Below are 55,377 nucleotides of genomic sequence, written 5' to 3'. Positions count from 1 at the left end.
GTCTTTTCCACGATCCGTCCAACGACGATCAACGGAAAGGATCACACCATGACACTCGAACAATCCATCGACCTCGCCGAACTGCAAGCCGACATGGCCCTTGATGCCTACCTTGCCGCCTTTGATGACGACGCCCATCCCGAGACACTCGACAGCCTCGAGACCGAGGCGCTGATCGCCCGCAGCCGCTACGACGATCTGCGCTCTCAGGGACTGGGTCACTGACCCACATACCCCTGCGGCTCTTCGGATCCGCAGGGGTCTGACGCCGATCCTCACCAACATTGTGACGCCCCTAACGGGCGTGATCCGCGCCATCCCGCGCGGGGCGTATTCGTGTTCCTGGCGCCCGATCCGTGACCGGTTCAGGCGCTCGGTTTGCCTGTCGTCGCGTGCGTCTTGAACACAAGCTTCAGCAGATTTTTTCGACCTGGTTGTCTTGCATCGATGAGGGCGGAACCCGTTCCATGTCGCGCTGCAACGCGGGGCCTTGATGGCGTTCAATGCCCGAGGAAGACGTTGGCAGGATATGGCCAATGTTTGCACATTTTGTCCGAGGGGTCTGTCATGGGCGTTTCCCGCAAAGCTGAATGCTCCGCCGCACGCGAACGCGATTGCGGGCAATCGCTGCCTCGCGTGCGTCTGCGCATGCATCCTTTCCTTGGAAGCGGGAGAACGCCCTAATGCCGAGGCCAGCGAAAAACCTGAAGCTTGAAGAGCGCATCGAAGTGGCGCGACGCTTCGCGGCGGGCGAGAGCGCGAAAGAGTTGGCGGCGGTGTTTGGCATCTCTGCGCGCCACGTGAACCGGCTCGCGAAAGAGGAGGCGGGCGAGGGGATCACGGTGCGCGATCCAAGCGAGGCGGTGGCGTTCCGGGCGAGCCGATCCGAGCTGGACGCCTTCGATGCCGAGTGGCGCGAACGGGGCTATGCAAGCCGCTCGCAGGCACTGAATGCGGTGCTGCGCGGGCGGTGTGGGTTTCTCGATGTGCCGCGCGATCTGGTCGCAGAATTCTGCGCGGCGTGGCGTCAGGCGAAGGACGTGAGCGACGCTGGACTGGCCCTTGCCAAGGCGGTGCATCGTGGTCGGCTGGAGGTCTCGGAGGCGGATCGCGCGGTGCTGATCGAACTGCTCGATCTGGCCCAGTCCATGAGCCGCGAGATGGGCCGGATGAAGGATGCGGCGCAGGCGCTGCGTCTTCAGGAGTGGCCGCAAAAGGAAGAAGGGCAGGGGGCGGAGAGCGCAGTTTTGGAGGATGACCTGCGCACGCTCGAGCGCGGCGGATTGAGGCTCGTCCGGAATGGCTGATCCGCTCGCCCTCTACGCCTCGGTCATGGGCCGGCTCTGGGAGGATGAGCGCATCCGGGGCCAGGCCGCGGCACGGATCGATGCGCGGTTGGCGGGCCGTCGGCAGGGTCGCAGTTTCGCGCGCGTCGGATCCATGTCAGCGCGCAATGCGCTGAAGGCGGCCTCGGGCCAGAGCCGCGCGGCGGTCTTCAAACGGATCCGGGCCGGGGGCTGCAAGACGCGCGCCTCGCTCGGGGCGCAGATCTCTTACATCAACGACAAGGCGGTCTACACCTATTCGACGATGACCAACGCGCTGACCGATGCGGCGGTGCTTTCTGAGGAGCAGAAGGAAGACATCATCGAGGATTGGGCCGGGACCTGGCGCGGCTCGACCAAGCTCGGCTTCACCTCGCACATGTTGCTCTCCTTCCCGACCGACGTGACGGTCGACCAGGTCCGCGACATCGCGATGGACTGGACGGAGCATTTCTTCGAGAGCGGCGAATACGGCGACCAGTGGGACTATGTGCTCGCGGTCCATGACGACCGGGCGCACAAGCATGCCCATATCATCCTGAACAATCGCGGCGTCGAAAACGGCACCTGGTTTTCCTGCTGGGCCGAGGGCGTAATGTCGCCGCAGCTCATGCGCGAGAAGCAGGCCGAGATCGCGGAACGCTACGGCGTGATGCTTGATGCCACCACCCGGCTCGAGCGCGGCATCTTCGAAAAGCCCGCCGGGATCGAGGAGATCTACCGCGCCAAGGAAGAGGCGAGGCTGCCGCGCGAGATCGTCATGACGGCCCAAGAATCCGCCATCGCGCAGGCGCAGGTGGTCGGCTTCGCCAAGGACTACAAGAACCTCGCAGATCTGCTGGACCGGATGGACCAGCGCCACTTGGCGCGCGCCGTACGCGGCATGGCGGACGGGCTTGGCTCGGGCACGCCGTGGAACTTCACCGAAGGAGAGATAGACATGAAGGACATCAAGACCGTCGGTGACGCGATCGACTATTCCGAGCGCACGATCGAGGCGCTGAGGCTCAAGGCCGAGGAACTGGACCCGGCCGAACGCGCCGCATTCGAGGCCAAGGCCGCACCGATCATCGCGGATCTCTCTCAGATGGTGCCGGACCCGGAACTGCGCGCGCGCTTTGGCAAGCAGCTCGAAGAACCCTATCCGCCGGGGGCGGGCAGCGATGTGCTGATCGGCGCGCTGCAGTCTGGCAAGGACGAGGGGTTGCGTGAGGTGCTCGAGAGTGCCGAGGAAGCCGGAATGGACAGCGAGGAGCTGGTGGCCCGGATCGCGGCGGGCGGCACGCGCAACTATGGTATGGCGCAGGACTGGGTCGAGCGGGACATGAACGCGGTGCTGTCGAAGGACGGTCTCAGCGTAGAGACGGCCAATGACGATCAACTCGATGCCGCGCTCGAGAAGGTCGACGGCGTGATGGACGCGCTGATGGAACGCGCCAAGGAACTGGGCGTCGAGATCGGCCGAACCCTTGCCGATGAGGAAGAGGCGACATTGCCGCTCCTCGACGAGGATGACCGGACGCCCAATCCCTACCTGCAGGACCTCGCCGACATGCTGCGGGACGGCAAGCTCACCGAGGAACAGGAAGAGATTGTCGAGCGGACCCTGCACTCCGAGCTCTTCAAAGAGCTGGGGGAGGAGGGCTTGGCTGCACTTCGCCGTGGCAACTACGAGGTGCTGGATGCGGCCCTGCCGAGCAAGATCGACCAAATCACCGTCACGCAGGAATTCCTCGAGATGACCTTCGAGGAGACAGGCGATCAGGTCTTCACCGACCGCGCCGCCGGGTTGCAGCAGGACAAGGCGACGGAGGTGGCGCGGATGCGTGGCCAGCAGGAGGAGCTGGGGCGTGATCTTGGCCGGGCCAAAGAACTGGATCGTGGTCTCGATGACGAGATGGAATTCTGAAGGGGATGACCACCATGACCAAGACACTTCCCCTCTGGGCTGCGCTTCTCTTCGGTGTGATCTGCGGCGCCGTCATCGGCACCATCGTTGCCGCCTTCTACCTGACTCTGGCCCTGAAGACCGGGTTTCAGAGTTTCGATATGCTGGCGCTATGGAAGGCCAGCGCCGGCACTCGCGCTGCGCACCCCGAGGCGTTCAGGGTGGGGTTTGGCGCCGTCGGGCTCAGTTCAATTGGCCTCGGCGCCCTGGCGCTTGCCTGGACCTGGAAGAAAGAGCGCGACGACTACGGATCGGCCCATTGGCAGACCAAGGCGGAGCTGAAGAAGAACGACATGTTGCAGGCCCCGGGCAAGGGTTTCGTCTGTGGCAAGCTTGGCGCGCCGATCTCCAAAGCTGAGTTCATCTCCTCGACCATGATCCCGCATGTGATGATGGTGGCCCCGACCCGTGCTGGTAAGGGCGTTGGTTTCGTGATCCCAAACCTGCTGAGTTTCGCGGGCTCGGTGGTGGTGCTCGACGTGAAAGGCGAGAATTTTGAAAAGACTGCACGGCTGCGGGCACTGAACGGTGACGAGGTCTATCGGTTCAGCCCGTTTGATTGGGCCAACGCCACGCATCGTTACAACCCTCTGGCGCGGATCGCCAAGGCCCCGACATTCGCGCAGCGCTTCACCGAGGTGTCGATCCTCGCTGACCTCTTCCTCGACAAGGACAACAAGACACTCGACACCTTCTCCGAGGCCGGCAAGTCGATCTTCGTCGCGGCCTGTCTGCTGGCGATCCAGCGCGGCACGCCGAACCTAGGCGAGGTGAACAAGATCGTCGCCGGGGGCGAATACAAGAACGCCCAGTACAAGACCTATGCAGACGAGGCCGAAGAAGACATTCTACGCGAGCTTTGGACCAATGCGGCCTCGGCCTCGTCACGGCTGCTGACCTCAAACATCCAGGCGCTGATGACGGCCGGTCTCAAACAATGGGACAACCCGGCGGTGCGCTCGGCCACCGAGGCGAGCGACTTTGATTTCTCGACCTTCCGCAAAACCCCGCAATCGCTCTACATCGCGGTGTCTGAAGATCATATCGCGACGCTGGCGCCGCTCCTGCGCTTGATGTTCGCCGACCTCATTGCCTCGATCCGGCTGAACGAGCCGGGTCCGGATGAGCCCTGGCCCGTCATGATGATGATCGACGAATTTCAGCAGATGGGGGCGATGCCCTATCTCGAACGGGCGATCCATTCGCTGGCAAGTTACGGCGGCCGCGTCGCAATGATCGCGCAGTCGCTGGCTTCGCTCGACCGGATCTACGGGCCCGAAGGCCGCGAAAGCCTCGAGAACGGGGCAGGGCTGAAGCTCTACATCACGCCGCGGGACCAGCGAACCGTGAAGGAGGTCTCCGCCGCCGTCGGGAGCACCACCCGCGAGGCGGTGACCCGGATGTATGGCCGCAACAAGGGCTTCCTCGGGGCGACTTCGACATCAGCGCGGCTCGAAGAACGGCCACTGCTGTCCGAGACAGAGGCGCGGCTGATGGACCCTGACGAGGTGATTATCCTCGCCTCGCCCCAGCATCCGATCAAGGCGAGCCGGATCAAGTATTACGACGATCCGTTCTTCAAGGACATGTTGGCCCGTCAGGAGGGCAAGCCATTCCCGTACCCGCCTAGCGTCCAAGGCGTGGGGCCATGGGGTGGGGATGGTGGAGATGAGACTGGTGGAGACGAGCAGGCGAAACCAGCCGAACGCGCACCGGTCCGGGACCGTTCGCAGCGCCGCGAAGCGCGCGCGATGAGCGTGATGGCGATGGAGGCCGGGCGCGGGCAGCCCGAGCCCGAGGCGCTCGAGCGGGAAGCCGCCGTGCCGAAGGAATGGGAAGCGGTGCTCGACCGGCAGGAGGACTTCATCGAGGAGTTGTTGGGTGGGTGAGCGCCGTCGGCTAGTCCCCTATTCATCGTAGTAGAATTTCAAGTCGCGTCGCTCTTTCAACTGGGCAGGTCGGTAGGGTTTGACCTCGCCACACTGGGCGACGGCCTTGGCTCGCATGCGCTCTTCGACTGAAGGATGGAGCGGGAAGTCGTCGCCAACTGCGCGAATTCCCTTCTTCCAGCGGATGCGGAGGGGGCCAAATGCTACCATCGCGTCTTCGCGGTGCTGCAAACCCAGAGGGTCAGGGGCGCGGTTCAAGACGTTCTCGTTGATCTGGATCGACGGCACACACTCTTTCAATTCGTCGACCATCCAATCGAGGGCGATATCGCTCAGGCGGGACTCTGCCTCGGGATAGCTTCCGCCGATGTCGCTATGACAGCCCGGGAACCAGATCTGCTTCAGCCACTTCGGCTCTCGATCTTTGGTCTCAATCGCGGCCGCCTTCGATGCCCATCCAACCCTTGGAAAGTCAGCACGGTCCTCGTCGATCGCCATGGCGTGACGGGCGTGTTGGACATCGGGATCCAGCCACTTGTCGTAGTTGCGCTTGTTCCAAGCCGCGAAATGACCTGTCTTGAGGATCTGCGGCCAATCCGTTGGGCGCCAGAGCTTCAGTTTGCGCTCGGGATCGTCCGAGAAATATTTGAAGTTGTCGAGCAACAGGGAACCAAGCTGCCAAAGAAGTGCAACTAGTAGGACGCCGAGTGGAAGAACCAAAAGCCAAGACCACCCGAATGCAACGCTTGCGGCAACAGCCGACCCGACCCCGAACGTGACGCCCCAGACCAAGGTGCGGACAACAGCCGTTCGCAGTGATGCCACCGTGTCGAAGACCCCGATGAATGTTGGCTGAACGTTGCCTTGGTTACCGTCACCTTCAATGGGAAAGCTTGAATACTTCTTTCGGAATCGTTTGCCGAGCTCTTCGCGGTTCACAAAATATGGGTTCTGTGTCCGTGGTTTCCCGGCCCCGTGGTTATAGACGAACTTCACAGCGTCCTTGGCGATCTTGCGCAGGCCGGGCCCGTGACGCGGCACCGGAGAGCCATCGGGCATCTGCGTTGGGACACCGCAAAGGTTCATGACATTGGCGAGTGCTCTTACCGTGTAGGCCCCGCGCGAGAACCCGAACAGCAACACACGGTCGCCGGGTTCGTAATGGGCGATGATCTGCTCGTAGCAATCGATGATGTTGTGGTCGATGCCGGTGCCGACGGCGCTTTCAAGGATCGGCTTGATCCGACCGAAAAACCCGCCACTTTCTCCCGTTCCCAAGCCGGGGTCGTAAAAGGCTACTTGGTCCTTCGGACTAATGGGCGAATCTGGTCCCGGGCGCATGGCTCGGTACATCTTGTAAACGTTTGAGAGCCGTTGGTCTGGACTGGCGCCGCCCATCTGGCCGGTTCCGTCCGAGAAGATGCAGATGCTTTTTACCATTTGTCGCCCTATCGAAGAACACGAAGCACAGTCAAAGTCCCGAACCCGCAGAAGGTCTGCCAAGTTAGGGGAGAGTTCAGTGAAGAGGTTTCATCTGAGTCGGGAAAATTTGAACATAGTGGAAACACAGATGTCCACCTGATATTGTGGAACTTAAGAAAGAAGAGCCCAATATGTTGGATGATATGCAGCAAATGGAAGTGTTCCCGACGACAGTCGATCTCAAACGGATCGACCCGTCTCTCAACATGCGGCGCTTCTATCGAATGAGCGTTCAGCCAGACCTTTTTGGCGGCGCATGCCTCGTGCGGGAATGGGGTCGAATTGGGTTTCGAGGGCAGATGCTGATCGAACAGCATCCCGACGAGGGTGGAGCCGTCTCCGCGCTCATGAAGCTTGCAGCGAACAAGACGCGGCGAGGGTATCGAGCGGCCGCCGGGCAGAAGATCGATTGAAATCCGGTCAAAGAGATTTCGCCAGGCGTGTATTTCGCGTTTATTTTCGGTAGTTTCCGGCGGCTTCTTTGACTACGAATAGTGTAACGAATTCCGAGGCCTGTTGATGAACCCGACTGAAATTTATGATGCCCTTGCCGAGATTGCGGCCAAGCCATTTGATCCGAATGAGTTTCCCTTTGCTTTTGCCGAGGCGACGGACGCGGCCAAGGCGGCGATCTCGAAGTTGCGCAATGGCTCGACCAACAAGTCGGATCTTCCTGGCGGCGTTCTGTTCAACAAGAAGTTCCACTACGCGCCTGCCCTAAAGGGCTTGACCGATGTCACGCTCGATCAACTGCGCGCTTCAAAGAAGACCAAGGCGTCCAAGCCCGCGATCTTGATCGCGACCGACGGCGTAACCATTGCAGCGGAACACCCGGCTTCAGGCGATACGCTGCATTGCACCTTCAGCGAGCTTGGTGATCATTTCGGCTTCTTCTTGCCTGCAGCGGGCAAAGAACGCTACCGCGCGGTCGAAGAGAACCCTGTCGACGTCAAGGCAACTGGTAAACTCGCCCGCCTCTATGACGCGCTGACAAAAGCCAACCCAGACTGGGGCAGCGACGAGCGCCGGCACGAAATGAACCAGCTGATGATGCGCCTCATCTTCTGCATGTTCGCCGAGGACGTGGGCATCTTCCCGGACAACCAGTTCTCGCACCTTCTGTTTACCCATGCTGGCGACAAGGGCGAAGAGGCACGTGAAACCATCATTGCCGCCTTCAACGCGATGAACCTGCCTAAGGACAAGCGCGGCGCACTGCCAGCATGGACGGCAGAGCTGGAATACGTCAACGGCGGACTGTTCGCGGGCACAATCGATGCGCCGCGCTTTGACACAATCGCCTTCCGCTACCTGCGAGATGCCTGCGATCTTGATTGGCGCGAGATCAACCCTGACATCTTCGGGTCGATGATCCAGTCGGTGGCCGACCCCAAGCAGCGCTCGGAACTGGGGATGCACTACACCTCGGTCCCGAACATCATGAAGGTGATCGGGCCGCTTTTTCTCGATGATCTGGATGCCGAAATCCACAAGGCTTGGGATCGCGCGAAAGCCTTGCAACAGGTGCTGGATCGCATGTCGCGTATTCGCGTCTTTGATCCTGCCTGTGGCTCGGGCAACTTTCTGGTCGTGTCCTACCGCGAACTCAGGGCGCGGGAGACGCGCATCCTGCAGCGGCTGGAGGAACTCAACGGCCCCGGCTCGATGCAAATGTTTTCGGCCATCCCGATCAGCAATTTCTACGGGATCGAGATCGCGGATTTTGCGGCAGAGACCGCCAAGCTCGCGCTGTTCATTGCCGAGTATCAAGCCAATGCCAGCTTTGCCGAGGTGTTTGGGCGGCGTCCGGCTGCGCTGCCTTTGAAGGATGCGGCGCATATCCGCACTGGGAACTCCCTGCGTATCGACTGGGAGGAGGTCTGCCCGCCTCCTGGCGAGGGAGAGGAAGTGTTCATCGCGGGCAATCCGCCGTTCGTCGGAACGACATATCGATCGAGGGAGCAAAGGGACGACTTCAATGCTGTATTCGAAGGAAACGTCTCGAATGCGGGGCGACTCGATTTCAGTGCGGCGTGGATGTTCTTGGCTTCTCAATATCTTCGAAATGGACGCTCCAAGTCATCGCTGATTACGACGAGTTCTACCGTCCAAGGGGCAGCAGTCGAACCCCTTTGGAGTACCGTCCTGACAGCGCCCATCGAAATTTTCTTTGCCCATCGTCCCTTCAAGTGGCGCAACAACGCCGCCAAGAACGCCGCCGTTGAATGTGTAATCGTCGGCTTGTCGTCTGGGGGGGAGAAGGTCCGGAATTTGTTCGATGGCGAACTTCGGATAGAGTGCGCCCACATCAATGCATACCTTCTCGACGGCCCCGAGGTCTTCGTCGAAGCTACCAGGAAATCCATATTTGGACTTGGTTCGATGGGGCCCGGGAATTTCCCATACGACTTCGGCCACCTGATCTTGTCTCCCGCTGAACGCGAAGCACTGCTCGAGGAAGAGCCTGATGCCGACAAGTTTATTTTCAAGTTCGTTGGATCGAACGAAGTGATCAAAGGGCTCGATCGGTTCTGTCTCTGGATAGACGATGAGGACTTGGAGTTTGCCAAATCACTTCCAGCTGTCGCAGAACGCATTGAGCGGGTGGCGCTGGATCGTTCGAAGAGTTCTGACGCAGGCACCAAGCGACTGGCTAGACGACCACACCAGTTCCGAGAGCACAACGCTCCTCAAAGCCACATGATGCTGGTTCCAAGGACCAGCTCGGAGCGCCGTGACTATCTGCCAGTTGATCGTGCATCTGGTCGAATTGTGTCTTCTGACAATAACCATGTCCTTTACGACGCTCCTGAATGGTGCATCGCGCTGATCGCATCGCGCCTGCATCTCGTCTGGATCGCCACGGTCTGCGGCAAGCTGAAGTCCGATTTCCGCTACTCCAACACCCTCGGTTGGAACACCTTCCCCGTGCCGAAGTTCAGCGAGGATCAACTGGCCGAGCTATCCGCCTCTGCGCGGCGCATCCTCAAGTGCCGCTACTCGCATTTTCCCAAGACCATCGCCGAACTCTACGACCCCGACAAAATGCCGGACGACCTGCGCACCGTGCATCGGGAGAACGATGACCTCTTGGAGACGATGTATATCGGCCGCCCCTTCCGGAATGACACCGAGCGGTTGGAGAAGCTCTTCAAGCTCTATGCCGCCAAGGTGAAATCGCAGGATAAGAAGGGCGCGAAGGCATGAGCGGGCAAACGACACCCCCAAAAACAAGCGAGGCGGCGCCCGAAGGCCCGCCTCATGATCTTGTCCACGGGAGGGGCCAGAAGCCTGCCGAAGCACCTAAAGGCAACCTCACCGCGTCTCACGAAGCAATAGATAGCGCCGATGTGGCCACGGATCAAGTTCAAACTCTGACCGATCTTAGGGTTCAGAAGCTGTTAACCGACTGCCTGAGTGACCGAAGACTGCAGCGATACGCCCCTGCGGCCGGTGATTCCGGGGTGGCGCGCGAGGACATCTACCTCTGGAACTGCGACCTGTCCGAGGCCTTTCACTTTGCATTGCATATGGCCGAAGTGACCTGCCGGAACAGCATACACAACGCGCTAACGTTCCGTGACCAGCGATGGTTCGAAAACCCAACGTTCCTCAAGATCCTGGACCCAGTTCGCAGAAAGGACCTCGACAACGCGATCGCTGATGAGACCGATCAACACGGTGACGTTATGGACGCCCACCACATGGTTTCGGCTTTGTCTTTCGGGTTTTGGGAGCACCTAACGACCAAGCGGTTCCAGCGTTATCTGTTCCCGAAAGGGTTTCAGCGGGTGTTCAAGCACGCCCCATGGGACGCCAAGCTGGAAGACTTGCACGACTTGATCGAAAGCGTGCGCCGCTGGCGTAACCGCATCGCGCACCACAATGCGATTTTCGACAAAGGCCCATCATCGAAGTACCAAGACGCATTAAAGTTGATCGCGTGGTCCTCACCGGACTTGGAGACATGGGTCGCAACCCGCTGCCGCGTGAACCAGATTATCAACGCGCGCCCGAAGGAAGAATGACATGGTTGAAATGGTGAACGTGACCTATGGGCGCTCCAACTCGACAACCAACAAGTTGGGCCAACGCCCGATGCAGGCCCGCGCCTATGCCGCCCGAGCGGCGCAGTTCCTTTTGCTCAAAGCGCCGCCGGCCGCTGGCAAGAGCCGCGCGCTCATGTTCGTCGCTCTCGACAAGATGCTTCATCAGGGGCTGGAAAAGACGATCGTTTGCGTCCCCGAGACATCGATTGGCGGGTCATTCCGCTCGACGGATCTGACCCGCTACGGGTTTGAGGCGAACTGGGACGTCGAGGATCGCTGGAACCTCTGTTTAACGGGCGAGGACGCAGACAAGCAAAAGGTCAAGGCGTTTCAGGCATTTCTGAAAAGCGATGCCAAGGTGCTGGTCTGCACCCATGCCACATTCCGGTTCGGTTTCGATGAGGTGGTAAGAACTGTGGGGATCGAGGCTTTTGACAATTGCTTCATAGCCATTGACGAATTCCACCATGTCTCTGCCTCCGAGAACAACCGGCTGGGCGTGATCCTGCGCAGCCTGATTTCCCGAGCGGAATGCCATGTGATGGCAATGACCGGCAGCTATTTCCGCGGGGATGCGGATCCGGTGTTGCGGCCAGAGGATGAGGATCGGTTCACCAAGATCACCTACAGCTACTACGAGCAGCTGGAAGGCTACGAATTTCTCAAGGCACTCGGGATCAACTACGAATTCTACAAGGGCAATTACGTCAACGGATTGCCAGGGGTGCTGAACCCTGACCAGAAGACGATCATCCATATTCCTCACCGGGGGTCGTCCGAGGCATTCGACGACAAGTACAACGAGGTCGGGAAGATTCTCGACCTCTTGGGTGTCCATGAAGGTCGCGATCCTGAGACCGGATTTGATCTGGTCCGCAGGCCAGATGGGCAGATTCTGAAAATCGCCGATCTGGTTGATGACGGACCAGGCCGCGACATCGTTAAATCTGCGCTTTCTCGAGAGATCAAAGGCGCTGATGGTCGTCGAGACGATACGGCGGACCGCGAGAAGGTCGACATCATAATTGCGCTTGGTATGGCGAAAGAAGGGTTCGACTGGGTTTGGTGTGAACATGCCCTGACGATCGGCTACCGGTCATCGCTTACCGAAATCGTGCAGATTATCGGGAGAGCCACCCGCGATGCCCCGGGTAAGCCGCGTGCGCTCTTCACCAACCTGGTTGCCGAGCCGGGTGTGGAAACCGGCGTTGTGACGGACGCGGTCAACGATATGCTGAAGGCCATTTCTGGTTCTCTGCTCATGGAGCAGGTGTTGGCACCCAACTTCAAATTCTATCGGCGCGAGGATGGCGACGTGCGTGCCCCAGTCGGCACTGACGCCGAAGGCAACGTCACCATCGGTATCAGGGGACTGATTGAGCCACCCACTGATCGTGCTCGGGAAATCTGCGAGAAGGACATGCACGACTTGATGGCTACCGCCTACCAGGAAATGGATAGACGGGTCCTTTCTCCCGACACGGCGCCCGAGGTTGCCACGCAAATGGTTCTGACGGACATCATTGAGCGCAGATACGAAACTCTGGATTCAGAAGAGGCCGAGTCTGTTCGGCAACACCTTGCGGCGCATATGAACGTGCTAACTTTGGCGCGGCGAGAAGCTGAGCGTGGCTTCGCTGCAGGGCAGTCACCTTTGAACGGCAGCCCCGGCACGGCGGAAGCTTTTGATGACGATGGGGATGAAGCCGGAGACAGCGCCCCCAATACGCTGCTGCAGATGGTCAAAAAATTCATCAACGTCCGCGACATCGATGTTGAGCTCATCGACAGTGTGAACACGTTTCGTGAGCGGTTCGAGGTCGCATCGAAGTCTTTGAACTCGGAGCTCCTGGCTCATGTCCAATCGGCGATGGTTGCGTTGCGGGTCAACATGACCGGCGACGAGGCTCGAACCCTCTGGCCGAGGATCAAGGCGTTTCGGGCCAGTGAAGGACGTGAGCCGAACGTTCATTCCGCCGATCCCCTGGAGAAGCGGATGGCAGAGGCGCTGGCCTGGCTGAAAGCTGAGAAGGCGAAGCGGCTGCGCGAGGGCGCGATACAATGACGCGGCCGAGCTTGGATGACATATTTGCGGAAGACGATGAATTCGGCCTGTTGGATGTTAGGCTGCGCGGCAGCCGCGCCACTGTAGCTTCCGACCAAGGAGCGGGCGCGCTGAGAGAAGTCTCAGCGTTCTTTGAGAAACACGGGCGCGTTCCCGATCCTGACGCGGTGGACCATGACGAGATGCGGCTCGGTTCGATCTGGGCATCCATCAAGTCTGCGCCGACAGACCAAATGCGGTTGGATGATCGGTTTGGGCTCCTGGACGACAAACCTGCGCATGCGTTGAAATCTTGGCGAGATGAGCCACTAGGTTCTGATGTGCCTGCCAGCCTCGATGACATCTTCGATGATGACGAACTTTCGGTGGATGCGTCACTGATCAACTTGAAACATACGACGCCTGCCGCAGACCGGCATTTGCCCGATCATCGGGCGGAATTTGTTCCCTGTAGCGACTTCGAGAGGTTTGCAGAGCGTTTTGAAGCGGTGCAGCAGGCTTTAGAGGCGGGCGATCGCCAAGCGTTGCCTGTAAAGAAATGGTCCGTGATTGAGCCTATAGAAGGCGATTTCTTTATCCGCAACGGGCTTCTCGTGATGATAGCTGAGAAATCCGAAATGTCTGCGCGAGGCGGCTCTCGTGACCACAGACTTCGGGTCATCTTTTCCAACGGCATGGAGAGTGATCCTCTCATGTCTTCGTTCCGCAAGTCGCTCAACGATGATAAAACGGCCCGTATGGTTCAGAAGGTCGGGCTTGGACCCCTCGATCCAGACTGGGAAACGGATCAGCTCGAACTTTCCGGGACGATTTACGTCGCTCGGTCACGCTCTGAGGATCCTGCGATCAGGGCGGAACGAATGATCCTGCATAAGATCGGAGTGACCAGTCAGGATGTCGCGCGCCGAGTTGTAGATGCCCGGAACGATCCCACGTTCTTGCTGGCCCCCGTGGACATCGTCGCAACCTATGAACTGCAAAACCTGCCCCGCCGCAAAGTTGAGAATCTTCTTCATCGTTTCTTCGCTGCGGCCAGGCCGGCCGAGCTCTATGTAACGGATCGTTTCGGGAAGAAGGTTTACCCCAAGGAATGGTTCTACGTCTTACCGGACCATGTCGGCCGAGCGGCGAAATTGATCGAAGAGGGGCGCCTTCATCTGTTTGAGTACGATGTTGCAACGCAGTCGATTTTTGAAAAGGGTTAGTAACGGCCCAGAGCTGCCGTTCGCGCCAGGCGCAGGGGATGACCGGTGTTGGCCCTTTGCGGACATTGGCCGTTGCTATCGACGCTGCGATGCAGCTTCCCGAAAGCCGACATTGGCGAAGGAGCGCAGCAATCTGATACGCCCGAGGTCGGCTATGCGGACAAAGCAGGCATTCATAACAATGGCCTGAGTGTCCGCAAATACCTACTCAGGATGTCCGACATTCTGAGGTGCATCATCGCAGATTTCATACCATGAGGGTTTTTCACCAACGAATTCGTGGGATTGGTTCACAAGGCCCAGATCGCCATCCAGAGTGTTCACAGCAATTGGGAAGCTGTCTTCAGTCGACAAAATCTCACCCAAGGACGTGCCACAGATTTTGCAGAAGCAGCGCTGGTAGATGTAGGGTGCAACCGGCTCGAAAACCTGCACGCAGTCTTTGCCTGAGATCCATTTCACGTCTTCGCGTTTGACAAATGCAATCGTGCTTGCGCCAACTTTTCGACACCGCGAACAGTGGCAAGTTCCTACAAATGAAGGTGGGTTCGCCAGCTCAAATTGAACGGCTTGGCAGCAACAGCTTCCTTTAATCATGACAGTCTCACTTCCTTTTTTCAAACACTCTCCTGTCATGTTTTCTGAGCGCGATAAATATGGCATGCTGACAGCATAGTGGCAGCATCAGGCTAAAGGGTATGATCATGCGTAAGGCAGAGCGCCTGTTTGAAATTGTTCAACTGCTGCGACGCGTGGGGGGGCCGGTCTCTGCTGAGAAGATCGCGAAGGAACTGGGGTCGTCGAAACGCTCGGTATATCGTGATGTCGCGGCCTTGATGGCGCAAGATGTCCCGATCCGTGGTGAAGCTGGTATCGGATATGTTCTTGAAAAAGGCTTTGACATGCCGCCGTTGATGCTGACCTCGGACGAGTTAGATGCCGCTGTTTTGGGGGCGCATTGGGTTGCCAGTCGGGGTGAGCCAGACTTAGCCGAAGCCGCGCTGAACCTGCTGGCTAAGATCGAGGTGGTGGTGCCGGAACGATTGCGCGGACATGTATTGGAACCCGCGACCAGCATCGCCCCGGTCACCCCGACTTCAGAAACAGTGGATGCCGCACTGCTGCGCAATACCATCCGTGCCCATAGAAAGCTGGCACTGATTTATCGGGACGGAAATAGCACGCAGACCAGTCGTGTGGTTTGGCCGATCCTACTGGGCTATCGGGATGAGGGTCGCATTCTGGCCGCGTGGTGCGAGTTTCGCGGTGGGTTTCGTTACTTTCGCACCGAGCGCATGATTTCGGCGGAACCATTGAAACAACGGATACCGGAAAATGCGAGGGCGCTGCGGACACGGTGGCGATGTGCGATGGACCTTGAGCGGAAGAGTTTTGTGACTTTGGATCAAGAGATTTCAGCGCGGCCATGAAACCAGGTAATCCCAAAAGCCGCCATTCGTGCGTTGCGAAGCATTTTAGAAAATGGGCTCAAAGGGGTCGTCAAGTTATTGCCCTTCGCGCGAGGGGTCGCTTTCTAATTTCAAAGTGACCCACTACCCCCTTCGCAGTGCAGTTTTGTAGCTCCGTGCGATGATCCGTCAGATTTCCGCACCGCGCCTGAAAGGCCACCGCTTTCCCCGCTCCATCATTTCCTACGCGGTCTTGGCGTATTATCGCTTCTCGCTTAGCATGGGTGGAGAAATTCGGGCCGCATATCGCGAAACGGGTCCGCGCTATGCGCCCACTGACACATGGCGCCTGGACGAGGTGGTGATCATGATCAACGGCGTGCGACACTGGCTGTGGCGCGGTGGATCGCAACGGCAAAGTTCTCGAGATCCTCGTGCAAACGCGCCGCAATGCGCGGGCGGCGAAGCGTTTCATTTCACGGCTGATCGCCCGCTGGGGTGAGCCCCGCATCATCGTGACGGACAAACTGCGCAGCTGCGGCGCGGCCCTGCGGCGGCTCGGGCTGAACGTGGATCACCGGGCGTACAAGGGACTGAACAATCGTATTGAGGGGTCGCACAGACCCACGCGAAAGCGCGAGAAAATCCTGGGCCGATCCAAATCGGCAAGGCAGGCGCAAAGGTTCCTTTGCGCCCAAGATGAAACCGCCAACCTGTTCCGCCCTCGTCGCCAAAAGATGACCGTCTCCAGATACCGTCAGAGCCTCGCCGCCGCGTTCGAGCGCTGAAACGACTGTGCGAAAAGCATGGCCGCGTGACAGGAGGTAGCGCACCCCCACTTTCGATCCCGGGCAACGACTTGACGATCCCGCGCGAAGGCCTCTACGAGGCGGTGGTGAACGGTATGGGGCTGGGGTTCGTCTGGTGTACCGGGACGGGGCGCAACGACGACGTCGCGCAACTGACGCTGGCGGGTGACGACACCACCAGCACGGAGGAGGCTTTTTGCCCCGGTGGAGCGCGACATGGAGACCGTCGCTGCGCTGTTCGGCATGCCGGGAGCTCCGTGAAGACCGCCGTCGCGCAGGGGGCGCGGCGGTCGAAAAAAACTTTTACAGAACCTCCGTCAATTCGTCATGCAACGGGATTAATGCCTGCGCTGACACGGCACCGACAGGAACCGGTGTCGAGAAATTTTTCGGAGACAGACATGACCAACCAATTCAAGGCCTCGCTGACGGTGAGCGTTGCTGCTGCCGCGCTGAGTGCTGCCACCGCCCATGCCGAACCCTCGCAGGAACTGATCGACGCCGCAAAGGCCGAAGGCATGCTGACCACCATCGCCCTGCCCCACTCTTGGTGCGCCTATGGCGACGTGATCGCAGGCTTCAAGGCCAAATACGGCATCGAGGTCAACGAGCTGAACCCGAACGCCGGTTCCGCCGACGAGCTGGAAGCCATCAAGGCGAACAAGGGCAACACCGGCCCGCAGGCGCCCGACGTCATCGACGTAGGCCTGTCCTTCGGCCCCGCCGCCAAGGACGAAGGCCTGATCCAGCCCTACAAGGTCTCGACCTGGGACTCGATCCCCGACGATGCAAAGGACCCGGACGGCTACTGGTACGGCGACTATTACGGCGTTCTGGGCTTTGCCGTGAACTCGGACATCTTCCCCGAGGCGCCGAAATCCTTCGCCGACCTGAAGGACGCGCAGTTCGCCAATTCCGTGGCGCTGCAGGGTGATCCGCGCACCGGCAACTCCGTGATGATGGCGGTCTATGCTGCGGGCACCGCCGAGGGCGGCACCGCTGGCGCCGATGCGCTGAACAAGGGCATCGCCTTCTTCAAGGGCCTGAAGGAAAACGGCAATCTGGTGCCGGTGAACGGTTCGGCGCAGAACATCGCACAGGGCACCACGCCGATCTACTTCGACTGGGACTACAACCTGTTGGCCATGCGCGACCAGCTGGCCGGCAACCCGCCGGTCGAAGTGATCGTCCCCGAGGATGCCGTCATTGCCGGCGTCTACGTGCAGGCGATCTCCGCTTATGCGCCGCACCCGAACGCCGCGAAGCTCTGGATGGAGTACCTCTATTCGGACGAGGGTCAGCTGGGCTGGCTCAAGGGCTACTGCCACCCGATCCGCTTCAACGACATGACCGCGCGCGGCGTGATCCCGCAGGAGATGCTGGACAACCTGCCGCCGGCCGAGAACTACGCCAAGGCGATCTTCCCGAGCCTCGCCGAGCAGTCGGAGGCCAAGCAGGCCGTGGCCGACAACTGGGGCAAGGAAATGGGCGTGCAGTGACGCGCGCCGCCGCATGAACCGGGATGGCGGCTGAAGGGCCGCCATTCGTCTTTGGCCGCCGCGGGCCATGCCGCCGCACCCTTTGCCGCACACGTCGCACAAGAGGAGGCCGCCTTGGCCGATCTGTCCCTTGCCGGGAACCGCCGCCGGACCACGCCGCGCCTCAGCCTGAACTGGCTGGGCGTCGTGCCCTATTTCGGCTTTACCCTGCTGTTCCTGATCCTGCCGATCTTCTACCTGCTGAACGGGGCCTTCCTGAACGCCGAGGGGCAGTATACGCTGGAAAACATCGTGGCGCTCACGCGCGCGGACATCTGGCCGTCCTACTGGCTGTCGATCCGGCTGTCCTTTGCCTCGGCGCTGATCGGCGGCCTGATGGGCTGCCTCCTGGCTTGGGCGTTGCAACTGGGTGGCCTGCCGGGTTGGGTCAAACGCGCCTTCCTGACCTTTTCGGGCGTGGCGTCGAATTTCGCGGGCGTGCCGCTCGCTTTTGCCTTCATCGCGACCCTGGGGCGGCTGGGCCTCGTGACGCTGATCCTGCGGGATACCTTCGGGCTGAACATCTACGCGGCGGGGTTCAATCTGTTCTCCTTCTGGGGCCTTGCCGTCACCTACCTGTATTTCCAGCTACCGCTGATGACTCTGATGATGATGCCCGCCATGGAAGGCCTGCGGAAGGAATGGCGCGAGGCGGCCTCCTCGCTGGGCGCGTCGGGCGCGCAATACTGGCGCATGGTGGCGCTGCCGGTGCTGGCACCCTCGGCGCTGGGATGCTTCCTGCTCCTGTTCGCCAATGCCTTCGCCACGCTGGCGACGGTCTATGCGCTGACCTCTGCGAACTTCCCGGTCGTGCCGATCGTTCTGTTCCAGCAGATCCGCGGCAATGTGCTGTACAACCCGCACCTGGGCTACGCGCTGGCGCTGGGGATGGTCATCATCATGGCGTTTTCCAACACGCTCTATTTCATCCTGCGCACCCGCGCGGAACGGTGGCGGAAATGACCCGCCTAGCCCGATTTCCCTGGCTGGCCGCGCTGATCGCCCTGACCTGCGCGCTTTTCTTCCTCGTGCCGCTGGCCGCCACGATCAACTTCTCGCTGCGCATGAAGCGCGGCGAGATCACGCTGGACGCCTATCGGTGGGTGTTCCAGGACACGCGCTTTCTCGAAGTACTGGGGTTCTCCGCGCTGGCCTCGTTGGCGGCCATCGCCCTGGGGGCGGTTTTGGTCGTGCCCACCGCCTACTGGGTGCGGCTGAAACTGCCGCACCTGCGCCCGCTGACCGAGTTCCTGTCGCTGATGCCGCTCATCATCCCGCCGGTGGTGCTGGTCTTTGGCTACGTCCGGATCTACGGCACCTCCTCACTGCTGCCGCTGACCATGACCGACACCGGCACCAACCTGCTGCTGGTGATCGGTTATACCGTGCTGTCGTTGCCCTACATGTACCGCGCCGTGGACAACGGCATGGGAGCCATCGACATCACCACCCTGACGGAGGCCGCCGAGTCTCTGGGGGCCTCGCGCGCGCGGACCATCGCCACGGTGATCTTCCCTAACGTGCGCTCGGCTATCCTGTCCGGGGCCTTCCTGACCTTCTCGATCTCGCTGGGTGAATTCGTCATCACCTCTTTGCTGAACCGCCCTGCCTTTGGCCCCTACCTCGTGCAGATGGGGCAGGACTATGCCTACCAGCCCGCCGCGCTGGCCATCCTGTCCTTTGCCTTCACCTGGGTCTGCATGGTGCTGATGGATTACTTTGCCAGCCGCAAGCCCGGGCAGGGCCTCCTCGCGTTCCGAAAGACCAAGTCATGAGCTTCCTCACCCTGACCTCCGTCACTAAGAGTTTTGGCCAGAACACTGTGGTCAAGGGCTTCGACTTTGTCGTGCAGAAGGGCGAGTTCATCTCCTTCCTCGGGCCGTCGGGCTGTGGCAAGACCACCGTGCTGCGCATGATCGCCGGGTTCGAGACGCCGACCTCGGGCCAGATCAGGATCAATGGGCAGGACGTCACCGCGCTGCCCGCCAACAAGCGCCGCATCGGCATGGTGTTCCAGGCCTACGCGCTGTTCCCCAACATGACCGTGCGCGACAACGTGGCCTTCGGGCTGAAGATCGACGGCATGGCCCGGCGCGAGATCGACGCCCGCGTGTCGGAGATGCTGGCGCTGATCCAGCTCGACCACCTGGGCGGGCGCTATCCCTACGAGCTGTCAGGCGGCCAGCAGCAGCGCGTGGCGCTGGCCCGGGCGCTGGCACCTAAACCGCAGCTTCTGCTGCTGGACGAGCCGCTCTCGGCGCTGGACGCCAAGATCCGCGTGTCGCTGCGCGACGACATCCGCCGCATCCAGCGCGACCTGGGCATCACCACGGTCTTTGTCACCCATGACCAGGAAGAGGCACTGTCGATCTCTGATCGCGTCGTGGTCATGCATCAAGGCCGCGCCGATCAGGTCGGCACGCCCTCGCAGATCTACAACCGCCCCGAAACACGCTTTGTCGCGGGTTTCGTCGGGCATCTGAACACGTTCGAGGCGGTGAAGGCCGACGATGCCCGCGTGGTCTTTGCCGGCCAGATGCATCCCTCGGACCGGCCGCTGCACGCGCTGCCCAGCGGAGCCCCCGTCACCGTCGCCCTACGCCCCGAGGCGCTGGCGCTGACCCCGCGAACGCCCGAGGACGTAGCACTGACGGGCCGCGTTCTGGACGTGAACTTCCTCGGCTCCGTCATCCGCGCCAAGGTCGAGGTGCAGGGACAGCCGGTCGCGCTGGACATGTTCAATCAAGCGGGGGCCACCATGCCATCCGTCGGCCATGACACGCAGCTGTGGTTCTCCGGCTCCGACCTGCTCGTCCTTCCCGAATGACCGTTCAATCGAGGCTCCCATGACCTTTCTTGCCAATCCGCTGTCCGCCTTCACCGCCCCGGGCCGTTTCTGGCGCGGCAACCTGCACACGCATTCGACCCTGTCGGACGGCGTGCTTGAGCCCGCCGAGGTCTGCCGCCGCTACAAGGCGGAAGGCTATGATTTCATCGCCCTGACCGACCACATGATCGGGCAGTACGGCTATCCCATCGCCGATACGCTGCCGTTCCGCGACAACCGCTTCACCACGCTCTTGGGCGCGGAACTGCATTCCGGCGCAATGGCGAACGGCGAGTTGTGGCACATCCTGGCCGTCGGCCTGCCCGCCGATTTCGCCCCCGCCAATACCCCGCATTTCCGCCCCGTCGAGGGGCAGGAGAGCGGGCCGGAGCTGGCCGCGCGCGCGGTCGCCGCGGGGGCCTTCGTGGCCATAGCCCACCCGCAGTGGTCCGGCATGACCCTCGCCGATGCCCGCAGCATCAAGGCCGCCCACGCGGTCGAGATCTACAACCACGGTTGCGCCGTGGGCTGTGACCGCGCCGACGGCTTCTCCATCGCTGACCTGTTGCTGTCCGAAGGCCGTCGCCTGTCGGTGATCGCCACCGACGACGCGCATTTCTCCGAACCCGACCATTTCGGCGGCTGGGTCATGGTGAAGGCTGAGGAAAACGCCCCCGAAACGCTGCTGGAGGCCCTGAAGGCCGGTGCGTTCTATTCCTCCACCGGGCCGCAGATCCACGACATCCGGGTCGAAGGAAAGGATCTGCACGTCGACTGTTCCGCCGCGGCGGCAATCATCATACAGGGCCACGGCTGCGCCGCGCAGGCATTGCATGGTTTGTCGATGACGCGGGCAACGATGCCCCTCGGGCGCTTCGACCTCAGCCCGTGGATCCGCGTCACGGTCGTCGACCGCGCCGGAAAACGCGCTTGGTCCAACCCTATCTTCCGGGACTGACGGGATCGGCCCGTCCTCTCCGGGGCCCGGCCCGATCCCGGGCCGCGTAGGGGGCTGCAGACCATGAAAACGCCGCAGTTCGTCAGGAAACGCGATTTCTCCGGTCCCCATTGACGTTCGCGGACCCCGGTGGTTGCCGTGCCGGGATCCCGTTCACAAAGGGCTGGGAGCGGATAAATGCACCTGCAGCACCCCCTGGCATCGTCATGGGCCGTTTGGGCTCTTTTCTGCCGTTCTCCGTTTTGCCGCATCATAAGCGCTCGGCCCGGATATGGTCTACGCTAACGGCCCTTTGCGGACATTGGCCGTTGCTATCGACGCTGCGATGCAGCTTCCCGAAAGCCGACATTGGCGAAGGAGCGCAGCAATCTGATGCGCCCGAGGTCAGCTATGCGGGACGTTGCAGTCGTTGATCCGTTACGAAGGTTCTGTAAAAACGGGGCAAAAGGCTTGCAGATGACCACGATCCCAACGCTGATCACTCCCCGCCTTACCCTACGACCTATGCGGGGAGAAGACTGGAATGACTACTATCGCCTTATGGCGTCAGATCGCTCCATCTATATGGGCGGTCCCTTCTCCACTTCTGTGGCTTGGGGAATGTTCTGCGCCGATCACGCCCAATGGTACTTATTCGGGTGTGGTGCGCTCATGATCGAGAACACGGCCAGCGGCGAATGTCTCGGGCAAGTGGGGATTAATTCAGGGCCATTGTTCCCGGAGTTCGAGCTGGGATGGTTGCTTTACCCGGCTGCCGAAGGACACGGTTTCGCATTCGAAGCCGCATCCGCCTTGCGAGCATGGAGCCTTGATGTCAGTCACATTGAAACGCTTGTGAGCTACGTCGATCCTGAAAATGCAAGATCTTCCAGGTTGGCAGAACGGCTCGGTGCGACGCTCGATGCCGAAGCACAGCGTCCTGATCCGTTGGACCTAGTCTATAGGCACTACGGTTAAGGGACGCATTGGGCTCGAAGCGGTCATGCGGCGGTGCGGCGAGGTCTTTCCCTTGGTCGACCTTGGCTCGACGTCGCTCCCGGCCCAGAGCCGTCGTTCGACGATGGGAGCCATCGCTGCGGTGCAGCTCGCCTGAAGAGACATTCGTCGCGGCACCGATACACAACAGAGGTTAGAAGTCGGCGGATCGGACCTTTGCTGCGATTTGGGTTGGGGCGTTGAACGGCTGGTTTCGTAGTTTGCTCAAAGTGTCAATTGCTTGGGCACCGCGCTTTGCCAGAACGGGTAATGAGTCTATGGTGAAGATAAGGCGACAACACTAACGCATCTGGCAGTCAAGGGAGCAAGGCTCCAAGGTGAAATAATAGGCATGATGGAAGATATCTGGCTGTGGATACAGACCAACAAAGAGTGGCTGTTCAGTGGCATTGCCATTGCGGTTCCGCTTGCATTTCTTGGGTGGCTCGTCTCTCGGAAGGACAAAACGCAGTCACAGATCGCAGGTGAAAGCTCAACCAACATTCAAGTCGCAGGCGATTTCAATTTTGAAACTGCAGCCAAAAATGTTGGATCAAGCAATGGCGGGCGCGTTTCAGAACTTGCTAACCTTCAATTTGAAACCAAGCAGGATGCGGAAGCCTTTGAGAAGCTACAGCAAGCAGCCGTGCAAGCCGGCGAAGCTGGAAAAATCGAAGCTGGTCGTGCCTCTTTCATGGAGTCGGCCGAGGCGCTGCGACGCATCGTCACGCGGTATCGCTCGAATACACACCTGTTTGACGAGCGCCAAAGGGGTGAAATCGATCTCCATCTGAGCAAAGCAGAAGCCCCTGGTGACGCCCAAATCCAGCATCTAATTGAGGGCATTCAAGCGATTAAATCTTCCGTCGACCAAAACCTAGCGCATGCGCGCGCGGAGGACACGTGATGAACGAACGACTGAACCAAAAGCAGGAGGGCGGGGACGGATCCACTAATATACAAGCCAGGAACGTCACCATAACCGGTGTCAGCTTTGCGGATGCACGTCAGATCGCCATTGATGCAATGAAATCGGAGATGGGGGCGCTCTCTCGTGCTGCGGAACAAGCTGCGCTTTTACGGATCAACGAATACGCAGAAGCGCTGCTCGGACGCCTTGAAAGGCGCCCAGAGCTTCTGGAGCGCTTTCAGGAGCCGAGAACCCAATTCTCAGTTAGAGACACGCATCTTCTCCATGCCAAGCGTGGGGCAGATGATGTCGTAGACCTGACCCTTGATATGTTGGTGGACTTCATTGCCTGCCGGGGCAGCGACTTCAAATCCGTTGTTCTCGATGATGCAATAAAAGTCACACACAGTCTGACTCGCAATCAAATAGACGCACTGACGCTACTGCTGATCTTCCGGAAACTTCCTTTGCAGGCCGACACAATCGAGGGCTGGTGTGATGAAATGGCAGAGCTCGCAAAGCCCTTTATGGAGGGCGCAACACACTCTGAGGCCCAGCTAGACTACTTGGCGAGTACTGGTTGCACAACTATGGATGTGATCAATCAGACTTTCGCCAGCTACTTCAGCATGCGTTATAGGCACTTGGCCTCTGAGGTGGATCTCAAACCCGAGGTCCCAACAAAAGCAAAAACCAGGAACGACTTTATCGACCGCCATGCAACCGAAAACCTGAGGAAAAAAGTCTCCACCGACTGGCTGCGAGATTATTTTTCCAACGCTCGGCCGGAGATTGTTTCGCTGCAGTCCTACTTCGACACAACGGTTTTCCGAAGATCAAACCTCCGCATCATCGGCTCAGCAATAGCTGCTGCAAACCTAAGGCTTAAACAGCCCATAGTTCAATTTGATGACAGCCTCTGGTTTGAGGCATAGGCTCGCAGCAAGACTGGAAGATGTTTGGCGAGGTCTTGGTCCTGAATTTCGAGAAGGCGCAGCTTCTTCTCAAACACTGATCTTGGATTGTGCGAGGGCGGCCCATTCCTGCCGCTCACCGGTGGCTTCAATGCTGCAATGCAGTTTTACTAGACCGGCCATTCATGCGTTGTGCAGCATTTCCGGTGGCCGGAGGTCGGCGGAGAGCATTGCCCGAAAGCTCCTTGAACTCGTCAGCACAGGTTTATCTGTCAGGACCTATGAAAAGGCACTCAGAACACCTAGATTGCGCATGGAGCAGCTTGACAACAAGGTTAAAGGTGCGAGTCGCATCTGCCTACTAGGTGACCACTTGCTACGTGTGTCGGGCTGCTCCACCCAGGACGAACAACATGGCACACGATTACGATCTTAGACTCATTTCGACGAAGGCCCAGCTTCTGACATATATCGGTGTTGAAGAGGAATGGTTTGACGTGGCCTGCGGCTTTGACGTTGCCGCATACGACCAAGCGCTTTGCCAGGACACCGAAAGCGAAATCGGTATCTACCACCACCATCCTTTCACACGCCATGAGATTCCCAAACGAAACCCGGCTCGGGGGAAGCGCGTCGTTTGGGAGGCCGAACGCTACCTCAACAATACATACAAAGGGCTGGCAAGGCGACTTACGCGGTTTCTGGAGACTGCCATTACGGGATTTCCGCATCCTCAATGTTTCGGCTACGTTCGAGGCCGGAACATCCGTGACAATGCCGGGCGGCATGTCGGGGCAACGCTCCTGCTGAAGGCTGATATCAAAGACTTCTTTCCGTCCATTGACAAAGCGCGTGTCGAAAAATTGTTTGTGGATTTGGGAGTCAATTCTGAGGTTGCAACCCAGCTGACTAGCTTCCTGACGATCGAAGGGAAGTTGCCGCTAGGGCTGCCAACCAGCCCGATCATTGCCAATGCAATTTGCCACGGAATGGATGGCGACCTCTCCAAGTTAGCAACAAATAGTGATTCAACCTATAGCCGGTACGCCGATGACATCAGCTTTTCGACCAATGTCACGTTGCCTAAAGCAGAGGCGATATCCGTTATCGTGGCAAGGTATGGCTTCGAACTGGCCAAGGACAAAACGCGTGTCAGCAAGCGCGGGCAGAACCATTACGTCACAGGACTAAGCATTTCGGACCCACGCGCGCCGCATGCTCCCAGATCAATGAAACGGAACCTTCGGCAGGAACTGTATTTCGCCAGGAAGTTCGGGCTAGACGACCACATCCGAAGCTTGGGCATCACCGAAGGCGACGAGATACAGCGATACATCAACCATCTCGATGGTAGTGTCAGGTATGTCGCCTTTCATGAGCCCACCAAGGCAAGAGACTTGCTTGTGCAATGGTATGCTATTCTTGAAGAAAGCGGCAGCAGCCCAAGTTTCGAGCCAAAGAACCAGCACGACGCGCAGTTCTGCTTTTTCGTCGATGAAACCGAGTTTGAATGGAACGATAAAAAATACCTTGCTTTGTGTCTGAGCGCCACGCAGCAGCAGGATGTCATCAACACAACAACCGAGCGCATCCTGAAGGATTACCTTGCCAATCCGTTTTCTGATGGGGATCGGGAAGCGATCTCCCGGCACGGAATGCACTTTTATCATGCCACTGAAGACCTAAAGTCATTGTACTTTCGAGCGCTTCAAAAGCTCCCCTTTCAAGGCTACATTGTGTTTGGAGAACAAAGTGGTACTTATGAAGCGGATTACACAAAGCTGCTTTCCCAAATCATCAAGCGCCGTTTGATGGCAGCAGAAAGCAAGGCAGCTTTCTTGTGCTTCGAGCAAAATAGCAAGGTATCGAAGCACGCTATTGAGGAGGTCGTGAGAAGATCCTGGGAGGAACTGGATCGGACAAACAATCGCCGTCCGAAGTATGCGACCGTCGAAATGGTAGATAAATCCTACTACGGGGTTGGCGTTCCCGATTTTTTGCTGGGTGTTTTCCGCAAGTATGTCTCGGGCGTCCCGGCTGCTTCACCGCCGCAACGCCAACACAACATGTTTGAAGGACTGCGCGACAAAATCCGCGTGATTGTGAATGCAGATACCGGTGAAGAGTTCACGCGGAGGCACCCGTTCGATAATTTCTCCATCAATGACCTTCGCGAACGGTAACTGCGAAGGTTAGCTTGGCGGGGGGAACTACTGTCCCCTCAATTCTTGCGTGATTCCCCTGAGGCTGTTCTGCCTGCCAGCTGAGGGTTCTCTTTGATGCGACCCGAACGGTCGGTACTTATGGCTAATAAATGACTGCTTCCCCAAAGGCCGCATGGCTCGTTCGCAAGTGCAGCGAATTCACACTTTCCGCCCATCCCGTCGAAAGTCGCTGTCAGCCTGGCAGATAGAACTCCGTAATCCCCCGCTTCCCTTCGGCTCGCCCGAGCTGCACGATCACATCTATGGATTTCCGGATGTACTCCCGCACCTCGGCGAAGGTCAGTGGCGTCCCCGCCTGCAGCACCATGATCGCCAGCCGGTCGATGGCGAGTTCTGCGGTTTCGGCGTGGATGGTGGAGACAGACCCACCATGGCCGGTGTTGATCGCCTCGAGATAGGTCAGGGCCTCGGCGCCGCGCAGCTCGCCGACGATGATCCGGTCGGGTCGCATGCGGAGGGAGGCCTGAAGGAGGGCGTTGGCGCTGCGTTGTGAGCCAGCACCGCGATCGGCCAGGAGGGCGACGGTGTTGGGCTGGCCGGGGAACAGCTCGAAGGCGTCCTCGATGGTGATCAACCGCTCGTGCTCGCTCACATGCGTCAGCAGGTGGCGGGCGAAAGTGGTCTTGCCGGTCGAGGTGCCGCCGCTGATCAGGACGTTGAGCCGTGCCTCGACCAGGGTCTGCAGCGCAGCCTCGAGGTTTTCCTCGGCGAGATTGGCGATGTTTTTCATCTTCTCGGCGCGGAGCGCATCGAGCGAGACGGCCTTGCCGAAGAGATAGGTCGGGGCGTAGTCCCTGACGCTGCCGGAGGCGAAGAGACGGATCGTGATCGAGGCGCCGCGATCGATGGCGGGCGGCACGGCGACCTGGACCCGGAGGGGTCGGCCCGCATATTCCACCTTGCCGGAGACGAGCGGGTTCTTTTCAGAGACGCGGGCCTTGGCGTCGCCGACGATGGTCTGGGCCATGTTGAGCGCGGTGGTCCGGTCTACGGTCTGGCCTTCGTGGCGCATGGTGGCGTCGCCCGCGACCTCGAGCCAGACCTTGCCGTCCGGATTGATCGCGATCTCGACCACGTCGTCGCGCCGCAGAAGGTCGCGGAACGGGTCGAGATAGCGTTCGAGGTAGGAGGCTGGTGACGCCTGCTCCATCATTTCGGTGGTTCCGGTAATATTGAATCTGGTTTCGCTGCCTCTCGCCTGCGGCTCGAACGCGAAACCTGATGCTTCTTTTTCATTGTGAACCGGAACCCCCGTAGATCACCACATCCCGGTCCACGAGCACGGTGACTGAGGCGCCCTGATCGACATAGATCGTCGGCGCGATCGACACCTGGTCGGCAATGACCGATCCGACGGCATCCTGAAGGTCGCTGCCGACATCGCCAAGGACGATGCTTGTGGTTTCATTATTGGCACTCTCCGCAGCAACGGCCGGTGCCGCCCCGATCACGGAAATCAGCGCTGCCCCACCGAAGCGCTCGGCGAACTTGGTATCGACGAGACCGGTGAGGCCCGAGCGGCCAAGCTGGTCCCCGCCCACAGCGGCGATTTCCATCGAGGTGCCGTCTGGGGTCAGGACGCGGGTCCAGAGGATCAGGATGCGCTTCTGGTGCATCTCGATGCCGGAACGGTATTGACCAAAAAGGCGGGAGCCTCGGGGGATCAGGATCCGGTCCCCGGAAAACGCCGGAACCGGCTCGGAGACGACCGCGACCACGGAGCCCGGCAGATCGCTGTTGATGGCGGTCTGGAGCGCCGCTTGAATAACTGAGCCTTGCGTCAGGGTGCGCTCGGGATGGGTGAGGCGGGCGGCCTCCTGCACCTCGAGCGGCCGCGCACTCTGCAGGAACTGCTCATTGCCGGAAAGGACTGGTCCGCCTATGCCCGCCGCCACCGGATCGGCGACCGTCACGCCACTTTGGCCACCACTTGGACCATCGGCGTAGACCACGGCGGGAGATTTGATCTGCGCGGTCAGAAGCTCCTCGGCAACCCGCTCGGCCTCACGCTGGCGTTGCTCCTCTTCCTGCCGGCGGCGTTCTTCGAGCAAGCGCTGATCGGCGATCAGCCCTTCGCGGTCGAGCTCGGCCTCAAGCCCTTCGCGCTGTGCCCGCTCTGCATCGAGCATGGCCTGCAGCCCTTCGATGCGGGTCTCGGTCTGGCGCTGCAGGTTGGCAAGCTCGGCCTCTTTCTCCGCAATAAGTGCTTCAAGCGCCGCCTTCTGTTCGTCGAAGGCCTCGCGCAGGTCCGCAACGGCGGACTGGATTTCCGAGTTGCGCGCGGCCTGGCTGGCGGCGAGGGCCTCGCGCAGCTTGGCAATCTCGGCCAGCACCGCGGCGCTCGGCTCAGGGGCAGGGGCCGCAGGCACATCGAGCGCTTCTTCGACGGCGATTAGCGCGTCGTTAACCCGCTGCTCTGTCTCGTCGGGTGGAAACTCCAGCCGCCCGCCGGTGCCGGGGCGGCGGTCCTGGAAGGTCTCGACATCGGAGGTCTCGAGCGCGCTGTCGCCCTCCTGCAGGCCGGTCGCCAGGAAATACGCGACCCCGGCCCCGCCAAGGGCGAGGGCGGCGGCGAGCGCGCCGACCCCGAGGCTGTTGCCCCGGCGCTTGGATTTGCCGCGCTGGCTGAATTGGTCGAGGCGGTCATGCAGGTCGGGAGGGGTTTGATCGGCCATGGTCAGTTGCTCACATAGATGGCGCTTTCGTCGCGCCAGGCGCAGATCGCCTCGTCGCCGATGCGCAGTGTCCAGTAGGTGTTCATCCCGAGTACCCGGACGGTGTTGCCCTGTTGGGTCCAGTTCACCGTGCGCTCACGGCCCTGGTTGTCGGCCTTGAAGAGAGCAGGCTGACGGGCGTTTTCCGGGAAGACGAAATACGTATAGCGCCCGTCGTCGTAGATATGGCTGGGGCGGAAATCCCCTTCGCCCGAGACACGGTAGTTGTAGTTGCGCGGTGCCTCAAAGCCCTTGGGCTGGGTTGCACCCACCGCGCGGCGCTCCTCGTCGGGGTAGCGGAAGCGCACCTCGAAAAACATGCCGGTGCGGTTCGGGATCGAACCTTCGCGCAAGTGGAAGGAATAGGTCCGGCGGTTGGTGATGACGGTCATGTTGGTCGAGGCATTGGCCACATGCGGCTTGATGGTCAGCACGTTGCCGAGCTCGGGGATCGGATCGACCTGGAAGCTCTCGGTGTCGCCGACAATCACGGCCTCGAACCGCTCTCCCGCCCCGAAATGTATCGTCGTCGAATGCCGAAGATCGGTTTCGATCCGGTAGACCTGGTTTTCGTTGTAGACGGCGGTGCGGATGCGGATATCGAGCGACCCGCCTTGCGGTGTGGCTTCGGCGAGTGCGGCAACAGGAAGGGCAAGCGCCAGGAACAGCGCGGGCAGGGATTTCATGGGGATCAATTCTCCAGGGTCTCGGCGTCGACACGGTAGGAGGTCACCACGAAGCCCAAGGGGTTGGCCCAGACGTCCTGAAGGCGCTGGCGGGTTTCGGGTTGGAAGTCGTAACCGACGGTCGCCACGTAAGACCGGGTGACAGTGCGGGTGTCGCGGGGGCGGCGGAGCGTGCGGGTGAAGCGGACCTGGGCCACGCCGCGCTCGATCTGGTTCACCGACTTGATCACCACCTCGATCTTGGCGTCGCGGCCATAGACGGTGATCGGGTAATCCTCATTGGTGGAGGACCAGAGATCGCGCAGCGTGCGGGCGGCATCCCCATCCGATCGGTCGAGGACCGAGTTGATGCGCTGCTCGCCGTCGGTCAGGTCATAGGTTTCGCGGTCGTCGACATAGGCCACGAGATTGGCCTGGATGATGGCGTCACTTTCGGAAAGGGTCAGCGCTTGAACCGCGGCGACCCGATCCATTTCGCCGGTTTCCTTGTCGACCACGACCACGAAGGTCTCGGTCGTCTTCAGCGGAAAGAGGCTCGCGCCCGCGACCATGCCCGTGACGCCAACCATCACGCCTGCTGCCGCGACGAACCAGGCGAAGCGCTCGCGCCGTCTTGGCCCGTAGATGAAATCCGCCTCGAAGGCGTCGCGGTCAGGCGCGGAGGAACTGGTTACAGGCTTCTTCAAGTCAGTCGTCTTTCAAATCAGGGTTTGCGGAAGGCCTTGGCGGCGGAGAGGAGCGCGCCGGGGCTTTGCCGGATCATCTCGCCGGTCTTGACCACGCCCGCATTGGCCATCTCGTTCAGCTCATGCGGGGACTTGCCGGTGACGAGGCGCGAAGTTGCGCCGGTGCCGTACTGGCGGGTGTTCACGAAGCCTTGGCGCGCGAGGCCGGTCAGCCCCACGGCATTGGAGGCAATGCCGACGACCCCGGTAAGGTTGGAGGCGATGTAGGGCACCGAGGCCATGATCCCGGCGCTGAGGATCAGGATGACGAGGAAGGGCAGGATGAGGCTGACGGTCTCAACATCGCCAGGATCGGCGGAGGCGTCCCCGATGGCCTCGGCGATAGCGACGATGATGCCTGCGGCTCCCGCTGCGGCGACGGGCATGAGCGCATAGCCGATGGTGGCGCGGGTCCAGGCCTCGAAGAGCGACTGGGTCGGCTTGAAGAGCGAGGTCACGATCATGAAGGGGGCGATCACGATCATCAGCGCGAAGACGATGCGGGCGAAGGCGATGATCCCGGCGGTGACAGCGGCAAAGACGGCGGAAAGGACGAAGAAGATGGCGCCTAGGACCGCGCCAAAAACCCATCCCGCGCGGTCGCCGATGGTGTCGCCATAGGCGGTGATGCGAGCGACCATATTGTCGAGGCTCTCGTAAACCCCGGCCTCGTCGCCCGAGCCGGTGAGCGCGAGGATCGAGGCGCCTATGGAGTCGGGGACGTCCGTCACAATACCATAGATGACGCTGAAATTGTCCCAGCTCTGCGCGAAGATGCCCACCAAAGCCACCTTCATCCCGAAGGCAAAGCCCGTGCCGAAGGGCAGGGGCCGGAGCTGCATCACGGCATTGATCCCGAGCAGTACGACAAGGAGCGCGGCTCCGGCGGAGATCACGTCGCCGACCGCGCCCGCTGAGGAAACGAAACCGTCCTGCGCCACGGTATCCACCGCGGCGTCGACCTGGCTCAGGATGTCGCGAATAACGCCCATCTACTCGGCACAGGCCTCCACAACTTGCGCCTCGAGCGCGTCGGCCTGCGCGTAGAGGTCGAGCACCTTGAACGGCAGGCGAGGATTGTCCGATGTCTGGAACCGGGGCAGAGCAGTGAGTGCCTGATCCCAGGTGAATGTGTCCAAGAGGCAGGTGCAGGCTTCCGAGGCCAGCGCTTCTTCGGCAATCAGGATGCGCAGGATTGCGCGGTAGCCGTTGCGGAGATAGGCCGTTTCCGCCAGATCGGCGGGCGGTTTCGGAACACGGCATGCATCGGCCTCGTCCCGCGCGATGGCCATCGAGCTGAAGGGCGTGTCGCCGGAAGGGTTCGTGCTCGGGGTTTGGGCCAACGCAACACTGGGCAGGGCACTCACGACAAGTGCGGCGAGACCAAGCGTCCGAATTGGTGCCAAGCTGTGGGTCATGGTTTGCCTCATGGATCCACCGCCATCGACCGGAACTTGCGCTCATCCGCGAGGGTCGCTGCATCGACGACGCCAAGCTGGCCGGCGCTGACGCCTTGCGCCGCTTCAAGCCGCCAGATCTGGGTCAGGATGATGCCAAGCTCCGCGGTAACGCGGGTGTTGAGATCGACGGCAGCTTTCAGCCCGTCTTGATCGTCGATGAGCCCGACCATGGTTTCGAGCCGTTCGAGGCTCTGTCCGGCTTCCTCGTGGCTTTCCTGCGCGGCGACTGACAACATGGCGCTGGCTCCGGCCGAGGTGGCGATGCGGTTGTCGGCGGGCTGATCGGAGCCCGAGAGCGTGCTCAGGCGCTCCGAAGTAAACCCGCTGCCAGACAGGACCCGCTCGACCGAGGCCGACAGTTCCGCACCGGGATTGAAGCCACTCAGAAAGTCCCCGCTCGCCAGCGATTGCGCGGTGTTGAGCGGGGCCACAAGCTTGCCACGCAGTGCGCGGAACTCCTCGACCGTGGCGAAAAGTTCACCGAGCCCGCTGCCCTCAATGAGCGAGGTCAGTTGCGCCTCAAGGTTCGTCAACTGCGACAGCTGGGTCTCAAGCTCCAGCCGCATGGTCGCGAGCTGCTGCATCTGGACGTTCAGGTCCTCGGCCATGTGTTCGAGCTGTGCCACGAATTGCTGCAGCGCCGAGCCATCGAAGGTTGGCACACCTTGGGCGGTGGCGGGGCTGGAGACCCCGAGTGCGACGACCGCGGTGGTCACCAGAAAAAATCGTCTCATTCGGAAACTCCCATCTGCATGAAGTCGCGCTCGGCCAGCCGGTCGGCCACGAGGTGCTGCGCGTAAGCGGCCTCGCGCTGCTGGTTGGCCGCCATCAGCCGGACGCGGAGATTGAGGATGCGGCCGATCTCGGCCTTGGCGTAGGTGTTGAGCTCCCAGGCCGCCTTGGCATTGGGCTGCGCATCGATCTGCAAGATGATCGCGCGGAGGCGGTTGATGACCTGCTCGGTGGTGGCCGAGCTGTCGGCGGCGTAATAGACGCCCGCCTCGGAAATGCTGGCATATTCGGCGAGGGCAAAATCCGAGGGCGAGAGCGTTCCGAGCGCGTCGGCACCACCCACGACAGCCAGATACTCGTTGTAGAATTTCGAGATGTTGCGGACGTAGCCTTGGGTCTCGGCAAAAGGCGGCACGCCACCGTATTCGATCACCCGGCCCGGGCCCGCGTTATAGGCCGCGAGCGCATGGGGAATGTTGCCGAACCGATTGAGCTGGGTGGTGATATAACGTGCGCCGCCGCGGAGGTTGTCCTTCACGTCATAGCGGTCGACGCCGAGGTCAGACGCGGTGCCGGGCATGAGCTGGGTCAGACCATAGGCCCCGACCGGGCTTTCGGCAGCGACGTTGAAGCGGCTTTCCTGCTTGATCAGGGCCTGGAAGAGGCAGCGCCATTGGGTGGCGGAAAGCCCGGCCCGTGCCACACCCGGCGCGCCTGCGAATTCGCCCGCGACCTCGATGATCATCATCTCGACCGTCTCGCGGCCTTCGCCGAAAAGGCGGCTGTTCATCGGGCTTGGATCGGTGTTCGGGTAGACCGCCGCCACCCCGAAATCCGCATTGCCCTCGAGCGCGCGAATGTCGAAGCCCGAACCGGTGATGGCGGCGGTCATCTCCTCGAGGACGCGCAGCTGGTCGGCCTGGACGTCGGCCAGCGTGGACTCCGTCCGATCCTTGTCCTGCTGTACGCCCAGATCCTCGGCTAGCGCTGTCACCCGCGCGATGGCACGCCCGATCGCGGAATTATCCTGCGTCGGCACGCCCTGGGCATGCGCGGGCAGGGCACTGAGGCCGAGGCATAGCCCAACGGATATGATCGCAACACGGTTCATTCTGGACGGGGCAGGGGCTCGAAGCTGCAGTTGGGCTTGGCCGTTGCGTGAGCTGGTGCGCCCATGGTCGAGAAGGAGAGGGTCGAGCGCGTTACTTGCGGCTCGCCATTGCGTCCGAAGCAGGGCGAGGTTTTCTCGGTGTATTTCTCGCAAGCGGAAAGAAGGCCTGCGACGGCGCAAAGCACGAGGAGGGGTTTCGAATTCATATCACATGTCTCCAGAAATCGGGATTGGCGCGCCAATCGGCGGGCACGCGGGCCTCTCCGGTGGCGCCGCCGCCAAGGATGGGAAGGAGGTTGCCCAAGGCGGAGAGGTCGGCGTCGACGAAGACGCTGTCGCCCGCCGAGCGGACAAGGGCGATGCGCTGGCCGACGGTGGGCTGGACGAGGAGCGCGGCCTCCTTGGCGTTCACGCGCAGGAAATCGTAATCGGAGACAGCAGCACGATCGTTCGGGAAGAGGATCTGCGTCGGCACCGTCTCGACGATGGTCTTGCCGACGCGGCTGTCGCGCAACTGGCTCGGATACTGCGTCATCATGATCACGACGCAGTTCATCTTCCGAAGCGTCACCAGCCAGTTTTCGAGCCGCGCCCCGAAATACGGATCGTCCAAGAGCTTCCAGGCTTCGTCGAGCACGATGATGGTGGGGCGGCGATCCTCGACCACGCGTTCGATTTGGCGGAAGATGTAGGAGAGCACCGCCATGCGCTCGGTCGTCATGTCGAGGATCTCGGTCATGTCAAACCCGACGATGTTACCCGCGAGATTGAGGCCCGCGCCCCGCTCGGGTTCGTCGAAAACCCATCCGTAACGTCCACCCGGCGCCCATTCGGCAACGCGGGACTGCAGCTCGCCATCATCATCGAGCGACTGAAACAGCGTCTCGAAACTGACAAAGCGCTGCAACGCCGCGCCCGCATCGGCGTTCTGGCCGACCGCGCTCTGGATGTGGCGGGATTGCTCGCCCGAGAGCGTGCCATTCCGCGTGAGAAGGGTCGCGAGCCAGTCCGAGAGCCAGGCGCGGCCGCGCTCGTCCGTCTCCGTGGCAAGCGGGTTCAACCCCGTCGGCACGCCCGCGCGGATTTCATTATAGCGGCCACCAAGCGCGCGCACCGCCATTTCGAGGCCGTGATCCTTGTCGAAGAAGAAAAGCCGCGCGCCGACCCGTTGCGCTTGGGCTGCGAGGAAAGCGGTGGTCAGTGTCTTGCCGGTGCCGGTGCGCCCCAGAACGAGCGTATGGCCGACCGTGGGTTCCTTGCTTGGGGCTCCCGCCTCGTGGAAGTTGAAGCGATAGCCAGAAGTGCCGACCGTGGGCAGGACCGTGATGGTTTGACCCCATGGCGACTGGTCCGGGCTGCGCCCCTCGACGCTGCCATGCAGGGCCGCGAAGTCAGCGAAATTAATCGAGGAGATTGGTGTCTTGCGGGCGCGGTAGCCGAAGTTGCCGGGCGACTGCGCGAAATACGTCGCCTTCAGCGCCATGTTTTCGCGGACGATCACCGACATGATTTCCTGGCCCACGCGTTTGATCTGGGCGGCGGCCCGTTCGAGCGTGTCGCGGTCGGGCGCATAGACCGCGATGGAGAGGTGGTGGTCGCCAAAGGCGATGCGTCCTGCCTCCTGATCATCGGCGGCTTGTCCCAGCTGTTCGCGCAGGGACACGGCGGCATCGTCTGAGGCGTGCATCTGACGAATGATCCGCTGGATGCGTTCGGCCATGATGTTGTTCGGGATCGGGCTGAAGGAGTTCGTGAGCACGATGTCGAGGGGCAGGTCGAGCGCGTCGAGCAGCGTGACGTCGGTCAGTGCGGGATAGGTCTTCATTGAGAAGAGCGCGCCGTATTTGACCCGCCCAGTCACTGCATCGGTCAGGGTGGCCACGTCGCCATCAAAGGTCGCGCGGCAATTGCTCAGGGTGTGCGAGAGGGGCAAGGCACTTTGCCCGAAGGCGATGGGGGAGAAGCTGCCGGCGTTCAGCGTATTGAGATAGCCCAGCCATTCGCCGCCAGCTTTCGTGAGTCTGACCGGATTGGCCGACGCAAGCGCCACCTCGAAGAAGCCCATGACCTCGTTCAACTCCTGCATCCGTGTCGCGCGGTCCTTGACCCAGGCCTTGCGGGCCAGTGCCCGAAGGAGCGGAATGCGCGCCGAGATGTCGGGCCGCCGGATGACGCTGAGATAAAGCTGGCGCTTGGCGGGGCGCAGGTTTTTCACATGGGACTGCCACCGCGCATCGATCGCGGCGGCGAAGCTGTCGCCCTCGATGGGGCGCATCCCGAGATTTTGCGGCACGGAGATCCGGTGTATGTAGAAACCGAAGGCATTGCCGGTCTGGGCGACGATGGCGGCAACCGCGCGCTTGAGCGCGTCGAGCCGGGCGTCCTCAGTGGTCATCGGATTGAGACCATCGAGGCGCATGGTTGCGAGGAGATCGCCTTCTCGCAGCACCATGACATCGTCATCCGTGAGCGCGAAATACGGCAGGTGCTCGGCCAGATAGCTCTCCCGCGCGAACTCGCCGCCGCCGGCGTGATGCAAGGCGGTCCCGAAGGAAGAAAGGGTGCCCGCATCACGCGCCAAAGCTGTCGCCTCCATGCAGGGCCCGGTTCTTCGTCGCGCGCACAGAGCCGTAGGAGACGCGCAGGACCTCGAAGAAATGCGGCTCGCGGTCGGCGACGAACCAGAGGATCGGATAGGCGACAATCCCGATCAGGAAGAACACCATCGACTTCGTCCAGATGAACGGCAGAACGACCCCGGTCGCCAGAACCACGAGGTATCCGACAGGGAGACCCAGATACTTGGGCGGACGGGCGAGGCCCAGAAAGAGGGGGGATCGTTCTGCCATGAAGTGATAATCCCGCTTAGTAGAAAAAGGGTATCCGGAGGTCAGATCGAGGCAGCGTTTGCGGAGCACAACGCGTTCGATCTGATCGGAGGATTCCGTTTTGCGGGATTGTCACAGTGATGCTCCGGTTCATCACGCGAAGCCCGCGACGATGGTGCCGGCCGAGAAGATCAGCACGATCCCGATGATGACCGAGGCGAACCAGCCCCAGTTCAGCCGTCCCATCATGCACATGAAACCGGTGCCGATGACCGCGAGCGTGGCGACCGCGATCCCGATGGGACCGGTCAGCGCGGCCTCGACGGTTTCCAGCATGGTCTGGATCGGTGACAAGTCTTGCGCGAGGACGGGCGTTGCGAAAGCCGCCAGGGTTGTGGCGGCAGGCAAGAGGCGGCTGAGGCGATGTCGAAGCATGCGAAGTTCCCTTGTTTTACTGAAGTTCGATAAGGACCGGCGCGCGGGCAGGCACGCGGGTCGCGACACGGATATCCGGCGCGGAAAAAGGCGCACCCGCCAGCCGGGACCGGATCCGATGGATGCGCGCGATGTAGTCGCGAGTCTCGGTGAAAGGCGGGGTGCCGGAATACTCGACCACGCGGTGCGGCCCGGCATTATAGGCTGCGAGCGCCAGGTTGATGTCCTTGAATGTGGCCAGCTGCGCGAGCAGATAGCGTGCGGCGCCGTCGAGGTTCTGTGAGGGATCGCGCGGATCGACGCCGAGCGCACGGGCAGTATCCGGCATCAGCTGGCCAAGACCATAGGCACCCTTGGGGCTCACGGCAGTCGGATTGTAGCTGCTTTCGGCCTCGACCAGGGCTTGGAAAAGGACCAGCCAGTCGTCCTCATCGAGGCCGACTTGCCGCAGGGCGCGGTTCCCCTGGTACCGGTCAGCAGTCGTGCGGATCAGGGAGAGGATGTCGTCGCGTCCGGACGGCGGTGTGGCATCCAGCGAGGCAAGAACCACCCCGGCCTCAGCGCTATCACCCAACCCCGCCCAGGCAGGTCGTTCACCATGAAACGTCCAGCCGGATGTCCGGGCCGTGCCGTCGCGGCCGAAAGCGATGACGTCAGCCGCGCTCTTCGAGGGTGATGCTGTAGTCAGGACCAAAGCGCAGATCGCGCCCGTCACCGAACTCGAGATGATGTTTGAAGAGCCCCGGCCATATGTTGAAATATCGCGGCTCTGGCCCGTGCGGGGTGATCCGGGTCGAGACCAGAATGGCTTCCGGCTCGCCCTCGCGCAGGTAGATGCACTGGTAGCGCGGCTTGCCATCGTCCGTGAACCCCACAAGTTCATACCGGCAGCGGAACGCGATGCCCTTTTCAAAAAGGTCTTTTACACCATCGATGGTGATCAGGATTTGGTTGCGCGCTATCGGCATGTTCGGACTCTCCCCACGAGAGCCCTTCTACTTCACGACACTAAGGCCATAAAGTCATATAGAGTCAATACGACATATTGCAGATAAATACATATTGCACGATAGTTGCCGCAACTTTTGCGGGAGAGCGACATGAAGCGACAGATGATGGCAGCTGCAATGGGAGTGATGGCGGTGTTCGGAGCCCCGGAGAAAGCGCGGGCCTATGACGTCGACTGCGCCATCATGCTCTGCATGGCGGGAGGCTTCCCCCCGAGCGCGGTCTGCGCGCGCGCCTATCGCACCATGATCCGCCGCATCACACCCTGGCCGAGCCTGCCGCCCTTCGGGGTCTGCACCTTTGCCCATGTGCCGGCCGAACTGGGCGGACCCGGCGGCGAGGGCGAGCTCGACACCAACTTGCCTGAATACGAATGGCTGAACCGGACCCATGTGATCTGGTTCACCGGTCAAGCCTATAGAGAAAGGGGAGGTGATCGGTATTGGGACTGGTCGCTTCGTTCCTGCGACCGAGAGAACCGCACCTGCCGGTACATCCAGCGGGTCTACCGATCCCACACGCCCTGGCCCGTGACATTCATCTCGGAAAGCGGGCAGGAGATTGCCTTTCCGAGCGGCGGAAGTTCCTCGTACTTCTATTTGCGCAGCATCATGGTCGAATACGGAGACTACGAGGGCACGGTGGGTCACTCGGAGTGGTTCTCCTACTGATCCTGGCTGCTTGGCAGCTTTAGTGAAATCGGCCGTACTGTGATACGCGTGTGGTCGTAACTGTTTGGATCCACAAACTGGCGGCGGCTCACGCTTCCATCATTCCAGCGGTAGTCGGTAAACACATGGGTTTCCGCCGTTCCGTTGATGATAAACCCTTCCTGAAAGGGCCAGGCTGTCTTTTTCTTAATCAATTGAATGCCCAGAAAATAATTCAATCCAAGAGAGTATTTACGCGAATAATTAGTGATCTAATATAGCAGATAGTGAGCGTATGGCGGTAATTTGCTTGCTAGTGGAGGGTCCAATATTTCACTTGAATGTTGGTAGCTTGGAAGGCATTAGTCACCCCAGCCGATGCGCTAGCGATCAGCGGCACCCGGTGGGGGGTGCCTGACAGGGCAGCTAACCTGCGTGCCGCCCGGCGAAAACCTTTCATACGCGCAACGATTTCACTTGGCAGGCGATGGGGTTCATTGGTTGAATATATTAGTAATCTAAGTAATCAAGGGCAATCGCGGGAGGAAACGTCATATGCGCATGGTGAATATGGATGCAAACCATGCTCTCTCTGGTAAGGAGCAGCTGTATTGTGGGGGCGCATGGGTTCCGCCAAGCGCAGGAAATTACGAGGAGACTTTTAACCCGGGCACAGGTCAGCTGATCGGATTAGTGGCTGCGGCGACCCGGGCCGAGGTGGACGTAGCGCCTGCGTGTTTGAAGGAATGGCGTGATGTTGCTCCTCTTGAGCGTGCCAGTATTCTGCAGGAAATCGCGGCTCTCTTGCACAAGCGCGGAGATGAGCTTGCGATGATGGACGCGGCCAATTGCGGCAACCCATATACCGAGGTGCGCGGCGACGCGGCCATCGCGGCGGCCCAGATGGAGTTTTTCGCCGGTCTTGTGACTGAAATGAAGGGCGACACGATCCCTTTGGGGCCGGATCGGGTGAATATGACCCTGCGCCAGCCGCTTAGTGTTGTGGCACGTATCCTGGCGTTCAATCATCCGTTCATGTTTTGTGGCGGTAAAGTGGCGGCGCCTTTGGCGGCAGGGAACGCTGTCATCATCAAGCCGCAGGTACAGGCGCCTTTGTCTGCATAGCGCCTGGCAGAGATTGTTTATGGCCTGATGCCCAAAGGCACATTCAACGTGTTGCCGGGTGATCTAGAGGCAGGTGCTGGCCTGGCCGAGCACCTTGGCGCTGCAAAGGTCACGCTTATTGGCTCTGTGTCGGCTGGCCGGGCTGTGATGCGAAGCGCCAGCGCTACGGGCAAACCTGTACTGCTGGAACTGGGTGGCAAGAACGCGCTGATTGCCTATCCCGACAGTGATCCGAAAAAGATTGCGGACGCGATTGTCGCTAGAATGAACTTTGGCTGGTGCGGCCAGTCCTGTGGCTCGATAAGTCGCGCATTCCTGTACGAGGATATCCACGACGAAGTCATTTCCTATCTGGCCGAGTCTGTTGAAAGATATAAGCCGGGCGTTCCGACGGATCCTGAAACCACGATAGGCACGATTGTCAGCCGTGCGCAGTTCGACCGGGTCATGGGTTTCATTGACTCTGCCAAAAGTGAGGGTGCGCGCGCCGTTACTGGCGGTTATGCGGTCACGGATAGTCCGCTGGCGAAAGGCAGCTTTATCGCGCCGACGATTTTTGCGGATGTAACGCCGCAGATGCGTATCGCCCGTGAAGAGATTTTCGGGCCAGTTCTTGCGGTTCGCAAATGGTCGGACGAAGATTCCATGCTGAACGAGGTCAATGCACTTGAGCTTGGGCTGCCCTGTGCAATTTGGACTCGGGATCTGGTGATGGCTCATCGTACGGCTGCACGCGTCGAGGCCGGGTTTGTTTGGGTTAACGAAGTCGGTCGGCATTTCCTTGGTGCCCCGTTCGGTGGGGTCAAGCAATCGGGTATCGGGCGCGAAGTAGGTATTGGCGAACTGATTTCCTTCACCCATGAAAAGAATGTGCATATCAATCTGTCGGGTCAGTGACCCGGTGCGTAGGTAATGTGCGAACGGGGTCTGGGATCCAAAAGCTTTTTCTGTATTGATTGCTTTGGCCGGGATGAGGCCATCCCTTCCTGCCCCTTTTGCAAACCGATAAGGATCTAAAAAATAATGAGCAATGTTGCGAACGTCCCCGATATCATCCTCGAACCCATGGTTCGGAACGCTATTATGGAGGACCTGGGTGCCGCAGGCGACGTGACAACCCGTTCCGTTCTGCCTGAAGGCACGCGCTACAAGGCGCAAATGCGTGCACGGCAGGACGCGGTTGTTTCTGGGATGCAGGTGGCCTCTCTCGCGTTTCGGCTGATTGATCCCAATCTTGTGGTCGAGACTGTCGTGGCGGATGGTACGGCCTGCAAAGCGGGCGATACGTTGATGCGTATAGAGGGATCGGCGGCGTCGATCCTTGCCGCAGAGCGTGTTGCCCTGAACTTTGCCGGACGGTTGTCTGGGACGGCAACCTTGACAGCGTCCTATGTTCAGGAGCTTGCGGGTACCAAGACACGTATCACCTGTACACGCAAAACCACACCGGGGCTGAAACTTGTCGAAAAGCTCGCCATTTTGCATGGCGGCGGCCACAATCATCGGTTTTCCCTGTCCGATGCGATCCTGATCAAGGACAACCATATCGCAGCGGCTGGTGGCATCAAACAGGTGCTGGAAGCCGTTCAACGAAATGTGGGTCACATGGTCGTGGTAGAGATCGAGATCGACGGTTTGCATCAGTTGGACGAGGTGCTTCAGACCGGGGGCGCAGATGTCATCATGTTCGACAATATGTCGACCGAAGACATGGCCGAAGCTGTAAAGCGCATTGACGGGCGGGCGAAGACCGAAGCCAGCGGGAATGTGACCCTTGGCCGTTTGCGCGAAATCGCATCGGCAAATGTGGATTATATTTCCTCCGGTGCTTTGACCCATTCGGCGGGAACCGTCGATTTCGGTTTGGATTTCTGATCCTCTGAGCCGCTCCAGACCGTCTGAAATGCAAAATGCCCGCCCTTTCGGCGGGCAATGGATACCTATTGCGTACGCCTTTCAAAATGGGGCGCTGTTGCATCAACACTTCATAAGGAAAGGTCAAGACACATGACAGACCACAGGCTGTATCAGGTTGAGCGCCCAGTATCGTCGGATAGTTTGGGGGTGTGGGGTAGCGATGTATTTGCGGATATATTGCGAGGTTTGGGGGTGAGTGAAGTATGTTGCACTGAACCCGGGGTCGAGCTTTCGGGGTTTGCACGACAGCCTTGTGAACCACCTTGGCAATGAAGATCCGCAGATGCTGTTGTGTCTGCACGAAGAGCATGCGGTTGCGATTGCGCATGGCTATGCGAAGGTGGCGGGGGAGCCATTGGCGGTGATCCTGCACAGCAACGTGGGTCTGATGCATGGTACGATGGCGATCTTCAACGTGTGCTGCGACCGTGTGCCGGTTCTGATTTATGGGGCGACGGGGCCGGTTGATGCGGCGCTGGAATCGATGTTGCGTGCGGATGTAATCGCGTGGAGCGAACCGAAAGGCCCGACCTATGTGAACTTCGACGTGTCGATCCAGGAAAAGCAGCACGAGAAGGCACCGGAGTTGCCAGATTTTGCGCGTTACCAGCCGTCGCCTCCGGCGGCACCCTCGGCCGAAGGAGTGGCGCGGGCGGCAGATCTGCCGAAGAACGCCAAGGCGCTGGGGCGAAGGTTCTGACGGATATCCGGAACGGGGCGTCCTTCCCGACGGATCACCCGCAGCATCGCGGCAAACCGGCCTTCTTCATTGACGATGCGGCGGGCGCGGTGCTGCGCGAGGCGGATGTGATCCTGAGCCTGGACTGGCTGGATGTCGCGGGCACGCTGAAACTGGCGGGCGATGTGAAGGCGCAGGTGATCCAGGCGTCGCTGGATTATCAGCTGCACAATGGCTGGGGGATGGAGCATCAAGCGCTGCCTGCGGTCCGGATGTTGCGATGCATGCGATTGCCGATGCTCTGGGTGTAGGGGCGGGCGAGATGCCCGGTGATTTACCGATCAAACCTGCGCTGAACGCCCCCGATGCAGAGGTTGAGCTTGATATCATGACGCAGGCCGGGGCGCTTGGCGAAGGTCTGGAAGGTGTCTGTGCCAGCTTTGTGTGTTTGCCGTTGGGCTGGGCGGGCGAGGCGTGGCACTTCCGTCACCCACTGGACTTCGAGGGTTCGGATCGTCTGCGGACCGAAGGCTGGGAGGTCGTTCGCGGCCCCCAGATCACCCTAGGTGTTCCGCTGCGGCTGACGGAGGAACAGCGGCAGGCGCTGCTGTCGGACGTTGCTATCATCGTGGTCAGTTCGCGGTCGGGGCTGAGCGACGCGGATCTGGACGCCTCGCCACGGCTGCGGGCGCTAGTACTTCCAACGATCGGGGTGGGTGCGGGAGATCTGGGAGGCCTGTGCCGCGCGCGGTCTGATCGTGACGAATGGTGTAACGCCCGAGAACTTTTTGGGGATGCCCGAAGCGATAGGGATGCTGATGCTGGTGCTGCTGTACCGGCTGCATGAATCCGAGCGCCTGCTGCGCGAGAATGCGGGCCGACCGCAACAGATATTTGCGCGGATGGTGCGAGGCCGGGCGATCGGATTGATCGATTCGGGGCGGATAGGACCGGGTGATCGAGCGACAGTTGGCGTTCGAGCCGGCACAGATCCGGCACAGATACTGGTGCACGATCCGTTCCTGATACCGGACACCGCACCTACGGGCGTGGGGCTGGTGAAACGCGCTGAGCTTCTGGCCATGTGTGATGTTGGTGAGCCTCCATGTGCCGTTGAACGCGCTGACACGAGGAATGATCTGCGAGGCCGAACTGCGCATGATGAAGCCGGATGCGGTGTTAATCAACACCTCGCGCGGGGTTTCATTGATGAGGATGCGCGGGTGCGGGTGATGACAGCAGGACACCTAGCCGGTGCTAGGCTAGGCGTGACGGAAACCGAACCGCTGCCCGCCCGCTGCGCGGCTTCGACCGGGTGATCCTCCCCCCGCATATCCCGGGACACACCATTGAGCTCTACACCGTCTTGCCCGACATCTTCGTCGAAAACGCAACACGCATCAAGCGCGCAGAAACCCCCAAATCGAAAAATATGGAGAGAAAAAATCGAAAAGTTGTAAGCAGGGTTTGCTGCAAGATTTACGTCGGTTTGCGCGCACCGCATGTCACTAGCTGTAAAAGTAGTGACATTGTTGAGGCTTGCATCTTCGTAAGATGACAGGGATAGTCTCGGACCTGTAGAAGCCCAGAACTGATTTTGGGCAATAGATGTTTGTGGTCTGAGCATACATGAACGAAAAATCTGATTCCGCGTTGAAAGACGACGGTTTGACCCAATATGACGAGCGCATTGCTCGCTTGGTACGTCTTGCGGCAAGAGGGTTTAACCGTGCGTTGCAGCTGCGGTTACAGACGCAAAATGTGACTTTCGGGCAGTGGATATTCCTTCGAATCCTTTGGCAGGAAGATGGTTTGTCGCAACGAGAGTTAAGCGAAAGAGCACATCTGACAGAGCCTACTGCGCATACTGCACTCAGCCGAATGGAAGAGCTTGGATATATTGAACGCCGCAATGTGGCTGGGAACCGTCGTCGTCAGCATGCTTTCCTCACGGAAAAAGGTTGGGAGTTGCGGGAGCTCCTGGAGCCTTTGGCACACGAAGTGAATAACGCCGCCATCAGAGGCCTGAGTGGTGCCGAAGAGAAAACATTGCGCAAGGCCCTTGCTGTAATGATTCGAAACCTCGAAGATGATGAGGAAAAAGCTGCTTTGAGCGGTGTCCGCGTCCCACCGACCAGAAGTAACCTTGGATCCTGAAGGTCTCTTTAGCTTCATCTGCGATAGCCGGGCCTTTTAGGCTCGGGTGATTCCGTTGGGCTACTTCCGCTGAGATGTATGGTTTTGGGGAAGCTCTGAGAGAGTTCGGAATAGTCTTGTGCTAGGCCTTGGGCGTGCTGCAACCTTATGTGAGTAGGGGTTTGGATGCTCTGCGAGAGCGTTCAAGCCATTCGCAGTTCTTAACCTAAATTTTTGGACGGTGTCTCGGTTTCGATCATGGTTGACGCAAAGTTCGGTTTTTAATAATGATCTATAAGATAGATATCTAAATTTAGAAATCTATGATAATATGACAGGGAGGAAACCATGAAAAAGCAAATCAAGGCTGCCGTTGCGGCGCTGAGCATCTCCGTTATCGGGACCGGCGTCATGGCGGACAGCGTCAACGTCACGTTGTCCGGGGGGAGTCCGTCAGGTCTTTGGTCGCTGCTGGGCGCAGGGATCGACCGGGCTGTGAAGGTTGACGATGCAAGCGGTGTCGTGACCTACCAGGCCACTGGTGGCGGTTTCGCAAATATCGGTCTGCTGGGTGCAAACCGGACCGATCTGGGTCTGGCCCATGATGCAGAAATCAAGCTGGCGCTAGCGGGTGATGAGCCGTTCAAGGCGCCCATCGAGAACCTTCAGGCAATCGGGTACATGTACAACTGGGCCCCGATGCATTTCTTCATCAAGAAGTCTCTTGCCGAAGAGTATAACATCGACAGCATCGACGACTTGGCGAAGTCGGGCGCTGCAATCCGTGTGGCGAACAACAACGCAGGTAACATCGTGGCCAATATTGCCACTTTCATGCTGGAAGAAGCAGGCTATGACGAAGGAACGATTGAAGCGAATGGCGGCGTTCTGGTGCGTGGCGGTTCGTCCCAGCAGGCAGACCTGATCAGCGATGGCCGTACGGATATGGTGATCAACGGTATCTTCGTTGGGCACTCGTCGTTCCGCAAGGTTGATGAAGGCAACGACGTTGTTCTGCTGAGCGTGCCTCAGGATATCATCGAAAAGACCAATGAGCGTTTTGGCACCGGGACCTACGTCATTCCCGCCGGAAACTATAAGAACCAGACTTCCGATGTTATCACGCTGGCACTTGGCGCGATGGTAATCACCTCTGATGCCTTGCCCGAAGAAACCGGTTACATGCTGGCCAAGAGCATTGCCTCGAACATTGATGAAATCCGCGGCGTTCATAACGCAATGAAACAGCTCTCAACTGAGTTGCTGGTTTCGCAGAGAACGCTGCCGTTCCACCCGGGCGCGAAGCGCGCCTACATGGAGCTGGGGCTTCTCAAGTAAGCCTTCGGAAAACAATGCCGGTGCGCTGACCAAAGCGCACCGGATTCGTTTGCAAGAGTGCCTCTGTCGTGCTCTGGCCGTGCTGATCACGGGCAGTAGGATGATTTTGCGCACTCAAAGCTGACCAAACCTCACAAACATGGAAATGGTGCCAGCATGAATTTCCCTTCTCTTACCGAAACTGGACGCCGTCGGAAGCTAGAGCCACCCATGCGGACCGTCGTCATGGTTCTGGCCGCGGCGTTCGCGGCATGGGTGATTCACTCTAATCTGTTCATTATCGCAGACCCGCTCATTCAGGGGATCCTGTTCGTATCCGGGATTTTCACGATTCTCTTCTTGGCGATTGGTGCAACCGCGAAAGCGCCAGATAGCATTCCATTTTATGACTGGATGTTGTCTGCGCTCAGCTTGGCCTGCGGGATTTACTTCTATGTAAGCTCTGGCGAGATTTCGGACCGTATCAGCCTGCTGGACCAGTTCACGACGGATCAGTTGTTCTTTGGGTCGTCACTGCTGTTCCTGACCATCGAAGCCACGCGCCGGACAACTGGCTTGGGGCTGACAGGCGTTGTGATGCTGTTCCTGATTTACAACCTTTTTGGCTATCTTCTGCCGCCGCCGTTCGGGCATCGCGTCAGCGAGTTCAGCTATCTGCTCGATATTCTGATCTTCACCACAGATGGGTTGTTCGGTGTCCCGCTTCAGGTTGTGGCAAGTTACGTCTTCCTGTTCGTGATGTTCGGGACTTTCCTTGCCAAGGCTGGGGGAGGGGACTTCTTTTTCAACCTGGCGGCTCTGGTCACCGGGGGCGCACGAGGCGGCCCTGCAAAGATCGCCATCATTTCGTCGGGTCTGTATGGAACCATGTCTGGTAGCCCAACCTCGGATGTTGTGGCCACGGGGTCCATCACGATCCCGGTGATGAAGCGCTTGGGCTATAAGGCCCGGTTTGCGGGTGCGGTTGAAGTTGCGGCGTCCACGGGGGGCAGTGCCATGCCGCCGATTATGGGTTCGGCTGCCTTCATCATGGCAGAGTATTCGGGTATCTCGTACAATGCGATCGTGCTTGCCGCGCTTATTCCTGCGTTGCTGTACTATATGGGCGTGTTTACCCAGGTGCACTTCCGCGCAGTGAAATACGATCTGCGGCCTTCTCAGGATGAAATCCCGACGACGAAGGAAACGTTCAGAACCGGCTGGGTTTTCTTGCTGCCCATTATCGGGATCATTGTGGCGCTGATACTTGGCTATTCGCCGACCTTCACCGCAGGTGTCGGTGTTCTGGTGACAATCCTTGCGTCGATGATCCTCAAGCAAACGCGGATGTCGTTGTGGGCAATGGTGGAAGGCCTTGGCACAACCACCCTGCAAATTTTGCCTGTCGCTGGGGCATGTGCTGCTGCTGGTCTGGTTATTGGTGGCCTGTCTATGACAGGATTGGGGATGAAATCGGCTAACGTGATCCTGACGGTCAGTAATGCGCAGCCGCTGTTGACGCTAGTGATTGCTGCTGTGGTGACCATTGTGCTGGGCTTGGGTATGCCGACTCCGAGTGCGTATATTCTGGCGGCTGTGCTTGTCGGCCCCGCTCTTTCCAAGCTGGGTTTCCCTCTGCTGCCGAGCCAGATGTTCCTGCTCTACTATGCAATCCTGTCTGCTCTGACGCCGCCAATCGCTGTGGCTGCAATCGCAGCGTCTGCGATTGCTGATGACGATCCATTCAAGATCGCATTCTCGGCTGTGCGGCTTGCAATTGTTGGCTTCCTTCTGCCGTTCGCTTTTGTCTGGAACCCCGGCATCGTTCTTGAGCTTGGTCCGTTGGCAAATACGCTTGCTGTTATTGGTGCCGTTGCTGGTGCTCTTGCAGTCTCGGCGTCAATGGAAGGCTTTATCAAAACCCAGCTCAGCTCGTTGGAGCGAGGTCTCCTGACGATTTTTGCAATTGGCGCGGTTAGCCCGTACTTCGCGGTCTCAATTGTGTGTACCTTGCTTATCATCGCTCTGGTTGGACGACAGGCCTTGTTGAAGGAAGAAGTCCCCGCAAGCGGGTAACGTCAGCCACGTGTAATGTGCTGAATGCGAATCCAAAGTGGCCGCCAGGTTTGGCGGCTACTTGCCGTTTTGACTGAGAGACGGAAAAGTTTCAGGCCGCGTCTTTGGTTCCAATCGCGGTCTGTTCGGATGACTGTCTGCGGGCTTTTTTGCCCAAGAGGTTATTGATCAAAATACACTTCGGTGATTCTGATCGATGCAGGGAGCTGCGCAAGCGGGGTGTACGAATCCCGAGGCCATAGAACAACCAGAGAGGAACCGGCAGAGCAGATCTGTATGAACACAAGGCCCGATCATGCGCGGAATAATACCAATTGCTCGCAAACCCATAAGTAGTTTTATTTACGTGGGTTTTTCTTACTTGTGAGGTGAAGGGAATATCGCTCTGACCATTGACAGACTAAACTTAGAGAGCTAAGAATAATGGCGTTTCCCAATAAAATTTCGCAAATTCTGATGCGGCGACCTGTGGAGGAGATTCAATGCTTACACCTGAAGAAAATGAACTGCTGACGCGCGTGACCGGTGATGCACCGATGGCACGTCTTATGCGTCAGCACTGGACCCCTGTATGCCTGATTGAAGAAGTGGAAGAGCCCGACGGCAAGCCGCTTCGTGTTGAGGTGCTCGGGGAAAGCTATGTAGCGTTCCGCGACACCAAAGGGCGTCTTGGCCTGCTTGATGAACTTTGCCCGCACCGCAAGGCATCGCTGGTCTATGGCCGGAACGAAGAATGCGGGCTGCGGTGTCTGTATCACGGGTGGAAAATGGATGTTGATGGCAATGTCGTTGCCATGTCTTCCGAACCCGAAGGTAGCCCCCTTATGGATAAGGTGAAGCATCGCTCTTATCCTGTGAAAGAATGGGGTGGTTTCGTTTGGGCCTGGCTGGGTGACAAAGAAGATATGCCTGAATTCCAGCCGCCGGCGTTTGCCCCGCGCGAGGATTCGGCGATCGCTATCCTTAAAATCCGCATTCCCGCAAACTGGGCGCAGATCCACGAAGGTCAGATCGACAGTGCCCACTCGTCCTCGCTGCACTCGTCGGACATGGTTCCGGCCCGCGTGGAAGGTGCTGCTGCCGATGAAAAATCCTGGTACCGTCCCTCGACGGACAAGTCTCCGCGTATGCAGACAGAGACAACCAGCTACGGGTTCCACTATGCTGCAATCCGTACGCCGATCAAAAACGCGGCGACCCATAACTATATCCGTGTGACCGAATTTGTTGCGCCCTACTATTCGTTGATCCCACCGAACAACAACTATCGTGTGGCGGCCGTTATCGTGCCGATCAATGATGAAGAGACCGCGTTCCACTTCATCGCTTGGGATGGCCCGAATGTGCCGTCGACCGAAGAATGGCGCAAGTTTACCCATGCTGTTCCAGGAGTGGATGTTGACGACAAGTGGCGCTGCCTGCGGACTGTCGAGAACGACTTCTTGCAAGACCGTGATGCCATGAAAGAAGGTAACTTCACTGGGATCAAAGGTATTCCGAACCAAGATATCGCCATGTGGGTGTCGATGGGCGCGCGCGTTCAGCGCCATACCGATGTGCTTGGTGCTTCGGACCTGGCTATCGTCGAGTTCCGTCGCTTGATGGCGGATGCCGCCAAGAAAGTGGCAGAGGGTGGCAAAGCAATCGGCACCGATTATGAAATCCCGCAAAGCATGATCAACTCTCATGAAGGCGTTTATCCGAAAGATGTGGATTGGCGCACCTTGCTGAATACTTCGGGCAAAACAGCCGCAGCTGAATAACCGGTCCGACGTTTGCAAACAGATCCGCCCGGGGCCGCATAGACCTTGGGCGGATTTTGATTCTGGCCCTGAGCATGGTTGGTGGCCATGTTGAAATTGGCAGGAGGCAGGAGGCCGGATGCGGCAAGAAGTAAACATCGAAGATTTTCGCACCCGAGCCAGGCGGAGTTTGCCCCGTGTGGTATTTGATTTTCTGGATGGTGGTGCCGAGAGCGAAATCACGCTGCACAGGAACCGTAGCGCATTTGATGATATCCGACTCAAGCCACGTATTCTCAAGGGTGGGGATGTCGATCTCTCTGTCACGCTGTTCGGTCAGAAGTATGCGGCGCCTTTCCAAATCGGACCAACCGGCCTGAACGGGCTTTATTGGCCAGAAGGGGACTTGCACCTTGCAGCCGCAGCAAAGCAGGCCGGGGTCGCATTTACGGTTTCGACAGCGTCAAACACGACTATGGAAGAAATCGCGTAGAAAAATAATTGGCCACTTTGGTTTCAGCTGTACCCATGGGGCAAAGAAGCATTTTCCAATGCATTGATCGAACGGGCGTCGGCTGCGGGCTACAGTGTTCTTGTAATCACTGTCGACTCGTTGGTGGGTGGCAAAAGAGAGAGGGATTTGCGGCATGGTTTCGCGCATGAAATCCGCATGAGCCCCTCTGTCGTATTGGACGGATTGTTGCATCCGAGATGGTTCAAATCCGTATGGCTGAGCCAACATAGGCCGCGACTGCAAAATCTGGCGGCCTTTTAGGGGGATGATGTCAGCGACAAGGCGCTTGCCGAATTTACGCGGGCGCAACGAAACCCGAATTTTTCCTGGGACGATGTAAGGCGTCTTCGGAAGCTGTGGCAGGAGCCACTTGTGATTAAGGGGATCATGTGTGCTGAGGATGCAATGGCCGCACAACGCGAAGGCGCTGATGGGGTGGTTGTTTCCAACCACGGTGGCAGGCAGCTTGATGGAGCTCCGGCGACGATTGAAATTCTTTCAGAGATTGTGTCCGTCTTGGACCAACATATGACAGTTTTGCTTGATGGTGGTGTTCGGCGCGGCAGTGATATCGTCAAGGCGCTTGCGTTGGGGGCGGACGCTGTGCTGCTGGGCAGGGCACCTCTTTACGGCCTGGCGGCGCGGGGGCGTGCGGGGGTTTCCAGCGCGCTTTCGATTCTCGAAGACGAGATGCGCAGGACCATGATTTTTACGGGATGTCATGGCGTTTCGGACCTGTCTGAAGCAGGGGTTGTCATGTCGGCCAAGGATATTGGCGGACGAGAAGACCGTTTAGGGCCAAATATGTGATTTCTAGACACAATTAGCGCGTGGCTGGGCGGTGCGTCCAGTTGACATCTTGAACTTAGCTATCTAATTATATTTCGGAAGCGAACGGACGGGAGGACCCCATGGAGCAGATCAAAATGCGCGTCGAAAAACGGCGCGATCTGACACCTACTATTGCAGAATTCACTTTGGCTCCGGTTGGCGGCGAGTCCCTGCCAGAGTTCAACCCAGGTGCACATATCACGATCGAGACACCATCGGGTGCTATGCGCCGATACTCTCTGGTAAATGATGGGAGCGACCCAAAAGAATATGTGGTCGCCATCAAGCGAGAGCCGCAGTCGCGCGGGGGGTCTGCCTCCATGCATGAGCAAGCTGTTGTCGGGACAGAGTTGAATATCGAGCACCCGGAAAACGATTTCCCGCTGACGGATGTGCAGAAATACCTCTTGATTGCCGGCGGTATCGGTATCACGCCAATCTATTCGATGGCGCGTTATCTGGATAAGAAAGGTAAGATGCTTCGGATCATTTACGTAAGCCGGAGCGCGGAAGAATCGGCCTATCTTGATGAGCTGATGAAAGATTTCGAAGGCCGGATCATCGTGCACCACGATGACGGCGATCCGAACGCTGTCTATGATTTCTGGGACGATCTGGTGACGCCGCGCGCGACCCATGTCTTCTGCTGCGGACCCAAACCGCTGATGGAAGAAATCAAAGCTTTCTCGGGTCACTGGCCCGAAGGCCGTGTCCACTTCGAGGATTTCAAGCCTGTTGATGTGGTTCGTCAGGATGACGTTGCTTTCGAAGTCGAGCTGAAGAAAAGCGGCCAAACGGTTACTGTTCCTGAGGATCGTTCTATCCTCGAAGCACTGCGTGATGCTGGCTTCGCAACAAGCAGTTCTTGCGAAAGTGGCACGTGCGGTACTTGTAAAACCCGCCTACTGGAAGGCGAGGCAGATCATCGTGATATGGTGCTGATGGAAGAAGAAAAAGGCAGCCAGATCATGATTTGCGTTTCGCGCGCCAAATCCGGGAGGCTGGTTCTTGACCTCTGATCCCGTTCGTCTTGGCGTGGCGGGGCTTGGGCGTGCTTTCATGCTCATGGTGCCTTCGTTTGATGCCGACACCCGTGTGAAGCTGACGGCTGCCGCCGCCCCAAGGGAGGAAAGCCGCGACGCATTCGAAAAAGAGTACGGTGGCACAGGGTATGCCACCGTCGAGGAATTGTGCGCAGACCCTGACGTTGAGGCCATTTACATTGCGACGCCGCACCAGATGCATGTGGATCATGTGTTAGCTGCGGCGCGCGCGGGCAAACATATCCTTGTCGAAAAGCCGTTGGCCGTTTCGATGGAGGATGCCGAAGTAATGGTGTCCGCAGCCAAGGAGGCTGGGGTGCATTTGATAGTTGGGCCGAGTCACAGTTTCGACCCGCCGGTTGAATTGGCCACGCAACTTATTTCCAGCGGAAAGTTCGGTCAGTTGCGCATGATCCAGGCCTTTAACTATACGGACTTCCTCTATCGTCCGCGTCGCCCGGAAGAGCTGCGAACCGAAGAGGGTGGGGGCGTGCTGTTCAGTCAGGCGATCCACCAGATTGATGTGGTTCGCAGGCTTGCCGGCGGCATGGCCGAAAAAATTTATGCCATGACGGGCGCATGGGATCCCAAGCGCCCGACCGAGGGCGCATTCACTGCACTGATGAATTTTGCCGGGGGGTGTGTCGCGAACATGACGTACTCGGGCTATGCGCATTTCGACAGTGATATCTGGATGAACAATGTCGGAGAGCTTGGACAGCGTAAATCAGAAGGGGCTTACGGTGGAGCAAGGCGTGCTTTGCTGGATCTCAACCCTGATGACGAGGTCCGGCTGAAAACTACACGAACATTCGGCAGCGGCACGACGATTGAGGCTGAACATAACGAACATTTCGGTCCGGTGATCGCGCTTTGTGACCGTGCCGATCTGCGACTGACCCCGGATGGGATAGAAGTGTTCGGTGACACCGAACGCGGCTTTATCGAAGCCAAATTCGGACCGGCACCACGCAGAACCGTTCTGGATGCGCTGGTGGATGCCGTGCGTCATAACAAGGCCCCCGACCAAACAGGGGAATGGGGGCTGGCAAGCCTGGAGGTTTGCCACGCGATCTTGCAATCCGCAGAGACCGGACAAGCGGTCGATCTTCAGCGGCAATGTAAAACAAATCACTAGGAGCCGACAGGATGAGCAATCTCAAACTTTCCCTTGCAATGGGTAACTATGACCGCACACGGGCAATCGTGGATGGGCGTGTTCAGATCGACGGAGTAGACCCGGTTCCGATGCTGTTGTCGCCGGAAGAAATGTTCTTTCGCGCGTTCCGCCACGAGGCTTTCGATATCAGCGAGATCTCGCTGTCGTCCTATTCGATTTCGGTTGCCCGAGGGAATCCGCATTATGTGGCAATCCCGGTCTTCCTGAGCCGTGCGTTCCGTCACACCTCTGTCTATATCCGCACGGACAAAGGGATTAACAAACCAGAAGACCTGAAGGGCAAACGTATCGGTATCGCCGAATATCAGCTTTCAGCTAACGTTTGGGTGCGTGGTATCCTGGAAGAGGAATATGGCGTTAAGCCCTCGGATATCATCTGGGTGCGCGGCGGCATGGACACACCCGGCCGGCCTGAAAAAATCAAGGTTCAGTTGCCCGATGACATTCGTATGGAGGAAGCCCCAGAAGGTAGCACGCTGAACAGCATGCTTGAAGCGGGTGAAATTGATGGCTTTATCGGGCCGCGCTGGCCGCGTTGCTTTGCTGAACGTCATCCGCATGTTGGGCGACTGTTCGCAGACAGCATTACAGCGGCGGAATATTACTTCGAGAAAACCAAAATCTTCCCGATCATGCACGTACTGGGCGTACGCCGGAGCCTGGCAGAAGAATACCCGTTCTTGCCCGCGGCATTGCTCAAGGCATTTACGCAGTCAAAACGGTTGGCCGAAGAGGCCCTTTCGGACACATCTGCCACCAAGGTGACGATGCCCTTCGTGGAGGACAATCTCAACCGTGTCCACGCGCTGATGGGGGATGACCCTTGGAGCTATGGCGTCAGTGGAAATGCGCATGTGCTCAACAAGTTTTTGGACTACCACGTAAGCCAGGGCTTGTCGCCGCGCCGTGTGGAGATCGAAGAGCTGTTCCATCCGTCGACCCTGGAAGCCTATAGCCTGTAAGAGGAATGCCGAGAATGGAAGATTATCAACCTGGCGACATTGTTGAGATCGAAACATCTGCTGGTTTGGCTTATGTGCAGCTTACGCATACGCATCCCAGCTATCCCCCGGTCGTGAAGTTCTTGAAAGGCCCATTCCAGAAACGGCCCGAAGCTGTAACCGTTCTGGCACGCGAGGCCTCGCCCATCGCGATGGTGCCTTTGAGTGGTGTTCTGAAAAAGCTCGGGCTGAAACACGCCCGGGTGGGTACGGTTGAAATTCCCCGTGCTGAAAGGGAGTTCCCAATTTTCAGAATGCCCATTCGGGATAAGAAGGGCGAGATCATTTACTGGTGGTTCTGGGATGGCAAGGGGCTGACATACACGACAGAGCTTATGCAGCAGCAGGAAAAGCTGCCCATGCGTGAAATCATGTCGGCAGAACGCTTCCTGGATCAGCTTGTCGCGGATGAATAGCGCCGCTCTTGTTGCCCGATTAGACCAATGACTGCTGGCTTTGGTGGTCTGATGGCCGCGTTTGGTGCGTTTTGTTATGCGCTTAGCTCGGTCGCAATTGCCAAAAGCTCTCAATCCGCCCAAGGGCGCGGGAATGATGTTCTGCTGTCAGTGTTGATGACAGGTTTCGTTTCCGGTGCCCTTTGGCTGGTTTGGGGGCCAGAGCTGCCTTCTGTTAGCCAGCCCGTACTGATCGGGGTGGCCTATTTTGTGCTGGCGGGTGTTCTGGGGAATGTGGTTGGCCGCCTGACGTTGTTTCGGTCGGTGGAGCTGGCTGGCGCGATCGAGACAGGCTTCATCCGGCGTCTGATTCCTGTTTTTGCAGCGATTTTCGCATTTCTCCTGCTTGGAGAGGTGATTACGACTTCTATTGTGATTGCGTTTATTCTGGTGACAGGTGGCGTGTTGATCATGATGACTCGCAAGTCCGCCAAGGCGGTATCGACCCTGGTCTCTACGGAACCTTCGCCACAGGACAGGACCA

At 59.3% G+C, this 55,377-nt stretch carries 50 protein-coding genes and 3 pseudogenes (1 of these 53 cut by a window edge); 37 read left to right on the top strand and 16 right to left on the bottom strand.

Annotated elements, in window-relative coordinates; genetic code table 11:
• The 4 genes from MHM88_RS20390 to MHM88_RS20375 form a co-directional block, all read left to right on the top strand.
• A partial coding sequence (locus MHM88_RS20390; protein WP_239368615.1) for a hypothetical protein occupies positions 1-225 on the top strand: 225 nt, incomplete at its 5' end.
• 458 nt (positions 226-683) lie between these two features.
• Positions 684-1,307, top strand: a complete 624-nt coding sequence (locus tag MHM88_RS20385) for a helix-turn-helix domain-containing protein (protein WP_239368613.1) — start codon at positions 684-686, stop codon at positions 1,305-1,307.
• Positions 1,300-3,234, top strand: coding sequence for a relaxase/mobilization nuclease domain-containing protein (locus tag MHM88_RS20380; protein ID WP_239368611.1), 1,935 nt, complete (start codon positions 1,300-1,302; stop codon positions 3,232-3,234). Before MHM88_RS20385 ends, MHM88_RS20380 begins: the two co-directional genes overlap by 8 nt.
• Before the next feature lie 14 nt (positions 3,235-3,248).
• Positions 3,249-5,162 (top strand): type IV secretory system conjugative DNA transfer family protein, encoded by a 1,914-nt coding sequence (locus tag MHM88_RS20375; RefSeq protein WP_239368609.1) that lies wholly within the window; start codon positions 3,249-3,251, stop codon positions 5,160-5,162.
• 18 nt (positions 5,163-5,180) lie between these two features.
• On the opposite strand, the gene MHM88_RS20370 is transcribed toward MHM88_RS20375, so the two are convergent.
• Complete coding sequence (locus tag MHM88_RS20370) at positions 5,181-6,602, bottom strand: DUF2235 domain-containing protein (RefSeq protein ID WP_239368607.1); 1,422 nt, start codon at positions 6,600-6,602, stop codon at positions 5,181-5,183.
• A gap of 173 nt (positions 6,603-6,775) precedes the next feature.
• On the opposite strand from MHM88_RS20370, the gene MHM88_RS20365 reads away from it, so the two are divergent.
• The 5 genes from MHM88_RS20365 to MHM88_RS20345 all read left to right on the top strand — a co-directional run bounded on the left by MHM88_RS20365 (position 6,776) and on the right by MHM88_RS20345 (position 13,963).
• Positions 6,776-7,057, top strand: a complete 282-nt coding sequence (locus MHM88_RS20365; protein ID WP_239368605.1) for a WGR domain-containing protein — start codon at positions 6,776-6,778, stop codon at positions 7,055-7,057.
• A 106-nt stretch (positions 7,058-7,163) separates the two neighbouring features.
• Entirely contained in the window at positions 7,164-9,851 is a 2,688-nt protein-coding gene (locus tag MHM88_RS20360) for a DNA methyltransferase (RefSeq protein WP_239368603.1), read from the top strand.
• A complete protein-coding gene (locus MHM88_RS20355) occupies positions 9,848-10,672 on the top strand; it encodes an Abi family protein (RefSeq protein ID WP_239368600.1) in 825 nt (274 codons plus the stop codon). Before MHM88_RS20360 ends, MHM88_RS20355 begins: the two co-directional genes overlap by 4 nt.
• A 1-nt stretch (position 10,673) precedes the next feature.
• Positions 10,674-12,758, top strand: a complete 2,085-nt coding sequence (locus tag MHM88_RS20350; protein WP_239368598.1) for a DEAD/DEAH box helicase — start codon at positions 10,674-10,676, stop codon at positions 12,756-12,758.
• A gap of 11 nt (positions 12,759-12,769) precedes the next feature.
• Positions 12,770-13,963 (top strand): GIY-YIG nuclease family protein, encoded by a 1,194-nt coding sequence (locus MHM88_RS20345; protein WP_239368596.1) that lies wholly within the window; start codon positions 12,770-12,772, stop codon positions 13,961-13,963.
• A 204-nt stretch (positions 13,964-14,167) separates the two neighbouring features.
• Here MHM88_RS20345 and MHM88_RS20340 read toward each other — a convergent pair whose 3' ends face one another.
• Positions 14,168-14,584 (bottom strand): GFA family protein, encoded by a 417-nt coding sequence (locus MHM88_RS20340; protein ID WP_239368594.1) that lies wholly within the window; start codon positions 14,582-14,584, stop codon positions 14,168-14,170.
• An 83-nt stretch (positions 14,585-14,667) separates the two neighbouring features.
• Between MHM88_RS20340 and MHM88_RS20335 the strand changes: the two genes are divergently transcribed.
• The 11 genes and pseudogenes from MHM88_RS20335 (at position 14,668) to MHM88_RS20285 (ending at position 26,486) form a co-directional block, all read left to right on the top strand.
• On the top strand, positions 14,668-15,393 hold the full coding sequence (locus MHM88_RS20335; RefSeq protein ID WP_239368592.1) for a YafY family protein: 726 nt from the start codon (positions 14,668-14,670) through the stop codon (positions 15,391-15,393).
• A gap of 160 nt (positions 15,394-15,553) precedes the next feature.
• A pseudogene (locus MHM88_RS20330) lies at positions 15,554-16,160 on the top strand (IS6 family transposase).
• A gap of 422 nt (positions 16,161-16,582) precedes the next feature.
• Positions 16,583-17,680, top strand: a complete 1,098-nt coding sequence (locus MHM88_RS20325) for an ABC transporter substrate-binding protein (RefSeq protein WP_239368590.1) — start codon at positions 16,583-16,585, stop codon at positions 17,678-17,680.
• Between the two features lie 114 nt (positions 17,681-17,794).
• Positions 17,795-18,682 carry an ABC transporter permease subunit gene (locus MHM88_RS20320; protein ID WP_239368588.1) on the top strand — a complete coding sequence of 296 codons (888 nt, stop codon included), beginning with the start codon at positions 17,795-17,797 and terminating at the stop codon, positions 18,680-18,682.
• On the top strand, positions 18,679-19,494 hold the full coding sequence (locus tag MHM88_RS20315) for an ABC transporter permease (protein ID WP_239368586.1): 816 nt from the start codon (positions 18,679-18,681) through the stop codon (positions 19,492-19,494). The genes MHM88_RS20320 and MHM88_RS20315 overlap by 4 nt, the downstream gene beginning before the upstream one ends.
• A complete protein-coding gene (locus MHM88_RS20310) occupies positions 19,491-20,546 on the top strand; it encodes an ABC transporter ATP-binding protein (RefSeq protein WP_239368584.1) in 1,056 nt (351 codons plus the stop codon). The genes MHM88_RS20315 and MHM88_RS20310 overlap by 4 nt, the downstream gene beginning before the upstream one ends.
• Before the next feature lie 19 nt (positions 20,547-20,565).
• Complete coding sequence (locus MHM88_RS20305; RefSeq protein ID WP_239368582.1) at positions 20,566-21,504, top strand: PHP domain-containing protein; 939 nt, start codon at positions 20,566-20,568, stop codon at positions 21,502-21,504.
• A gap of 456 nt (positions 21,505-21,960) precedes the next feature.
• Entirely contained in the window at positions 21,961-22,461 is a 501-nt protein-coding gene (locus MHM88_RS20300; RefSeq protein ID WP_239368580.1) for a GNAT family N-acetyltransferase, read from the top strand.
• Positions 22,462-22,831: 370 nt separating this feature from the next.
• Positions 22,832-23,386 carry a hypothetical protein gene (locus MHM88_RS20295; RefSeq protein ID WP_239368578.1) on the top strand — a complete coding sequence of 185 codons (555 nt, stop codon included), beginning with the start codon at positions 22,832-22,834 and terminating at the stop codon, positions 23,384-23,386.
• Positions 23,386-24,324, top strand: coding sequence for an LPO_1073/Vpar_1526 family protein (locus MHM88_RS20290; protein WP_239368576.1), 939 nt, complete (start codon positions 23,386-23,388; stop codon positions 24,322-24,324). Before MHM88_RS20295 ends, MHM88_RS20290 begins: the two co-directional genes overlap by 1 nt.
• A gap of 392 nt (positions 24,325-24,716) precedes the next feature.
• Positions 24,717-26,486, top strand: a complete 1,770-nt coding sequence (locus MHM88_RS20285) for a reverse transcriptase family protein (RefSeq protein WP_239368574.1) — start codon at positions 24,717-24,719, stop codon at positions 26,484-26,486.
• Between the two features lie 214 nt (positions 26,487-26,700).
• On the opposite strand, the gene virB11 is transcribed toward MHM88_RS20285, so the two are convergent.
• The 13 genes from virB11 to MHM88_RS20220 all read right to left on the bottom strand — a co-directional run bounded on the left by virB11 (position 26,701) and on the right by MHM88_RS20220 (position 38,187).
• Positions 26,701-27,678 (bottom strand): P-type DNA transfer ATPase VirB11, encoded by a 978-nt coding sequence (virB11, locus tag MHM88_RS20280; protein WP_239368617.1) that lies wholly within the window; start codon positions 27,676-27,678, stop codon positions 26,701-26,703.
• Between the two features lie 82 nt (positions 27,679-27,760).
• Complete coding sequence (locus tag MHM88_RS20275; protein ID WP_239368572.1) at positions 27,761-29,203, bottom strand: TrbI/VirB10 family protein; 1,443 nt, start codon at positions 29,201-29,203, stop codon at positions 27,761-27,763.
• Positions 29,204-29,205: 2 nt separating this feature from the next.
• A complete protein-coding gene (locus MHM88_RS20270; RefSeq protein WP_239368570.1) occupies positions 29,206-29,928 on the bottom strand; it encodes a TrbG/VirB9 family P-type conjugative transfer protein in 723 nt (240 codons plus the stop codon).
• 5 nt (positions 29,929-29,933) lie between these two features.
• On the bottom strand, positions 29,934-30,614 hold the full coding sequence (locus MHM88_RS20265; RefSeq protein WP_239368568.1) for a virB8 family protein: 681 nt from the start codon (positions 30,612-30,614) through the stop codon (positions 29,934-29,936).
• Between the two features lie 17 nt (positions 30,615-30,631).
• Complete coding sequence (locus tag MHM88_RS20260) at positions 30,632-31,645, bottom strand: type IV secretion system protein (protein ID WP_239368566.1); 1,014 nt, start codon at positions 31,643-31,645, stop codon at positions 30,632-30,634.
• The gene (locus MHM88_RS20255; protein ID WP_239368564.1) at positions 31,646-32,071 is read right to left on the bottom strand and encodes a hypothetical protein; all 426 of its coding nucleotides are present in this window, start codon (positions 32,069-32,071) and stop codon (positions 31,646-31,648) included.
• Positions 32,072-32,079: 8 nt separating this feature from the next.
• Positions 32,080-32,847 (bottom strand): type IV secretion system protein, encoded by a 768-nt coding sequence (locus MHM88_RS20250; protein ID WP_103911897.1) that lies wholly within the window; start codon positions 32,845-32,847, stop codon positions 32,080-32,082.
• A complete protein-coding gene (locus MHM88_RS20245) occupies positions 32,844-33,956 on the bottom strand; it encodes a lytic transglycosylase domain-containing protein (protein ID WP_239368562.1) in 1,113 nt (370 codons plus the stop codon). Before MHM88_RS20245 ends, MHM88_RS20250 begins: the two co-directional genes overlap by 4 nt.
• A 202-nt stretch (positions 33,957-34,158) precedes the next feature.
• Positions 34,159-36,552 (bottom strand): type IV secretion system protein B4, encoded by a 2,394-nt coding sequence (locus MHM88_RS20240; RefSeq protein WP_239368560.1) that lies wholly within the window; start codon positions 36,550-36,552, stop codon positions 34,159-34,161.
• Positions 36,527-36,805: a type IV secretion system protein VirB3 gene (locus tag MHM88_RS20235; RefSeq protein WP_008335580.1), complete on the bottom strand. Its 279-nt coding sequence runs from the start codon at positions 36,803-36,805 to the stop codon at positions 36,527-36,529. Before MHM88_RS20235 ends, MHM88_RS20240 begins: the two co-directional genes overlap by 26 nt.
• Positions 36,806-36,937: 132 nt before the next feature.
• On the bottom strand, positions 36,938-37,219 hold the full coding sequence (locus MHM88_RS20230; protein ID WP_239368558.1) for a TrbC/VirB2 family protein: 282 nt from the start codon (positions 37,217-37,219) through the stop codon (positions 36,938-36,940).
• Between the two features lie 16 nt (positions 37,220-37,235).
• Complete coding sequence (locus MHM88_RS20225) at positions 37,236-37,793, bottom strand: lytic transglycosylase domain-containing protein (protein ID WP_085986941.1); 558 nt, start codon at positions 37,791-37,793, stop codon at positions 37,236-37,238.
• A 79-nt stretch (positions 37,794-37,872) separates the two neighbouring features.
• Entirely contained in the window at positions 37,873-38,187 is a 315-nt protein-coding gene (locus MHM88_RS20220; protein WP_133840902.1) for a hypothetical protein, read from the bottom strand.
• Positions 38,188-38,319: 132 nt separating this feature from the next.
• On the opposite strand from MHM88_RS20220, the gene MHM88_RS20215 reads away from it, so the two are divergent.
• Complete coding sequence (locus MHM88_RS20215; RefSeq protein WP_040885919.1) at positions 38,320-38,898, top strand: hypothetical protein; 579 nt, start codon at positions 38,320-38,322, stop codon at positions 38,896-38,898.
• Here MHM88_RS20215 and MHM88_RS20210 read toward each other — a convergent pair.
• Entirely contained in the window at positions 38,892-39,116 is a 225-nt protein-coding gene (locus MHM88_RS20210) for a hypothetical protein (protein WP_239368556.1), read from the bottom strand. The two genes, MHM88_RS20215 and MHM88_RS20210, sit on opposite strands and share 7 nt — an antisense overlap.
• Before the next feature lie 316 nt (positions 39,117-39,432).
• On the opposite strand from MHM88_RS20210, the pseudogene MHM88_RS20205 reads away from it, so the two are divergent.
• The 16 genes and pseudogenes from MHM88_RS20205 to MHM88_RS20130 all read left to right on the top strand — a co-directional run.
• A pseudogene (locus MHM88_RS20205) lies at positions 39,433-40,899 on the top strand (aldehyde dehydrogenase family protein).
• A gap of 126 nt (positions 40,900-41,025) precedes the next feature.
• Entirely contained in the window at positions 41,026-41,877 is an 852-nt protein-coding gene (gene nadC / locus MHM88_RS20200; RefSeq protein ID WP_008335572.1) for a carboxylating nicotinate-nucleotide diphosphorylase, read from the top strand.
• A 238-nt stretch (positions 41,878-42,115) separates the two neighbouring features.
• Positions 42,116-42,619 carry a thiamine pyrophosphate-binding protein gene (locus tag MHM88_RS20195; RefSeq protein WP_170848853.1) on the top strand — a complete coding sequence of 168 codons (504 nt, stop codon included), beginning with the start codon at positions 42,116-42,118 and terminating at the stop codon, positions 42,617-42,619.
• An 89-nt stretch (positions 42,620-42,708) separates the two neighbouring features.
• A complete protein-coding gene (locus MHM88_RS20190; RefSeq protein WP_008335562.1) occupies positions 42,709-42,909 on the top strand; it encodes a hypothetical protein in 201 nt (66 codons plus the stop codon).
• Positions 42,910-42,920: 11 nt separating this feature from the next.
• On the top strand, positions 42,921-43,445 hold the full coding sequence (locus tag MHM88_RS20185; protein ID WP_008335560.1) for a hypothetical protein: 525 nt from the start codon (positions 42,921-42,923) through the stop codon (positions 43,443-43,445).
• Entirely contained in the window at positions 43,417-43,917 is a 501-nt protein-coding gene (locus tag MHM88_RS20180; RefSeq protein ID WP_232237205.1) for an NAD(P)-dependent oxidoreductase, read from the top strand. The genes MHM88_RS20185 and MHM88_RS20180 overlap by 29 nt, the downstream gene beginning before the upstream one ends.
• A gap of 310 nt (positions 43,918-44,227) precedes the next feature.
• Entirely contained in the window at positions 44,228-44,755 is a 528-nt protein-coding gene (locus tag MHM88_RS20175) for a MarR family winged helix-turn-helix transcriptional regulator (RefSeq protein ID WP_239368554.1), read from the top strand.
• 327 nt (positions 44,756-45,082) lie between these two features.
• Complete coding sequence (locus tag MHM88_RS20170; RefSeq protein WP_008335546.1) at positions 45,083-46,072, top strand: TAXI family TRAP transporter solute-binding subunit; 990 nt, start codon at positions 45,083-45,085, stop codon at positions 46,070-46,072.
• Positions 46,073-46,282: 210 nt separating this feature from the next.
• Positions 46,283-48,127 (top strand): TRAP transporter fused permease subunit, encoded by a 1,845-nt coding sequence (locus tag MHM88_RS20165; protein ID WP_008335545.1) that lies wholly within the window; start codon positions 46,283-46,285, stop codon positions 48,125-48,127.
• Between the two features lie 482 nt (positions 48,128-48,609).
• Positions 48,610-49,890 carry a Rieske 2Fe-2S domain-containing protein gene (locus tag MHM88_RS20160; protein WP_008335543.1) on the top strand — a complete coding sequence of 427 codons (1,281 nt, stop codon included), beginning with the start codon at positions 48,610-48,612 and terminating at the stop codon, positions 49,888-49,890.
• 118 nt (positions 49,891-50,008) lie between these two features.
• A pseudogene (locus tag MHM88_RS20155) lies at positions 50,009-51,193 on the top strand (alpha-hydroxy acid oxidase).
• Positions 51,194-51,294: 101 nt separating this feature from the next.
• Positions 51,295-52,233: a PDR/VanB family oxidoreductase gene (locus MHM88_RS20150; RefSeq protein ID WP_027246169.1), complete on the top strand. Its 939-nt coding sequence runs from the start codon at positions 51,295-51,297 to the stop codon at positions 52,231-52,233.
• Positions 52,223-53,395: a Gfo/Idh/MocA family protein gene (locus MHM88_RS20145; RefSeq protein ID WP_027246168.1), complete on the top strand. Its 1,173-nt coding sequence runs from the start codon at positions 52,223-52,225 to the stop codon at positions 53,393-53,395. Before MHM88_RS20150 ends, MHM88_RS20145 begins: the two co-directional genes overlap by 11 nt.
• A gap of 11 nt (positions 53,396-53,406) precedes the next feature.
• A complete protein-coding gene (locus MHM88_RS20140; RefSeq protein WP_027246167.1) occupies positions 53,407-54,399 on the top strand; it encodes an ABC transporter substrate-binding protein in 993 nt (330 codons plus the stop codon).
• Positions 54,400-54,413: 14 nt separating this feature from the next.
• Positions 54,414-54,854, top strand: a complete 441-nt coding sequence (locus MHM88_RS20135; RefSeq protein ID WP_008335528.1) for a hypothetical protein — start codon at positions 54,414-54,416, stop codon at positions 54,852-54,854.
• Between the two features lie 27 nt (positions 54,855-54,881).
• A protein-coding gene (locus tag MHM88_RS20130; RefSeq protein WP_027246166.1) for a DMT family transporter crosses the window boundary here: on the top strand, positions 54,882-55,377 show its 5' portion. Its footprint extends 440 nt past the window's final position; only the first 496 of its 936 coding nucleotides appear in the window; it begins with the start codon at positions 54,882-54,884; the stop codon falls past the right edge of the window.

The organism is Epibacterium sp. MM17-32 (assembly GCF_022348205.1).
In the GTDB taxonomy this organism is placed as follows: Bacteria; Pseudomonadota; Alphaproteobacteria; order Rhodobacterales; family Rhodobacteraceae; genus Epibacterium.
The sequence above is the reverse complement of the archived record's forward strand: the minus strand, read 5'-3'. Positions and strand labels throughout refer to the sequence as shown.

Coding starts and splice junctions, on each gene's coding strand:
- MHM88_RS20230 (WP_239368558.1), bottom strand. CDS start 37,219: ATGCTTCGACATCGCCTCAGCCGCCTCTTGCCTGCCGCCACAACCCTG.
- MHM88_RS20315 (WP_239368586.1), top strand. CDS start 18,679: ATGACCCGCCTAGCCCGATTTCCCTGGCTGGCCGCGCTGATCGCCCTG.
- MHM88_RS20285 (WP_239368574.1), top strand. CDS start 24,717: ATGGCACACGATTACGATCTTAGACTCATTTCGACGAAGGCCCAGCTT.
- virB11 (WP_239368617.1), bottom strand. CDS start 27,678: ATGGAGCAGGCGTCACCAGCCTCCTACCTCGAACGCTATCTCGACCCG.
- MHM88_RS20360 (WP_239368603.1), top strand. CDS start 7,164: ATGAACCCGACTGAAATTTATGATGCCCTTGCCGAGATTGCGGCCAAG.
- MHM88_RS20310 (WP_239368584.1), top strand. CDS start 19,491: ATGAGCTTCCTCACCCTGACCTCCGTCACTAAGAGTTTTGGCCAGAAC.
- MHM88_RS20355 (WP_239368600.1), top strand. CDS start 9,848: ATGAGCGGGCAAACGACACCCCCAAAAACAAGCGAGGCGGCGCCCGAA.
- MHM88_RS20180 (WP_232237205.1), top strand. CDS start 43,417: ATGCTGGTGCTGCTGTACCGGCTGCATGAATCCGAGCGCCTGCTGCGC.
- MHM88_RS20160 (WP_008335543.1), top strand. CDS start 48,610: ATGCTTACACCTGAAGAAAATGAACTGCTGACGCGCGTGACCGGTGAT.
- MHM88_RS20300 (WP_239368580.1), top strand. CDS start 21,961: ATGACCACGATCCCAACGCTGATCACTCCCCGCCTTACCCTACGACCT.
- MHM88_RS20370 (WP_239368607.1), bottom strand. CDS start 6,602: ATGGTAAAAAGCATCTGCATCTTCTCGGACGGAACCGGCCAGATGGGC.
- MHM88_RS20150 (WP_027246169.1), top strand. CDS start 51,295: ATGGAGCAGATCAAAATGCGCGTCGAAAAACGGCGCGATCTGACACCT.
- MHM88_RS20175 (WP_239368554.1), top strand. CDS start 44,228: ATGAACGAAAAATCTGATTCCGCGTTGAAAGACGACGGTTTGACCCAA.
- MHM88_RS20295 (WP_239368578.1), top strand. CDS start 22,832: ATGATGGAAGATATCTGGCTGTGGATACAGACCAACAAAGAGTGGCTG.
- MHM88_RS20250 (WP_103911897.1), bottom strand. CDS start 32,847: ATGAGACGATTTTTTCTGGTGACCACCGCGGTCGTCGCACTCGGGGTC.
- MHM88_RS20235 (WP_008335580.1), bottom strand. CDS start 36,805: ATGGCAGAACGATCCCCCCTCTTTCTGGGCCTCGCCCGTCCGCCCAAG.
- MHM88_RS20185 (WP_008335560.1), top strand. CDS start 42,921: ATGCCCGGTGATTTACCGATCAAACCTGCGCTGAACGCCCCCGATGCA.
- nadC (WP_008335572.1), top strand. CDS start 41,026: ATGAGCAATGTTGCGAACGTCCCCGATATCATCCTCGAACCCATGGTT.
- MHM88_RS20240 (WP_239368560.1), bottom strand. CDS start 36,552: ATGGAGGCGACAGCTTTGGCGCGTGATGCGGGCACCCTTTCTTCCTTC.
- MHM88_RS20140 (WP_027246167.1), top strand. CDS start 53,407: ATGAGCAATCTCAAACTTTCCCTTGCAATGGGTAACTATGACCGCACA.
- MHM88_RS20135 (WP_008335528.1), top strand. CDS start 54,414: ATGGAAGATTATCAACCTGGCGACATTGTTGAGATCGAAACATCTGCT.
- MHM88_RS20375 (WP_239368609.1), top strand. CDS start 3,249: ATGACCAAGACACTTCCCCTCTGGGCTGCGCTTCTCTTCGGTGTGATC.
- MHM88_RS20215 (WP_040885919.1), top strand. CDS start 38,320: ATGAAGCGACAGATGATGGCAGCTGCAATGGGAGTGATGGCGGTGTTC.
- MHM88_RS20325 (WP_239368590.1), top strand. CDS start 16,583: ATGACCAACCAATTCAAGGCCTCGCTGACGGTGAGCGTTGCTGCTGCC.
- MHM88_RS20270 (WP_239368570.1), bottom strand. CDS start 29,928: ATGAAATCCCTGCCCGCGCTGTTCCTGGCGCTTGCCCTTCCTGTTGCC.
- MHM88_RS20275 (WP_239368572.1), bottom strand. CDS start 29,203: ATGGCCGATCAAACCCCTCCCGACCTGCATGACCGCCTCGACCAATTC.
- MHM88_RS20305 (WP_239368582.1), top strand. CDS start 20,566: ATGACCTTTCTTGCCAATCCGCTGTCCGCCTTCACCGCCCCGGGCCGT.
- MHM88_RS20385 (WP_239368613.1), top strand. CDS start 684: ATGCCGAGGCCAGCGAAAAACCTGAAGCTTGAAGAGCGCATCGAAGTG.
- MHM88_RS20365 (WP_239368605.1), top strand. CDS start 6,776: ATGTTGGATGATATGCAGCAAATGGAAGTGTTCCCGACGACAGTCGAT.
- MHM88_RS20220 (WP_133840902.1), bottom strand. CDS start 38,187: ATGCCGATAGCGCGCAACCAAATCCTGATCACCATCGATGGTGTAAAA.
- MHM88_RS20260 (WP_239368566.1), bottom strand. CDS start 31,645: ATGGGCGTTATTCGCGACATCCTGAGCCAGGTCGACGCCGCGGTGGAT.
- MHM88_RS20165 (WP_008335545.1), top strand. CDS start 46,283: ATGCGGACCGTCGTCATGGTTCTGGCCGCGGCGTTCGCGGCATGGGTG.
- MHM88_RS20335 (WP_239368592.1), top strand. CDS start 14,668: ATGCGTAAGGCAGAGCGCCTGTTTGAAATTGTTCAACTGCTGCGACGC.
- MHM88_RS20380 (WP_239368611.1), top strand. CDS start 1,300: ATGGCTGATCCGCTCGCCCTCTACGCCTCGGTCATGGGCCGGCTCTGG.
- MHM88_RS20350 (WP_239368598.1), top strand. CDS start 10,674: ATGGTTGAAATGGTGAACGTGACCTATGGGCGCTCCAACTCGACAACC.
- MHM88_RS20245 (WP_239368562.1), bottom strand. CDS start 33,956: ATGAACCGTGTTGCGATCATATCCGTTGGGCTATGCCTCGGCCTCAGT.
- MHM88_RS20170 (WP_008335546.1), top strand. CDS start 45,083: ATGAAAAAGCAAATCAAGGCTGCCGTTGCGGCGCTGAGCATCTCCGTT.
- MHM88_RS20290 (WP_239368576.1), top strand. CDS start 23,386: ATGAACGAACGACTGAACCAAAAGCAGGAGGGCGGGGACGGATCCACT.
- MHM88_RS20255 (WP_239368564.1), bottom strand. CDS start 32,071: ATGACCCACAGCTTGGCACCAATTCGGACGCTTGGTCTCGCCGCACTT.